At 45.1% G+C, this 57,671-nt stretch carries 39 protein-coding genes and 2 pseudogenes (1 of these 41 running past the window's edge); 26 read left to right on the top strand and 15 right to left on the bottom strand.

Annotation, left to right across the window (positions count from 1 at the left end; translation table 11 throughout):
- The first annotated feature begins 308 nt into the window (after positions 1-308).
- From F7D73_RS11885 to F7D73_RS11905, 5 genes are all read left to right on the top strand, one after another.
- The gene (locus tag F7D73_RS11885; protein ID WP_117661218.1) at positions 309-581 is read left to right on the top strand and encodes a hypothetical protein; all 273 of its coding nucleotides are present in this window, start codon (positions 309-311) and stop codon (positions 579-581) included.
- 116 nt (positions 582-697) lie between these two features.
- Positions 698-1,003, top strand: a complete 306-nt coding sequence (locus tag F7D73_RS11890; RefSeq protein ID WP_228117736.1) for a type II toxin-antitoxin system VapC family toxin — start codon at positions 698-700, stop codon at positions 1,001-1,003.
- Between the two features lie 28 nt (positions 1,004-1,031).
- Positions 1,032-1,226, top strand: a complete 195-nt coding sequence (locus tag F7D73_RS11895; protein WP_117695150.1) for a hypothetical protein — start codon at positions 1,032-1,034, stop codon at positions 1,224-1,226.
- Positions 1,227-1,441: 215 nt separating this feature from the next.
- On the top strand, positions 1,442-3,076 hold the full coding sequence (locus F7D73_RS11900; RefSeq protein WP_194256910.1) for a tannase/feruloyl esterase family alpha/beta hydrolase: 1,635 nt from the start codon (positions 1,442-1,444) through the stop codon (positions 3,074-3,076).
- A 4-nt stretch (positions 3,077-3,080) separates the two neighbouring features.
- Positions 3,081-4,589 (top strand): serine hydrolase domain-containing protein, encoded by a 1,509-nt coding sequence (locus tag F7D73_RS11905; protein WP_153124982.1) that lies wholly within the window; start codon positions 3,081-3,083, stop codon positions 4,587-4,589.
- A gap of 245 nt (positions 4,590-4,834) precedes the next feature.
- On the opposite strand, the gene F7D73_RS11915 is transcribed toward F7D73_RS11905, so the two are convergent.
- Positions 4,835-5,161 (bottom strand): type II toxin-antitoxin system RelB/DinJ family antitoxin, encoded by a 327-nt coding sequence (locus tag F7D73_RS11915; protein ID WP_153124984.1) that lies wholly within the window; start codon positions 5,159-5,161, stop codon positions 4,835-4,837.
- 636 nt (positions 5,162-5,797) lie between these two features.
- Between F7D73_RS11915 and F7D73_RS16435 the strand changes: the two are divergent.
- The 8 genes and pseudogenes from F7D73_RS16435 to guaA all read left to right on the top strand — a co-directional run.
- A pseudogene (locus tag F7D73_RS16435) lies at positions 5,798-6,484 on the top strand (DEAD/DEAH box helicase); the annotation flags it as partial.
- 786 nt (positions 6,485-7,270) lie between these two features.
- Positions 7,271-8,653 (top strand): annotated as a pseudogene (locus F7D73_RS16440) (WG repeat-containing protein); the annotation flags it as partial.
- A gap of 217 nt (positions 8,654-8,870) precedes the next feature.
- A complete protein-coding gene (locus F7D73_RS11925) occupies positions 8,871-9,143 on the top strand; it encodes a co-chaperone GroES (RefSeq protein WP_117662833.1) in 273 nt (90 codons plus the stop codon).
- A gap of 80 nt (positions 9,144-9,223) precedes the next feature.
- Positions 9,224-10,852 carry a chaperonin GroEL gene (gene groL / locus F7D73_RS11930; RefSeq protein ID WP_153124988.1) on the top strand — a complete coding sequence of 543 codons (1,629 nt, stop codon included), beginning with the start codon at positions 9,224-9,226 and terminating at the stop codon, positions 10,850-10,852.
- Between the two features lie 400 nt (positions 10,853-11,252).
- Positions 11,253-11,468 (top strand): transporter, encoded by a 216-nt coding sequence (locus F7D73_RS11935; RefSeq protein WP_153124990.1) that lies wholly within the window; start codon positions 11,253-11,255, stop codon positions 11,466-11,468.
- Positions 11,452-12,993 carry a RapZ C-terminal domain-containing protein gene (locus F7D73_RS11940; protein WP_153124992.1) on the top strand — a complete coding sequence of 514 codons (1,542 nt, stop codon included), beginning with the start codon at positions 11,452-11,454 and terminating at the stop codon, positions 12,991-12,993. Before F7D73_RS11935 ends, F7D73_RS11940 begins: the two co-directional genes overlap by 17 nt.
- Before the next feature lie 79 nt (positions 12,994-13,072).
- The gene (locus F7D73_RS11945) at positions 13,073-13,813 is read left to right on the top strand and encodes a nucleotidyltransferase family protein (RefSeq protein ID WP_153124994.1); all 741 of its coding nucleotides are present in this window, start codon (positions 13,073-13,075) and stop codon (positions 13,811-13,813) included.
- Positions 13,814-13,916: 103 nt separating this feature from the next.
- On the top strand, positions 13,917-15,527 hold the full coding sequence (gene guaA / locus F7D73_RS11950) for a glutamine-hydrolyzing GMP synthase (protein WP_153124996.1): 1,611 nt from the start codon (positions 13,917-13,919) through the stop codon (positions 15,525-15,527).
- 73 nt (positions 15,528-15,600) lie between these two features.
- Here guaA and mscL read toward each other — a convergent pair whose 3' ends face one another.
- Entirely contained in the window at positions 15,601-16,032 is a 432-nt protein-coding gene (gene mscL, locus F7D73_RS11955; RefSeq protein ID WP_153124998.1) for a large-conductance mechanosensitive channel protein MscL, read from the bottom strand.
- A gap of 379 nt (positions 16,033-16,411) precedes the next feature.
- Between mscL and gap the strand changes: the two genes are divergently transcribed.
- The 3 genes from gap to F7D73_RS11970 all read left to right on the top strand — a co-directional run bounded on the left by gap (position 16,412) and on the right by F7D73_RS11970 (position 19,640).
- On the top strand, positions 16,412-17,443 hold the full coding sequence (gene gap / locus F7D73_RS11960) for a type I glyceraldehyde-3-phosphate dehydrogenase (protein WP_153125000.1): 1,032 nt from the start codon (positions 16,412-16,414) through the stop codon (positions 17,441-17,443).
- A 113-nt stretch (positions 17,444-17,556) separates the two neighbouring features.
- Positions 17,557-18,525 (top strand): tRNA (adenosine(37)-N6)-dimethylallyltransferase MiaA, encoded by a 969-nt coding sequence (miaA, locus tag F7D73_RS11965; protein ID WP_153125002.1) that lies wholly within the window; start codon positions 17,557-17,559, stop codon positions 18,523-18,525.
- Positions 18,526-18,716: 191 nt separating this feature from the next.
- Entirely contained in the window at positions 18,717-19,640 is a 924-nt protein-coding gene (locus tag F7D73_RS11970; RefSeq protein ID WP_153125004.1) for a diacylglycerol/lipid kinase family protein, read from the top strand.
- Positions 19,641-19,732: 92 nt separating this feature from the next.
- Here F7D73_RS11970 and F7D73_RS11975 read toward each other — a convergent pair whose 3' ends face one another.
- Positions 19,733-20,437, bottom strand: a complete 705-nt coding sequence (locus F7D73_RS11975; RefSeq protein ID WP_153125006.1) for a Crp/Fnr family transcriptional regulator — start codon at positions 20,435-20,437, stop codon at positions 19,733-19,735.
- Between the two features lie 225 nt (positions 20,438-20,662).
- On the opposite strand from F7D73_RS11975, the gene F7D73_RS11980 reads away from it, so the two are divergent.
- Genes F7D73_RS11980 through F7D73_RS11990 form a run of 3 tightly spaced genes read left to right on the top strand, consistent with a single transcriptional unit; the run spans position 20,663 to position 25,380 of the window.
- Positions 20,663-22,606, top strand: a complete 1,944-nt coding sequence (locus tag F7D73_RS11980) for a glycogen debranching enzyme N-terminal domain-containing protein (protein ID WP_153125008.1) — start codon at positions 20,663-20,665, stop codon at positions 22,604-22,606.
- Between the two features lie 16 nt (positions 22,607-22,622).
- Complete coding sequence (locus F7D73_RS11985) at positions 22,623-23,891, top strand: glycosyltransferase family 4 protein (RefSeq protein WP_153125010.1); 1,269 nt, start codon at positions 22,623-22,625, stop codon at positions 23,889-23,891.
- Between the two features lie 58 nt (positions 23,892-23,949).
- Positions 23,950-25,380, top strand: a complete 1,431-nt coding sequence (locus F7D73_RS11990) for a glycoside hydrolase family 57 protein (RefSeq protein WP_153125012.1) — start codon at positions 23,950-23,952, stop codon at positions 25,378-25,380.
- 244 nt (positions 25,381-25,624) lie between these two features.
- On the opposite strand, the gene F7D73_RS11995 is transcribed toward F7D73_RS11990, so the two are convergent.
- The 8 genes from F7D73_RS11995 to F7D73_RS12030 all read right to left on the bottom strand — a co-directional run bounded on the left by F7D73_RS11995 (position 25,625) and on the right by F7D73_RS12030 (position 46,060).
- Positions 25,625-27,334 (bottom strand): RagB/SusD family nutrient uptake outer membrane protein, encoded by a 1,710-nt coding sequence (locus F7D73_RS11995; RefSeq protein ID WP_153125014.1) that lies wholly within the window; start codon positions 27,332-27,334, stop codon positions 25,625-25,627.
- A gap of 50 nt (positions 27,335-27,384) precedes the next feature.
- Positions 27,385-30,663, bottom strand: a complete 3,279-nt coding sequence (locus tag F7D73_RS12000) for a SusC/RagA family TonB-linked outer membrane protein (RefSeq protein WP_153125016.1) — start codon at positions 30,661-30,663, stop codon at positions 27,385-27,387.
- A 301-nt stretch (positions 30,664-30,964) separates the two neighbouring features.
- Positions 30,965-32,755 carry a glycoside hydrolase family 43 protein gene (locus F7D73_RS12005; RefSeq protein ID WP_153125019.1) on the bottom strand — a complete coding sequence of 597 codons (1,791 nt, stop codon included), beginning with the start codon at positions 32,753-32,755 and terminating at the stop codon, positions 30,965-30,967.
- A 21-nt stretch (positions 32,756-32,776) separates the two neighbouring features.
- Positions 32,777-34,807, bottom strand: a complete 2,031-nt coding sequence (locus F7D73_RS12010) for a glycoside hydrolase family 28 protein (protein ID WP_153125021.1) — start codon at positions 34,805-34,807, stop codon at positions 32,777-32,779.
- A gap of 204 nt (positions 34,808-35,011) precedes the next feature.
- Entirely contained in the window at positions 35,012-36,700 is a 1,689-nt protein-coding gene (locus F7D73_RS12015) for a DUF5123 domain-containing protein (protein WP_194256911.1), read from the bottom strand.
- A 28-nt stretch (positions 36,701-36,728) separates the two neighbouring features.
- Entirely contained in the window at positions 36,729-38,672 is a 1,944-nt protein-coding gene (locus F7D73_RS12020; protein ID WP_153125024.1) for a RagB/SusD family nutrient uptake outer membrane protein, read from the bottom strand.
- A gap of 19 nt (positions 38,673-38,691) precedes the next feature.
- Positions 38,692-41,940, bottom strand: a complete 3,249-nt coding sequence (locus F7D73_RS12025; RefSeq protein ID WP_153125026.1) for a SusC/RagA family TonB-linked outer membrane protein — start codon at positions 41,938-41,940, stop codon at positions 38,692-38,694.
- A 931-nt stretch (positions 41,941-42,871) separates the two neighbouring features.
- Positions 42,872-46,060, bottom strand: coding sequence for a pectinesterase family protein (locus F7D73_RS12030; RefSeq protein WP_153125028.1), 3,189 nt, complete (start codon positions 46,058-46,060; stop codon positions 42,872-42,874).
- 276 nt (positions 46,061-46,336) lie between these two features.
- Between F7D73_RS12030 and F7D73_RS12035 the strand changes: the two genes are divergently transcribed.
- Positions 46,337-47,035, top strand: coding sequence for a hypothetical protein (locus F7D73_RS12035; protein WP_153125030.1), 699 nt, complete (start codon positions 46,337-46,339; stop codon positions 47,033-47,035).
- 121 nt (positions 47,036-47,156) lie between these two features.
- Here the strand turns inward: F7D73_RS12035 and F7D73_RS12040 are convergent, their stop codons facing one another.
- Both F7D73_RS12040 and F7D73_RS12045 read right to left on the bottom strand, forming a co-directional pair.
- Positions 47,157-48,971, bottom strand: coding sequence for a pectate lyase (locus F7D73_RS12040; RefSeq protein WP_153125032.1), 1,815 nt, complete (start codon positions 48,969-48,971; stop codon positions 47,157-47,159).
- Between the two features lie 19 nt (positions 48,972-48,990).
- The gene (locus F7D73_RS12045; protein WP_153125034.1) at positions 48,991-51,564 is read right to left on the bottom strand and encodes a glycoside hydrolase family 88 protein; all 2,574 of its coding nucleotides are present in this window, start codon (positions 51,562-51,564) and stop codon (positions 48,991-48,993) included.
- Positions 51,565-51,811: 247 nt separating this feature from the next.
- Between F7D73_RS12045 and F7D73_RS12050 the strand changes: the two genes are divergently transcribed.
- Positions 51,812-52,408, top strand: a complete 597-nt coding sequence (locus F7D73_RS12050; protein WP_153125036.1) for a sigma-70 family RNA polymerase sigma factor — start codon at positions 51,812-51,814, stop codon at positions 52,406-52,408.
- On the opposite strand, the gene rpe is transcribed toward F7D73_RS12050, so the two are convergent.
- The gene (rpe, locus tag F7D73_RS12055; protein WP_153125038.1) at positions 52,405-53,070 is read right to left on the bottom strand and encodes a ribulose-phosphate 3-epimerase; all 666 of its coding nucleotides are present in this window, start codon (positions 53,068-53,070) and stop codon (positions 52,405-52,407) included. The genes F7D73_RS12050 and rpe overlap by 4 nt on opposite strands.
- Before the next feature lie 44 nt (positions 53,071-53,114).
- Positions 53,115-53,243, bottom strand: a complete 129-nt coding sequence (locus F7D73_RS16355) for a hypothetical protein (protein WP_262884889.1) — start codon at positions 53,241-53,243, stop codon at positions 53,115-53,117.
- A gap of 528 nt (positions 53,244-53,771) precedes the next feature.
- Here F7D73_RS16355 and trpD point away from each other — a divergent pair.
- From trpD to trpB, 5 genes are all read left to right on the top strand, one after another.
- Positions 53,772-54,779: an anthranilate phosphoribosyltransferase gene (gene trpD, locus F7D73_RS12060; RefSeq protein WP_194256912.1), complete on the top strand. Its 1,008-nt coding sequence runs from the start codon at positions 53,772-53,774 to the stop codon at positions 54,777-54,779.
- Positions 54,780-54,932: 153 nt separating this feature from the next.
- Positions 54,933-55,739: an indole-3-glycerol phosphate synthase TrpC gene (gene trpC, locus F7D73_RS12065; protein ID WP_153125039.1), complete on the top strand. Its 807-nt coding sequence runs from the start codon at positions 54,933-54,935 to the stop codon at positions 55,737-55,739.
- A gap of 133 nt (positions 55,740-55,872) precedes the next feature.
- Positions 55,873-56,502 (top strand): phosphoribosylanthranilate isomerase, encoded by a 630-nt coding sequence (locus F7D73_RS12070; RefSeq protein WP_153125041.1) that lies wholly within the window; start codon positions 55,873-55,875, stop codon positions 56,500-56,502.
- 19 nt (positions 56,503-56,521) lie between these two features.
- Complete coding sequence (gene trpA, locus F7D73_RS12075; protein ID WP_153125043.1) at positions 56,522-57,298, top strand: tryptophan synthase subunit alpha; 777 nt, start codon at positions 56,522-56,524, stop codon at positions 57,296-57,298.
- A gap of 132 nt (positions 57,299-57,430) precedes the next feature.
- A protein-coding gene (gene trpB, locus F7D73_RS12080) for a tryptophan synthase subunit beta (RefSeq protein WP_153125044.1) crosses the window boundary here: on the top strand, positions 57,431-57,671 show its start. 959 nt of this gene lie beyond the right edge of the window; 241 of the gene's 1,200 nt are visible here — the first part of the coding sequence; it begins with the start codon at positions 57,431-57,433; the stop codon falls past the right edge of the window.

Raw genomic sequence — 57,671 nt, forward strand, 5'->3', positions numbered from 1 at the left:
TACTGGTACGGCTAACCCGCTGATAAATAGTGGGGACGCTGTATTGGTGGTTTACTATTTTGCGGGATGGGACCGCCTGGAGAGGGCTTGATGAGGCAATGATCAAAGCCCTCGCCATGTTGTGCGGGATGGGACCGCCTGGGGAAAGGTGAAGACAGTATGAGGTGGGTTTGCTATAATGGGGGTATAGATTACTGATTTTAAGGCTAATTCGTTGATAACTTGCAGATTTCTTGTGGTTTTCTTGGCGGTTTCGAGAAAAAAGCGTATTTTTGCGGCAAAGTTGAACGTTTAAAAAGGAGAAAATTATGAATATTGTTGCTTTAAGTAATAGGCTCGCAAGTAAAGTTCCTCATTGGCATGAACTCGAAAAATTAAGTAAGGAAGATAAGATAGAGGTTATTGCTTTACTTTCCATGTCGATGGCAAATGCAGAGGAAATAAAAACGCCAGCAGATAGAACTAAAGAAATGGTAGAACGTTGCTGTGGTTCTTGGGTTGGCGAACAGTCGGCAGAAGATATTATAGCAAATATCAACGAAAGTAAAATGTCAAAGTCAGAACCTGTCAAGTTTGGATGATATGAATTACTTGTTGGATACCAATATTTGTGTATATTTTATGAGGGGGTAAACGAAATGTAGCTGCTAAAATTTCAGAAATTGGTCAAGAGCATTTCTTTATCTCTGAGATGACTTTGGGTGAATTACTTTATGGGGCTCAGTGTAGCGATAGACCTTCTGAGAACATTAGAGCTGTTCATGTGTTTTGCCAGTATGTAACAATATTGCCAATGGTAAATATTTGGAATGAATTTGCTGTTCAAAAGGCTTTTCTTCGTAAAAAAGGTCAACTTATTGAAGATGCTGACATAATTATTGGTACTACAGCTATCATAAATAATATGGTTATGGTTACAGAAAACGTTAAGCACATAGGAAGGCTTAATGGTATTGTTGTTGAAAACTGGATAGAAAAATATATTATTGACGCTGTTTGCTGATTACATTTTGATAGTTGGAGGATAGATTATGGCATTAGAGATAAGAAGCATTCCTGTTTTGACAGGTGAGACCGCTGAACGATTTGTTCGTGAGGCAGAGGAGAATGAACGTAATCCACAGAGGAGAAAATTAGTCTTTTCTTTTGAGGATATTGATCGCATTATGGAACGTTCACGTAAATATATGAAAGAACATGGAGGAAAAGGACCTTTTGCAAAATAGTTGTGGAGGCTTTCCATATTAGAGTCAAGAATGATGTATCTTGATTTGTTGGGATATATAAGATAATAAATGCTCTCTGGCGCTCGGAATCGCATGGGATAGGACGCAAGGAACACAGGATATAATCAGAACATGGCATTTGCTGTGCCACGTTTTTACATTAAAAACAAACATATTAAAACAATATGAAAAAAAACTTTTCGAACACAAAGACTATGAGATTAGTTCTCTCGGTATGTTTTGCTTTGGGGGGATTTTGTGCACAAGATTCCAACCTTTATGCCCAGCCTGCAAGCGGCTGTAAATTAGCTTCACAAACCGTCATTTTGCCCTGTACGGAAGTAGCCAACTTAAACGGCTTGGTTATTCCCTCCAATTTCTTCAAGGAAGCCTGCAATGGAGGAGCTGTTCTTTCGGTTACAACAAAGACTTCCGATACAGGTGCTTCTTACGCAGATGTGAAAGGCATTATTCGTTCTGTTGACCCCGATGCCCCAAACATAGAATGGGAGATTCTGTTGCCAATGAAATGGAATGGAAGAAGTTTGCAATTGGGAGGAGGTGCCAACAACGGTTCCATCCCTAACGTTCATGGCACATCAGCATTCGGAAGCGTGAAACCTATCGATGCCGGTTATGTGGTCTATGGAGATGATTCCGGACATCAGTCGAGCAGCAGTATGGATGCATCGTTTGCTTCTAACGAGGAGTCTCTGAACAATTATATTCGACAACATCTGATTAAAGCGCATGACGTGATGCGTTATGTGGTGAACCATTTTTATGGACAGGAGCCTGTGTTTAATTATTTTGCTGGTTGCTCTACGGGAGGACGCGAAGCCTTGGAATGCGCCACCACCTACGGCAAGTACTACGATGGCGTTTTTTGCTCACAACCGGCTTCCAACTATGTGCTGGCACGACTGTGGGGAGCCGTTCTCTCACAAGCTGTTTACAAAAATTTTGATGCTGATACTTATCCACATTCGGACGGGTATATTGACGAAGAAACCCTCAAGGGCATACAGCAAGATGCTATTTCGCTTTACGACAAATGGGATGGAATAGAAGACGGAATAGTCTGCAACATCTTTGCAGCGCGAAACAACCGAGATAATTTTTTGAACATCATCCGGAAAAAATATCACTTGACAGATGCCCAAATGAATACGATAGATGTATATGCCAATGGCTTCTGTTTGGAGTATGCCATGAAAAACGGAATGAAAACCTACAAAGGGTGTTCTGCCTTAGAAGGTGGCGCGATGGATTTAGGTTCAAGTGAAGTGCCACGTGAACCACTCGACACCCGATACAATGTGCATCATGGAGACCGCGCCGATGGTATATTCAAGTATTTCTTCACCAAAGATCCGACATGGAAACTGATAGAACATGACTATTTCCATCCTGACGAGAATTTATATCGCATATTGATGGATGCCTCGGCACGCTATGATGCCAACAGCCCGGATTTTGATGATTTTATCTCTCATGGCGGAAAGCTGATATTGTTTTCCGGCTGGATGGACATGTCGATGAGTCCTTGGCAATTGATTGATCAATACAAAGGGTATGTTGATAAATATGGACAAAAAACGACCGACTCCTTCTGCAAGTTCTACATAATGCCTGATGCAACTCATGGGTGGGGCGTAACCATGGACTATATGAGTTGGCTTGACCAATGGTGTACTACGGGAAACTATCCGCAAGAAACCCTTTATGCCACCATGCGTAGGACCCATGGGCAGATGCCTATGGCCGAATATCCAGGATGGGTGAAATACATAGGTGGTGACCCGATGTCCGGAACAAGCTATCAGATTATCAAACAAACAAACGAATAAACATATGAAACGTTTCTTTTTATTCTTTTTTGCCAGCCTGTGTGCGGTAATACCGGTATGTAGTCAAGTTAATGTCTTGGAACGTTGTACCCCCGAATCACAAGGAGTCCCTTCGGAAAAGATTACAGCTCTGTTCGATTCGCTGATGACGTTTCCGAATACAGATATTCATAGTGTAATGGTTTTGCGACATGGGAAAGTCATTGCAGAAATGTATCCGGCTCCTTTCAAGCCGGAATATGGCCATCAGTTATTCTCTTGTTCGAAGACATTTACTGCTGCTGCGGTGGGCATAGCCATTATGGAGAATCGTTTAAGACTTGACGACCGGCTTGCTACCTTTTTCCCCGAACTTTTACCCGATTCCATCTCTGAATGGTTGGCCGAAATAACTGTCCGTGACCTGCTGACAATGACTTCCGGTTTTGAGGTGGATACGAAGATGAGGACATTTTCTTCACATTGGATAGAGGGATATTTGAAACATCCTATGGTGGCAAGACCAGGGGAACGGTTTGCATACGACTCTATCGACACTTATTTGCTTTCGGCCATTGTTCAACGAGTCACAGGAATGAAAATGATGGATTACCTTAAGCAACGTCTTTTTCTCCCATTAGGCATTACAGAGGCTTATTGGGAAGAAAGTCCCGAAGGCATCAATAGCGGAGGCTGGGGGTTGTATTTGCAGCCTGAGTCTTTGGCCAAATTCGGGCAATTGTTGTTGAACAAAGGGGAGTGGAATGGAATGCGGTTGTTACCTGCGAAATGGGTAGATGAAATGACCTCACGGAAAGTAAATCGACCTAACGGCGACGATTATGGCTACCAGATGTGGATGTGTGCATACCCCAATGCATCGCGTGCAGACGGGGCGTATGGACAATATATTATTGTCATTCCCGACAAAGAAATGGTCATCACTATCACCCAGTGTATGACTGGCAATGGGGGGAAGGAGCAGAGCCATATATGGAATGTCCTTTTGCCTCACGTCTCTGAAACTCCTTTGGCAGTAAAAAAAACAAAAAAGTTTGCAAAACGTTGGCAACAATATAGCCATCCGATACCGCAGGGAAAGGTGTCTTCTTCAACTATGAAGAAAATACAGAGTAATAATTACCAATTGGAAGACAATGTGTTAGAATGGCGTTCTTTCCGTTTTGAACCTTCCGAGAATGGCTTGTCTCTCTACGTGATGGATAAAGCTGGGAAAGAAAGTAAAATCGCTTTGGGTTATAAAGAATGGAAAACCTCCCCCATCTCTTTCTATCCACCCAATTCCCGTCGATCCACATTGGGCAGTTTCAGCAATATTCCCACTCCTTTTTTAGTAGGTGGAGCTTATGCGTGGGGCAGCCATAATCAGTTGGAAGTTAAGCTCCACTTCGTTAACTGGATGAGTGCGGTTAAGCTGTTTTTTAATTTCCAAGACGACAAGATGCACGTTGATATTTACAGAAACTTCGACAACTCCCACACATTCACACGAAAGAAATTTTCCGGATTATAGGGGGGCGTGGCTGATCCAATATTTCCATCATTTCTGCAGCTGTAATCACTTGCGGTTCTTTTGGGAAGTGTTTGAGATTACCTGTTACTAAGAAGGAATCTTCCTTGCTCAGGCAGACTTCATAGAAGACTCGGTCATCCTCATCTGGCATTTCGCCATCATAGGGAAAACGGGATGAATCAATTCCGTTTTCCTTGACATGTTCTATAATAGTGCTGATAAGGGCTGATACAAATATGTTTGTATCAATGACAGCATATACCATTGCGTTCTTTTCTTAATCGTCTGACTTCTCTGATTTCTTCATTGATTTCATCAAGCGTGAGCTCTGGGGTTTCACCTCTTTCTGCTTTAGCTCTAAGTTGCTTGAACGCAGCCTTTGCTTTCGCAGTCACTTCATCTTCTTCTTCATTCTTTGCCTGAATGGAGAATGGAATGCTCTTACTGCGAATTACTGCCTTTACAAAGATGTTGATGGCGGTATTCGCACTCATACCGAACTGTTCGCAGAGTTTATCAAACTGTGCTTTCTGCTGGTTGTCCATACGGACTGTCATTGCTGTCTGTGCCATAAGCCGATAATTATAAAGTTATACATTCTGACTGCAATATACATCATAATGGTGTAGAATGGCTTATAATTTAACAAAGATTAAACTTTAGAATGTAACCGCCCTACAGTGCTGACTTTTCTACCTCTCCGTCTCTCCTGCAAGGAGAGCTCCACATCCTAACCAAGCCTTCCCTTCTCGAAAAGGGAAGGATGTAACCGCCCTCCGGTGCTCGGAACCGCTTCGCTCTATGGTTGGCGGGGCATCAAAGCCCTGCGCCATGGTTGTGCGGGATGGGACCGCCGGGAGACAACTTGCTGATGGGACCGCATGGGGGAGGAAGTTTATGATTTATAGTTTACTGTTGATTTTGTAGTAATTTCCTGATAACTTGCAGATTTTTTGTGATTTTCTTGGTGGTTATGAAAAAAGTCGTACTTTTGGAAAGTTATATAAATAATATCAGAGAAACACAAAGGGATTAGATTTTAAATTTTAATTATATACTTTAAGATTGGCAGGGCTTTTGATGAAGCTCTGCCTATCTTTTTGACTTTTCTTTTTTTTTAAAAAAGATACCATATTACTTTTTAACATACTGATAGGTGTCACTGCTTGGAATATAGCAGGGACGCTATATTCATTATATGCTTTTATATGAAGAATATTAAACTCTTTGATTACCAAGAGGATATGAAGGAACGGATTGAGAAGGCGTTGCGCCTTCATCGGTCCGTGATGGCACAAATGCCTACTGGTACGGGAAAAACGGTTCTACTTGCTTCGGTCGTAGAATCGTTTTTGAGGGAACATTCCAATTGTAATGTTTGGATTGTTGCCCATAGAAGGGAGTTGGTTTCTCAGATTCGAGAAACGATTCAAAGAGTTTTTTCGAAAACCCACCCGTCCTCCCTTACCCTTAAGGGAGGCTCCACCGCTTTCCCCAAGCCCCTTTCCCCTCAGGGGACAGGGGATGTAACCGCTCCTCCTCGTCGCTCGGAACCGCTACGCTCTAAGGTTGGCGGACCATCAAAGGTCTCGCCAGATTGTTTGTCGGCTGGCGCATTAAAGAGGGCATCAAAGGTCTCGCCAGATTGTGCGGGATGGGACCGCCTGGGTGAGAGGGGTGGTGATGGGCTTGGTGCCACTTCTGCCTCTTCTGTCAATCCTGCTTCTGACATGATGCCGATAAAGGCGGTGTCGATACAATGGTTGGCTAAACACTATGACGAGATAGAGGAAGAACCGGGGATGATAGTGATTGACGAGGCGCACCATGCGCTCGCCAAGACCTATAAGGAAATGTGGGAGAGATTCCCGAATGCTAAGTTCCTGGGACTGACGGCTACTCCTTGCCGATTAAACGGTAAGGGTTTTACTGATCTGTTTGACGTATTGGTGCAGTCGTGGAGTGTTCCTGAATTTATCAGCAAGGGAAGATTGGCGACATACGATTTCGTGAGCATCAAGTCGGATGGTGTAACGCAACGGCTCATCGACTCCTTGCAGAAGCGAGGGGCAGATGGTGACTACCAGAACAAGGAAATGGATATGCTGCTGAATAAAAAGCCGAGTATCGAAAGGCTCTATCGGAGTTTCGAAGAATTTGGTAAAAACAGAAAGGGCATCGTGTATGCTATCAATATTTCTCATGCCAATGCTATTGCCGAGTTCTATAGAGAACACGGCATAGCGGCTGTTGCCATTGATAGCAAGACTCCTGCGAGTGAACGTAGAATGCTGATTGAAAGATTCAAATCTTCTTCCTTATCTTTTTCGAAAACCCACCCGTCCTCCCTTACCCTTAAGGGAGGCTCCACCGCTTTTCCCAAGCCCCTTTCCCCTCAGGGGACAGGGGATGTAACCGCTCCTCCTCGTCGCTCGGAACCGCTACGCTCTAAGGTTGGCGGACCATCAAAGGTCTCGCCAGATTGTGCGGGATGGGACCGCCTGGGGATGAGTGGAGCATCAAAGGTCTCGCCAGATTGTTTGTGCGGTGTAAACCGCCTTGGTGATGGTCTTGGGGACCGCCTGGGTGCTACTTGCTTGCGGCCTGCTGATAAAGTTGGCGATAGACTTGCTGCTACTTGTTTGCGGGCAGCTGATGGAGTTGCTGATGAACTTGCTCCTATACAGGTGCTGGTGAATGTGGATATATTCTCGGAGGGATTTGACTGCCCGGATGTGGAGTTTGTACAGTTGGCTCGACCTACATTGTCGCTTGCCAAGTATCTGCAGATGGTGGGACGTGGACTGCGAGTGGCTAAGGGGAAGAAGAATTGCTTGATTATTGATAACGTGGGACTGTATCGGGTGTTTGGATTGCCTTCGCAAGTATGGAACTGGAATGCTATGTTCGAGGGAAAGCTGAAAGTTGGCAAGAAAAAGGAGACTCCGAAGGAAAGAGATTTCTTCTTGATGTACGGAAAGCAAGAAACTATGCCTGTTGGTCAAGACTCGGAAATGATGATGGTGATGAGCCATGAGGAACTGATGCAGTCATTGCTGTATCGGGAGTTTGTGGATTGCAATGATGATTTTGCCATCGTCAAGTTGAATGATGGAAAAATGACGGTGGTAAACCGACAGGGCGAACAGGTGATAAAACCAGGCAACTATTATGAAATGAAGTTCTTGCAAGGGAATATCTTGTCCTATCGACCTCGCAGAAAGACTGTATGTTACTACGACCTCTTGGCGAGAGTTGTCATTGACGAGGACATTCATGAGAAGGATGCTCCTAAGGTAATCACCATCAATAAATGGGAGTTCGTCAAATATGATGATCACTTCAGGTCTCGTACCTACGAGCACTTTGCTTTGCCTTTTCGCCCTTCCCAATATGACCTTTGGAATTATGGATATTATATGATCTACAACTTTCAACGCTCTACAGCCAGTGGTTGTCAGGAATGGATATATAAAGAGGAGGATGGCGGCTCTATGCGTATGTATAAAGAAAACAGTGAAAAGGTTTGTTTTTTACGTGGCGACCATACTCATGTATATTGGCTGTGCGCCGACCTGTACGACAGTGGCATAGTGGTCATGGACAGTCATGAGGATTACTACTTCGTTGACTCCAGCTTGAAAAAGACCTATATAGGTTGCAATCAACCCAAAACAGAAAGCGAGAATTTGACGGTTGCGATGCCACGGCTTGGCAAACTGGTCTATGAGCGAGAAATGCAGCGCAGGAAAAAGCAAGAGGAACAGGAACTGTTACTGTTGCACGAGAAGTCGGAGGCAGGCAGCGTGGAATTGTATCAAGCTGGAAAGAAGTGGGGATTGAAGATGGATGGTAAGGTTGTAGTACCTCCTCTCTACCACAGCATTTCTCAACCTGTTGGTGCCTATTGTGCCTTTGAGCAGATGCCAAGGCATTGGGGGATCATGAACTTGAAAGGCAAGGTGATTGTTGATGCTAAATATGAAAAGGTGGAGGTTCTTGCCAATGGTAAAGCTGTTGTTACTACTATTACGGGGAAAACACAGACTGTCAATCTTAGATAAAGGTAGGTGTTTCCCTTGACGTCACATGCCGGTTGTTGCAACCTATCTGACCGTTTTTTCTGTTATTCTGTCAGTCTGTGGGCGTGCCAAAGTGTCAGTATTGATACTTTGGCACGTTTTTCGTATGGCCATGTATCGATTGGTGGTGAGCCCCAATAGGCTTGCTGAAGATCTGAAATAAAAACAAGAAGTAATAACAATTTAAAAATATAGAATCATGAACATTAAACCATTAGCAGACAGAGTGCTGGTACTTCCTGCACCAGCTGAAGAAAAAGTAGGTGGAATCATTATTCCTGATACAGCAAAGGAAAAGCCACAGCGTGGTAAGGTCGTTGCTACAGGCAAGGGTACTAAGGATGAAGAGATGATTCTCAAGGAAGGTGATACCGTTCTCTACGGTAAGTATGCTGGTACTGAATTGGAATTTGATGGTACTAAGTATATGATGATGCGTCAAAGCGACGTACTCGCAGTAGTAGAGGAGTAGTTTTAAAGGTAAAAAGGTAAAAAAGTAAAAAGGTAAAAATACTTTTTGCGATATTTAAACATTATTAGAAAGAATATATTATGGCTAAGGATATTAAATATAATATGGATGCCCGCGACCTCTTGAAGAAGGGTGTCGATCAGTTGGCAAATGCAGTAAAGGTAACTCTCGGTCCTAAGGGACGTAACGTGGTAATCGAAAAGAAGTTTGGTGCTCCTCAGATTACTAAGGATGGTGTTACCGTTGCTAAGGAAGTAGAGTTGGAGAATAAGTTCGAGAATACTGGTGCTCAGCTCGTAAAGAGCGTTGCCAGCAAGACTGGTGATGATGCCGGTGACGGTACAACAACTGCTACTATCCTGACTCAGGCTATCGTAACAGAGGGCTTGAAGAACGTTACTGCCGGTGCTAACCCTATGGATTTGAAGCGTGGTATCGACAAGGCTGTAGCTGCTGTCGTTGCCTTCATCAAGGATCATGCTGAGCAGGTTGATGACAACTACGACAAGATTGAGCAGGTGGCTACTGTTTCTGCCAACAACGATGCTGAGATTGGTAAACTCCTGGCTGACGCTATGCGCAAGGTTTCCAAGGATGGTGTCATCACTATCGAGGAGAGCAAGAGCCGTGATACCAACATCGGTGTAGTTGAGGGTATGCAGTTCGACCGTGGTTACTTGAGCGGTTACTTCATGACAGACGCTGACAAGATGGAGTGTGTAATGGATAACCCATACATCCTTCTTTACGATAAGAAGATTTCTAACTTGAAGGAGTTCTTGCCAATCCTCCAGCCTGCTGCTGAGAGCGGTCGTCCTTTGTTGGTTATCGCTGAGGATGTTGATTCTGAGGCTTTGACTACATTGGTAGTTAACCGTTTGCGTGGCGGTTTGAAGATTTGTGCTGTAAAGGCTCCTGGCTTCGGCGACCGTCGCAAGGCTATGTTGGAGGATATCGCTGTATTGACTGGCGGTGTTGTTATCTCTGAGGAGAAGGGCTTGAAGTTGGAGCAGGCTACTTTGGATATGCTGGGCTCTGCTGACAAGGTTACTGTCAACAAGGACAATACAACTATCGTCAACGGTCATGGCGAGAAGGCTAACATCCAGGATCGTGTAGCTCAGATCAAGAACGAGATTGAGAACACCAAGTCTTCATACGATAAGGAGAAGCTTCAGGAGCGTTTGGCTAAGCTCGCTGGTGGTGTGGCTGTTCTCTACGTTGGTGCCAACTCTGAGGTAGAGATGAAGGAGAAGAAGGATCGTGTTGACGATGCTCTCTGCGCTACCCGTGCTGCTATCGAGGAAGGTATCGTAGCTGGTGGTGGTACTACTTATATCCGTGCTCTCGAGGCATTGAAGGATATGAAGGGTGACAACGCTGACGAGACAACAGGTATCCGCATCGTAGAGCGTGCTATCGAAGAGCCTTTGCGCCAGATTGTAGCCAATGCAGGTGGCGAGGGTTCTGTAGTAGTAAATAAGGTTCGCGAGGGCGAGGGTGACTTCGGTTACAATGCCCGCAAGGACGTTTACGAGGATATGCGCAAGGCTGGTATCGTAGATCCTGCCAAGGTTGAGCGTGTAGCTTTGGAGAATGCTGCTTCTATCGCTGGTCTGTTCCTGACTACAGAGTGCGTATTGGTAGACAAACCAGAACCAGCTCCAGCAGCTCCGGCAGCAGCTCCAGGTATGGGCGGCATGATGTAAAAACTGAATAGTTCGCGCAAACAACGCATACTGTAAGGGTGCGGTTTTGCAAAGTAAAAATAACAAATAGGGGTGATTCTCAATGAATTACCCCTATTTTTGTATTTATTAAGTTTTAAAGATGCAAAAAATCGCAAAATTATTTGGAGTGAATTGACTTTTTTTGTAATTTTGCAAGCGAATAAAGATAGTTCTTCTCACTGCGAGGAGATTATCTTTCAAAGTTTGATTGTAATTGTATGAGGACCGTGAGGTCTGTGTACAATGAAAATATTTTTTTGATTTGTTTTAGTAGATTAGTTTTTAAGTAGTTTGTTTTTGAAAATCGGTTGTCGTGAGACATCCGATTTTTTTTTGTTATTTATTTTGTGTTCTCGAATTTATTGTGTAATTTTGCAGCATGAAGAATATTGATTGGAAAAAAGCATTGGTCTTCCTGATTGTTATCGGTGGACTGATTTATATAACAAAGGCTGAGTTGGGAATGACAACTACTAATTCATTCCTCACTACGCTTGGTATTTTATTGCTTCTCTTTATCGGTGATAACTTCGCTCAGAAGATAGACGATAATAGAAAGCGTCGTAAACTGAATGATGATGGAAAAGCTAATTAATCTTTATAAGCAATGGGCTGGCGAAGAACCTGCGGATGTCATCAAGTTGGCAGGGCAGGGAAGTAACCGTCAGTATTTCCGTATCATCAAGCAAGATGGAGATACGGTGATTGGTGTCGTGGGCACCAGTCGTGATGAAGATCATGCCTTCATTTATCTTGCCAATCATTTCAACCTCCGACAGTTGCCTGTACCTAAGATCTTGGCTGTGAGCGAGGATCAGCTTTGCTATATACAGACTGACCTGGGGGGAACTTCGCTTTTCGATGCAATCAAGGGTGGTCGTGAGGCTGGAGGAAGATATAATCAGAAGGAGAAGGAACTTCTGAAGAAGACTATCCGTGAGTTGCCTAACATCCAGTTGCGTGGTGCTCGCGGGCTGGACTGGTCCAATTGCTATCCTCAGCCGGAATTTGATGTGGATAGCGTTCTTTTTGACCTCAACTATTTCAAGTATTGTTTCTTGAAGCCTACCGATCTGGATTTTCATGAGCTGAAACTTGAAGCCAATTTCCGATTGTTTGCAAAGGATCTGACTTCCGAAAAGATGGATTGTTTCCTCTATCGTGATTTCCAGGCACGCAATATTATGTTGGACGAAAATGGCAATCCGTATTTTATCGATTTCCAAGGTGGCAGAAAAGGACCGTTCTATTATGATCTGGCTTCCTTCCTCTGGCAGGCTTCTGCCAAATATTCCTTCAAGCTCCGCCGGGAGTTGGTTTGGGAGTATTATCAGTCGCTCAAGGATTATACGGAGGTTCCTTCGGTTCGCCATTTCGTGAATCGTCTGAGTCTCTTTGTGCTCTTCCGCACCTTACAGGTGTTGGGAGCTTACGGTTTCCGTGGCTATTTCGAGCGCAAGAAGCATTTCCTCGACAGTATTCCACCTGCCATCCAGAATCTTCGCGATCTCCTGAAGATGGGCGAGAAGGTGTTCCCTTATCCCTATATGATGGATATGCTTCGCAGACTTACCGAACTGCCGCAGTTCAAGCGCATCGAGAGTGCTGCCGTAACACGTGCAGATGGATATAAGACTACAGATAATAATATTTATCGGGCTCATCCACAGGATGGACCGGCAACATTCTCCAAGTATGACGGAAAGGGACCTTTGGTTGTGAGAGTCTACAGTTTCTCCTTTAAAAAGGGTATTCCTGAAGATCCGTCGGGCAATGGTGGCGGTTATGTCTTTGACTGTAGAAGCACTCATAACCCAGGCCGTTATGAACCTTACAAGAAGTTGACGGGGCTGGACGAACCGGTCATCCGATTCCTGGAGGATGATGGTGAGATTCTCCAGTTCCTGGAGCATGTCTATGCACTTGCCGATCATCACGTGAACCGTTATATCCAGCGTGGTTTCACCTCTCTGATGTTCTGTTTCGGTTGTACGGGCGGTCAGCATCGCAGTGTGTATTCCGCTCAGCATCTGGCAGAGCATATCCACGAAAAGTTTGGCGTAGAAGTGCAAATCTGCCATCGTGAGCAACAGATAGAGCAGGTTTTGCCTGCAAAATAAGAATAAGTGGCGTGCAAATTTGGCTATCTCGCAAAAAGTTAGTAAATTTGCACGCACATTAAAATATAGCTATACAGCAATGATGCAAGCAATGATATTCGCAGCAGGTTTGGGCACTCGCCTTAAGCCACTTACCGACCGTATTCCGAAGGCTTTGGTAAGTGTCGGTGGAGAACCTTTGCTCAAACGTGTCATCTTTCAGTTGAAGGATGCCGGTTTCACTCGCATTGTAGTGAACGTGCATCATTTCTCCAATCAAATCATCGACTATCTCAGAGAGAATGATAACTTCGGTATGGACATCCGTATCAGTGATGAGAGCGAAAAGCTGCTCGAAACGGGTGGAGGTATCCGGAAGGCATGGCCGCTCTTCAACCAGACAGAGCCTATTCTCATCCACAACGTGGATATTCTGAGTAATGTGGATCTGAAGAAGTTCTATCAGATGGAGAGTCAGGACATGATAGCAGCCCGACTGATGGTGAGCGAACGCAAGACCAAGCGCTATCTTCTCTTCGATGACAGCATGCGATTGGTAGGTTGGACGAATATTGAGACGGGCGAGGTAAAGAGTCCTTATCCTGATCTCAATCCTAAAGAGTATAAGATGTATGCTTTCTCTGGCATCCACATGGTAGCCCCATCACTCTTCCCATTGATGGAGGAGGAACCGGATAAGTTCCCAATCATGGATTTCTATCTGAAGCATTGCGACAAGGTTCGCATTGAGGGATACGTGAAGAACGACCTCAAGCTGATGGATGTGGGAAAGCAGGAGACGCTGAAAGAAGCGGAAGCATTCCTAAAGGAGTTAAAGTAAAAGTGAAGAGTGAAAAGTGAAGAGTGAAGAACGAAGAGTGAAGAATTCAATAGTCTAAGCTAATCATAAAGTTCAAAGTTCAAATTTCAAAGTTTAATATATTATGCAACAGAAGATTATTATTTTGGATTTCGGTTCACAGACCACACAGCTGATTGGCCGTCGTGTCCGTGAGCTTGATACCTTCTGCGAGATTATGCCTTACAACAAGTTTCCAAAGGATGACCCATCTGTGATTGGTGTCATCTTGAGCGGTAGCCCTTATTCCGTTCATGATCCGGAAGCTTTCAAGGTAGATCTGAGCCAGTTTATTGGCCGCATTCCTGTGCTCGGCATCTGCTACGGTGCTCAGTTCCTCTCTTACGCCCAGGGCGGTAAGGTGGAGGCTGCAGACAGCCGTGAGTATGGTCGTGCCAACTTGGAGCAGTTCGACAAGGAGAATCCTTTGTTCAAGGGATTCATCGAGAACTCTCAGGTCTGGATGAGCCATGGTGATACCATCACTGCTATCCCTGAGGATTATAAGTGCATTGCTTCTACTGCTAATGTGAAGTATGCTGCTTATGCTTCTACCAAGCAGCCTGTATGGGCAGTACAGTTCCATCCAGAGGTGTTCCACTCTTTGCAGGGTACACAGCTCTTAAAGAACTTCGTGGTAGATATCTGTGGTAGCAAGCAGGACTGGAGTGCTGACTCTTTCGTTGAGACAACAGTTGCTGAGTTGAAGGAACAGTTGGGCGACGATAAGGTTATCCTCGGTCTTTCTGGCGGTGTTGACTCAAGTGTTGCTGCTGTTCTCCTGAACAAGGCTATCGGTAAGAACCTTACCTGTATCTTCGTAGATCACGGTATGCTCAGAAAGAATGAGTTCCGTGATGTAATGGAGGATTACAAGTGCTTGGGTCTGAACGTGATTGGTGTTGATGCATCAGAGAAGTTCTTTGCTGACTTGGCTGGTGTTACAGATCCAGAGAAGAAGCGTAAGATTATCGGACGTGACTTCGTGGAGGTTTTCAATGCTGAGGCTAAGAAGCAGACTGGTGCCAAGTGGTTGGCTCAGGGTACTATCTATCCTGACCGTATCGAGAGCTTGAATATCACCGGTAAGGTAATCAAGAGCCATCACAACGTAGGTGGTCTTCCTAAGGAGATGAACCTTCAGTTGTGCGAGCCATTGAAGTGGTTGTTCAAGGATGAGGTTCGTCGTGTAGGTCGCTCTATGGGTATGCCTGAGCACCTGATTACCCGTCACCCATTCCCAGGTCCTGGTTTGGCTGTCCGTATCTTGGGTGACATCACTCCAGAGAAGGTACGTATCCTTCAGGATGCTGACGATATCTATATCCGTGGCTTGCGTGAGTATAAGGTGAAGTTGAGTGGTGAGGAAGCTCGCCGCGTCCTGGCTGCCGGTGTTCCTGCTGACATGCAGAATGGCGAGATCGAGGTTTCTCTCTACGATCAGATCTGGCAGGCTGGTACCGTATTGCTTTCTACTGTCCGTTCAGTAGGTGTGATGGGTGATGAGCGTACATACGAGCACCCTGTTGCATTGCGTGCCGTAACCAGTACTGATGCGATGACAGCCGACTGGGCACATCTTCCATACGACTTCATGGCAAAGGTAAGTAACGAGATTATCAACAAGGTAAAGGGTGTCAACCGCGTTTGCTATGACATCTCTTCAAAACCACCTTCGACAATCGAGTGGGAATAATCATATAAAAAAGACCACCATTTGAGCTGGATATTCAACTCAGATGGTGGTCTTTTGTTTGTAAAATACGTTTTTATGCTTTTTTCTCTTTCAGCAAATCACGGATTTCCATGAGAAGCTTTTCTTCGTTGCTTGGCTCTGGAGCCTTCGGAGTTTCTGCCGGTTTCTCTTCTTCTTTCTTGGCTGTAATCTTGTTGACAACCTTGATGAACATGAAGATACAGAAAGCAACGATGAGGAAGTCGAAGGTGGTCTGCAGGAAATTGCCATAGTTGATGGTAGCAGCCTTGAATTCCTCGCCAGCCACATTCACGGAAGGAAGGGTTACCTTGAGGTCGGCAAAGTTGACACCACCGATGAGCCATCCGATAGGTGGCATGATGATATCGTCAACAACAGAACTCACGATTTTGCTAAAGGCACCACCTATGATAACACCGACTGCCATGTCGAGAACGTTTCCACGCATGGCAAACTGTTTGAATTCATTTAAAAATTTACTCATAACTCTAAAATTTTAAAAGTTTATATTATAAAAAATCTTCTTCTATATATAATAAGGTGAGAAAAGCATGCGCCTTCGACTTCTTTTATCTGTTACGCTCCCCATCTTTCCGTCTGTAAAGAAACGAATTTTGCAATATGGAGTTGTCAGTATGGCATGTCTAATATTTAAAAACCGTTATTATTGGCGCTCTCTCATTCATTTTTAACTTATTTAATACTCATTCTGGTTGCAAAGTTAGAAAATTTTTTGTAACTTTGCGCTCGTAAAGAAGAAAAAGTGCTTGATAGGGATGAAAAAAGGTGTTATCAGCTCCTTCGGATTCACTTGATAGCTTAAAAGAAATAATTTTTAAACTATTAATTTAAATATTAGAACAATGATTAAGATTGGTATTAACGGATTTGGCCGTATCGGTCGTTTCGTATTCCGTTCTACAGTTGAGGCTGAGAACGCAAAGGAAGTACAGGTAGTAGCTATCAATGATTTGTGCCCAGTTGATTACATGGCTTACATGTTGAAGTATGATACAATGCACGGTCATTTCGACGGTACTATCGAGGCTGACGTTGAGAAGAGCGAGTTGATCGTAAACGGTAACCACATCCGTGTTACTGCTGAGCGTGACCCAGAGAACTTGAAGTGGGATGAGGTTGGTGCTGAGTACGTAGTTGAGTCTACAGGTCTCTTCCTCGCTTACGACAAGGCTGAGAAGCACTTGAAGGCTGGTGCTAAGTATGTAGTACTTTCTGCTCCTTCTAAGGCTGACGCTAACGGTAACCAGGCTGATATGTTCGTTTGCGGTGTTAACACAGACAAGTACAACGGTCAGAAGATCGTTTCTAACGCTTCTTGTACAACAAACTGCTTGGCTCCTATCGCTAAGGTATTGAACGATAACTTCGGTATCGAGACAGGTTTGATGACAACTGTTCACTCTACAACTGCTACACAGAAGACTGTTGACGGTCCATCTATGAAGGACTGGCGTGGTGGCCGTGCAGCTGCTGGTAACATCATCCCTTCTTCTACAGGTGCTGCTAAGGCTGTAGGTAAGGTTATCCCTGAGTTGAACGGTAAGTTGACAGGTATCTCTATGCGTGTTCCTACTTTGGACGTATCTGTTGTTGACTTGACTGTTAACTTGAAGAAGGCTGCTTCTAAGGAGGCTATCTGCGCTGCTATGAAGGCTGCTTCTGAGGGTGAGTTGAAGGGTGTACTCGGTTACACAGAGGATGCTGTTGTTTCTTCTGACTTCTTGGGTTGCGCTTTGACATCTATCTTCGACGCTAACGCAGGTGTTTACTTGACAGACCACTTCGTTAAGGTTGTTTCTTGGTATGACAACGAGATTGGTTACTCACACAAGGTTGTTGAGTTGATCAAGATCATGAAGAAGCACAACGGTTAATTCGTTGCCTCTTAACGATTAAGAAAATATTGCCGCCTAGCATTTTTAATGCTGGGCGGCATTTTTTTTGCTTTTTATTTTGTGATTTCAAGTATTTGTCTTAACTTTGTAGCATGAAACATAAGATGATAACCATATTAGGTCCTACGGCGAGCGGAAAGACAAGTCTTGCTGCCGCCCTTGCAGCCAAGATTGACAGCTTGGATGCTGCTTCCTGGGGTGGTAATACGAAGGGTGCTGAGATTATCAGCGCTGATAGCAGGCAGGTGTACCGGGGCATGGATATTGGTACGGGAAAAGATCTGGCTGACTATACGGTTGATGGTAAGTTGATACCTTATCATCTGATTGATATCTGTGAGCCGGGAACGAAATATAACCTCTTTGAATACCAGCAAGACTTCTATGATGCTTATCTGGATATTCTGGAGAGGGGGGTGTTGCCGATATTGTGTGGTGGTACAGGACTTTATATTGAGTCGGTATTGAAAGGTTATCATCTGTCCCCGGTTCCTCAGAATCAGGAACTTAGAGATAGGTTAGCTGATAAAAGCCTGGACGAACTGACAGTGATGTTGAAGGATTTGAAGGCTAAGACAGGGTCGAACATGCACAATCGCACAGATGTGGATACTGCACAGCGTGCTATCCGTGCCATCGAGATAGAGACTTATAATCTGGAACATCCGATGCCCGAACGTGAACTTCCGGCTGTTGATTCGCTCATCATTGGTGTCAGTATAGACCGTGATGCTAGAAGGGAGAAGATTACCCGAAGACTGAAACAGCGACTGAAGGAGGGGATGGTTGATGAAATCAAAGGCTTGCTGGATACGGGAATTCCTGCAGAGAATCTGATTTATTATGGATTGGAATATAAGTTTATCACGGAGTATGTGATAGGAAAAACCAGTTATGATGAGATGTTCCGAGGTCTGGAAATTGCCATTCATCAGTTTGCTAAGCGTCAGATGACCTGGTTCAGAGGTATGGAGCGAAGAGGATTTACCATTCACTGGATTGATGCCTTGCAGCCAATGGAGAAAAAGGTGGAGGCTGTTTTGGAGCTGATGAGGAGCTAAGGTGTAGCCTGAAAACTGGCTCGGGGGCTGGCATCCGATGGAATCGGATGCAACGGTGGCTAGGTTTTTGAAGACGGTGGCTAGGTTTTTGAAGACGGTGGCTAGGTTTTTGAAGACGGTGTCTAGGCTTTTGAGGACGGTGTCTAGGAGGGGGTAATATTATTCAACTTTCAAATTACAAAGAAGAGACAATGATAAACGAGAATAAATGGGGATTGCTTTACTGCCCTCGAGGCGGCTGGAGAAGCAATAAGCGCTGGGAAAAAATAGAAAAGGTACTCAAGGCACAAAATGTAGATTATGACTTTGTGCAGAGTGAAAATCAGAAAAGCGTAGAGCGACTGATTAAGATGTTTGTCAACAATGGCTATAAGACAATAGTTGTTGTGGGCGGAGATTCTGCGCTCAATGATGCCGTCAATTGCTTGATGCAGATGAATACTGAGGAGCGTGAACAGGTGGCACTGGGTGTGATTCCTAATGGATTGATGAATGATTTCGCCCATTTCTGGGGATTCAGCGACAGCGATATTGAAAATACGGTGGCATCTCTTAAAGCAAGAAGAATCAGGAAGATAGACCTTGGATGTATCCGTTATACGAATAAGAAAGGGGAGAAATGCAGACGTTATTTCCTCAACTGCATCAATATAGGATTGATTGCTGCCATCATGAACCTGAGAAGGAAAACTCATCACATGTTTGGCTCCCGTACGCTGTCGTTCCTGTGTTCTTTCATCCTGATGATCTTCCAGCGTCTGGATTATAAGATGCATATTAAAATCAATTCAGATGTCATCAAGCGCAGGGTAATGACTATGTGCGTCGGTAATGCAACGGGTTACGGACAAACTCCTAATGCTGTGCCATACAATGGTTTGCTGGATGTTTCTGTGGTTTATCATCCGCAGATGACGCAACTCTTTGAGGGTATTTACCTCTTTGTGAAAGGTAAGTTCCTGAATCATAAGAGTGTGCATCCTTACCGTACCAGAGAAATGGAGGTTTCATCCAATGCCCTGATTGGTATTGATGGCAGATTGATGAATACGCCGGTAGGACCTTACCAGATTACCGTTATTCAGGAAGTTGTCAATTTCCTGATTCCTGCGTAGTAGGAGGTCGTGAATAAAATTTAACTGTATACGCTTTGAAAGGACAATGGCTTTCATTGATGCTTTTGCCCTTTCAAGGCGTATTGTGTTTTTTATCCCCTTTCTGCAATATTCTTCAGTTCTTCCTCATTCAGAATCTTTATTTTTCTTACGTTCGTACTGATAAGGCCTTCCGTCACGAAGGAGGATAGGGTGCGAATACAGTTACTTGTCGTCATATTGGCAATGTTGGCTAAATCTTCACGGCTCAGACTGCAATCCAAGGTGCAACCGTCTTTAGCCAGTCCATAAGAATCCAATAGGAAAAGAAGAGCTTCGGCAAGGCGGGCACGGATGTGCTTTTGGGTGAGATTGACAGTGCGGTCGTCTGATTTACCGATTTCAATACTCAGGTATTTGATAAAATAAAAGCCGATGTTGTAACTGCTCTGCAGCATCTTCATGAGAACCGTCATAGGAAAATGAGCCACTACACAGTTGTCTAAAGCCATTGCTGCAGTTCTGTAGGCTTCATTGGCAAAATAGGCACGGAATCCCAGAAATTCACTAGGTTTGATAACACGGATTATCTGGCTTTTTCCGTTGATTCCATCCTTGTAAATCTTCACCTTTCCTGCAAGCAGACACATGGCTTCTTTAGGAATCGTTCCATTGTCATAGATGATTTCACCCTTCTTGTATTTGGTAATTTGTATATGTGTTTTCAGCATCGCGAGCAGTTCGTCCTCGATGCCGCCCCACAAGTTTGCCACTTCCTTGGCTGCACTATCTGTATTCCAAATCTTATGTTTTGCCATTATCCTTCTAGTTCGTTTTGCTTATATTGGTTTAAAACCGTGTGCAAAAGTACATAAAAAAATCCATATAAATGAAAAAAATGAGCAAAAAATATGTTCTATAACATATAAAATAAAAATTTTAAGAAAATGTCGCGCTTTTTCCTTTGCAATACCATTCTTTTTTCTTACCTTTGAATGCAAAATAGATTAAAGTCAATAAATTATAAACCTTAATATAGATCTATGAGTTATCTAAAATTCGAAAAGGCCCTAATGACTAACTTACAAGAGTCATTGCCAAAGGAGTTGTTAAGAACAAACCGCTCGGGTGCTTATTCGTGCTCAACGATTGTAGACTGTAATACGCGAAAGTATCACGGATTGCTTGTCGTTCCGGTTCCAGAACTGGACGATGAGAATCATGTGCTCTTAAGTTCGCTCGACGTTACGGTGATTCAGCATGGTGCTGAATTCAATCTCGGCTTGCACAAGTACCAAGGCAATAATTTTAGTCCGCTAGGCCATAAGTACATTCGTGAATTTGATTGCGATAAAGTGCCTACTACACTTTATCGCGTAGGTGGTGTTATCCTCAAGAAAGAGGTCGTTTTCCAGCATTATGAGAATCGTCTTCTGATTCGTTATACTTTGGTAGACGGACATTCTGCCACCACACTTCGTTTCCGTCCATTCTTGGCTTTTCGTAGCGTTCGCCAGTTTACTCATGAGAATTCAACAGCTTCTCGTGACTATTCTGCTGTAGACAACGGAATCAAGACTTGCATGTATGCTGGTTATCCTGACCTTTATATGCAGTTCTCTAAGAAGAACGAGTTTAAATTCTGCCCAGACTGGTATCGTGGAGTAGAATATCCAAAGGAGCAGGAGAGAGGTTATGCTTCTAATGAAGACCTCTATGTTCCAGGATATTTCGAAATGGGTATCAAGAAGGGCGAGACTATCGTCTTTTCTGCAGCTACTTCTGAAATCAAGACCAGTAGCTTGAAGAAACTTTTTGACACAGAGGTTGACGAGCGTTCGCCTCGCGACAACTTCTTCCATTGTCTGGTCAATGCTGCTCATCAGTTCCATCGTCGTGAGAAGAATGATGACCGCTATATCCTTGCCGGTTATCCATGGTTCAAGTGCCGTGCCCGTGATACATTCATTTCTCTTCCTGGTCTTACGCTCTCTATTGAGGAGAACGATTACTTTGAGTTGGTCATGAAGACTGCCATGCGCGGATACTATGAGTTTATGGAGGGTAAGCCTCTTACCGCTCATATTACTGAGATAGAGCAGCCTGACGTGCCACTTTGGGCAGTCTGGGCTTTGCAGCAGTATGCCAAGGAAACCTCTAAGGAAGAGTGCCATAAGAAGTATGGCCAGTTTATCAAGGACGTGATTCGTTTCATCCAGAACAACAAGCATCCTAACCTGGAATTGAAGGAGAACGGCTTGCTTTATACCAATGGAAGAGACAAGGCTGTTACCTGGATGAATTCTACCGCCAATGGCCGTCCTGTGGTTCCTCGTACCGGATATATTGTTGAGTTTAATGCTCTGTGGTACAATGCATTGTGCTTCTGTGCTTCTTTGGCAGGGGCAGTAGGTGAGGAGGCTGACCAGCAGGAATTGCTGGCTCAGGCAGAGATTACCAAGAAGTCTTTTGTTGATACATTCCTCAATGAATATGGCTATCTTTACGATTATGTAGATGGTAACATGATGGATTGGAGTGTTCGTCCAAACATGATATTCCCAGTAGCCTTCGACTATTCACCATTGTCTCAGGACCAGAAGAAGAAGGTACTTGATATCTGTACCCGTGAACTCCTGACTCCTAAGGGATTGCGTTCTCTTTCTCCAAAGAGCGGTGGCTATAATCCTATCTATGTAGGACCTCAGACCCAGCGCGACTATGCTTACCATCAGGGTACAGCATGGCCATGGCTTTGCGGCTTCTATATGGAGGCGAGTCTGAAACTCTATAAGCGTACACGCTTGAGTTTCGTAGAGCGTCAGATGGTAGGTTTCGAAGACGAGATGTCTTATCATTGTCTCGGTACTATCAGTGAGCTCTTCGATGGCAATCCACCATTCGCAGGTCGTGGTGCTATCTCTTTTGCCATGAATGTGGCAGAGATTCTCCGCGCGCTTGAATTACTAGAAAAATATCAATATTAATAAAGGAGGACGCTATATGAAAGTATTAATGTTTGGATGGGAGTATCCTCCTCACGTATTTGGTGGCTTGGCTACTGCCAACTTTGGTATCTCTCAGGGCTTGCATGCCCAGGGTGATGTCGATATTACATTGTGTCTGCCTCATCCTTTTGGTGATGAGGACCGCAGTGCATGTAAGATTGTGGCTATGAACAGTGTGCCTATTGCTTGGCGTGATGTAAACCACGACTATGTACAGCAGCGCGTAGGCAACATTATGGATCCTGATGACTATTTCCGCTACCGTGACCACATCTATGCTGACTTTAATTATATGAACGTGAACGACCTCGGCTGTATGGACTTTGCCGGTGGTTATCCATCTAATCTCCACGACGAGATCAACAACTACAGTATCATTGCCGGAGTAGTTGCCCGTAGCGAAGAATTTGATATTATCCACGCCCACGACTGGTTGACGTTCCCTGCTGGTATTCATGCCAAGCGAGTGAGTGGAAAGCCATTGTGCATTCACGTACATGCTACCGATTTCGACCGCAGCCGTGGTAAGGTGAACCCTACCGTATATTCTATCGAGAAAGACGGTATGGACAATGCCGACTGCATCATGTGTGTATCTGAGTTGACTCGTCAGACAGTTATTCATCAGTATCACCAGGATCCACGCAAGTGCTTCGCCATGCACAATGCTGTTTATCCATTGAAGCAGGAGTGGCAAGACATTCCACGTCCTAACCATAAGGGTAAGGAGAAGGTGGTAACCTTCCTGGGCCGTCTCACTATGCAGAAGGGTCCTGAGTATTTCGTAGAGGCAGCCAATATGGTATTGCACCGTACCCGCAACGTGCGTTTCTGCATGGCAGGTTCGGGTGATATGATGGACCAGATGATTTATCTGGCAGCAGAACGCGGCATTGCCGACCGTTTCCACTTCCCAGGCTTTATGCGTGGCAAGCAGGTATACGAATGTCTCAAGGATAGTGATGTCTATGTCATGCCATCAGTGAGTGAGCCTTTCGGTATCTCTCCTCTGGAGGCGATGCAGTGTGGCACACCTACTATCATCTCTAAGCAGAGTGGTTGTGGAGAAATCCTTACCAACTGTATCAAGGTTGACTACTGGGATATTCATGCCCTTGCCGATGCCATCTACAGCATCTGCCACAACGAGAGTCTGTTCGACTATCTCTCTGAGGAAGGTAAGAAGGAAGTTGACCAGATTACCTGGGAGAAAGTGGGAGCCCGCATCAAAGACCTCTATCTCAAGACTTTGGGGTGGAAGTAATTTTTAATGTTAAAGGGCTAATCATAAAGTTCAAAGTTCAAAATTTAAAGTTCAAAGTATGAAAACAATTTGTTTATATTTCGAGATACATCAGATTACCCATCTGAAACGCTACCGCTTCTTTGATATCGGTACCGATCATTACTACTATGATGATTATGAGAATGATCGTAGCATCAACGATATCGCTGAGCGTTCATATATGCCAGCCTTGAATGCCATTCAGGAGATGATTGAGAAGAATGGTAAATCTTTCAAGGTGGCTTTCTCACTCTCTGGTGTGGGTATGGAGCAGTTGGAACTCCATGCTCCTCAGGTGATGGAGAAACTGCAGGAGTTGAACAACACTGGCTGCGTGGAATTCCTCGCAGAGCCTTATTCTCACGGTCTTGCTTCATTGGTTAATGAGGCTAGCTTCAAGGATGAGGTGAAGCGCCAGTGCACTAAGATCAAGGAATGTTTCGGCAAGGAGCCTACCGTACTCCGCAACTCTTCTCTCATCTATAGTGACGAGATTGGTGCTCAGGTAGCTGATATGGGCTTCATGGGTATGTTGACCGAGGGTGCTAAGCACGTATTGGGTTGGAAGTCTCCACACTATGTTTATCATTGTGCCATGAACCCTAAGTTGAAGCTTTTGCTTCGCGATGTTCGTTTGAGCGATGACATTTCTTTGCGTTTCAGTAACAGCGATTGGGAAGGTTATCCTCTCTTTGCAGACAACTACATGAATCAGATTGCTGCTTTCCCGGAAGAGGAGCAGGTTATCAATATCTTCATGGAGCTTTCTGCTTTGGGTATTGCCCAGCCTTTGTCTAGCAATATTCTCGAGTTTCTGAAGGCGCTTCCACAGTGTGCTAAGGACCGTGGCATTACCTTCTCTACTCCTACCGAGATTTTCCAGAAGATGAAGTCTGTAGGCGAAATCAACGTTCCTGATACATTGAGTTGGGTAGACGAGGAGCGTGATGTCAGCTCATGGCTCGGTAACCCAATGCAGCGTGAGGCTTTCAACAAGCTCTATAGCGTAGCCGACCGTGTTCGCATTGCCAACGATCCTCGTATCAATCAGGACTGGGATTATCTCCAGGCTAGCAACAACTTCCGTTTCATGACTACCAAGCCAAGTAATGTAGGTCTGGACCGCGGTATTTACTCTAGTCCTTTCGATGCTTTCACCAACTATATGAATATTCTTGGCGACTTCATCACTCGCGTCAACAACCTTTATCCTGCTGAGGTAGATAATGAGCAGCTCGAGAGTCTTCTCACTACCATCACCAACCAGGATGAGGAGATTGAGATGAGAGACAAGGAAATTACACGTCTTCAGGCTAAGATTGAGAAGATTGAGAAGGAAGTGGTAAAACTTCGTGGCGACAAGCCTGCTGCAGCCAAGAAGCCAGCAGCCAAGAAGGCTCCTGCTGCCAAAAAGCCAGCTGCTGCTAAGAAAACAGCTGCCAAGAAGGACGAAGCTAAGCCAGAATAACATAGTTCTATTTTAAATAAAAAGCCCAGAGGGATTATCCTCTGGGCTTTTTTTATCTCTATTTCATATCTACACGTGGAAATCGTGATAAAACTCTATTCTTTATGTTTAGCGAACGAAAAGGAGACAGGAAATGAAAAAAGACCGTAATCTCAAGATTCTTAATCCTAGATTACAGTCTTTAATTAAATAGTTTCTTTGTGTATGTCGTGGTGTTTATAAAAAACCTTCATCAAACCTTGTATTAATAACCAGGATTCTGGTCTGCTGATGTCAACATATCGTTGGCATCGATGGCAGCCTGTGGGATAGGGCGCAGAAGCTTCTCGCCTATATACTGGGCTGCCTTATCTCCCATTTCGTAGTTATACTTGGTGCAACGCTCAACCAATGTCTTGGTTCTGCGGAGATCCATCCAACGTGCCCCGTTACCGAAGTTCTCGCAAGCGCTCTCGTCAAGAATGTTGTCGATGGTGATTGTGCCTGTAAGTGCAGCAAGACCTGCACGCTGGTGAACTTCATTGAGGCGAGCCAATGCCTTGGTGTTATCGCCAGCCTTGAGGTAAGCCTCTGCTGCTACGAGAAACATCTCTGGCAATGTGATGATATGGATATCGCGATAGCAGGTATTCTTCTGGTTAGAAGCTGTATGGCTGTCATCAAACTTCTTGCAAGGATTTGAACCGTAAACCAACTGCTGGTTGTCGTAATAATCCATATCCTTGCCATCCATATTCTGTGCCTCCTTGGTCTTTGAATCCATCGGGATGCGGTAGGTATTCGCTCTGTTGGCTGGATCTTCTGCCTTCCATGCAGCAAAGTCTGCATCAGTTTCATACCATGCAGAATAGTAACGGGTTACAGGATATCCCTTCAGAGTCTCACCATTCTTATACCAGGTCCAGTAGCCTGTGCCTGCGGCATTGCCCTTGTTTACATCCGGCAATTCCTTCATGAAGGTAGCATCGTAACGCAGGTCACCCTTCTGGAAGCAATGCAAGGCATAGAGAGTTGGTACATAACTGGAAGTTGTTGCCTTGATAGGATCCTCGGCTCCACCCAGATAGTTGCAGTAGTAGCCGCTCCATTCTGTACCACCAGATGTGGTATTATTGGCTGTTGCCAGATCATATTCTACATCCCAGAGGAACTCTGCGTTATCATCGCCAGAACCATCTGCCTTCCAAAGGCTGGCAAATGGTGTGGTCAACTTTCTGCCTGCAATTACCTCATCGGCAAGAGAAGCTGCCTTGGCAAAGTATTCCTGCTTGCCGAGGTCCCATGCTGCTGAGAGATAGGTCTTGGCAAGGATAGCCTTGGCTGTTTCCTGACTGATGCGGCCGCCACCCTTGGTTGCTGTTGATGCCTCGAGTACGTTCTGGCTGATGACATCCTCCAATTCGCTGATGATGTAGTTATATACTTCTTCTGCAGAAGACTTAGGATATCCGGTTTCTGCAGAAGTTAGGAAATCCTTCATGATAGGTACACCTCCAAAGTTGTTTACCAGGAGATAGTATTCATATGCTGCAAGCACGCGTGCCTCGCCCACGAGCTTGTTCTTCAAGGCATCATCTATCTTAGCGCTCTGTGCATAGTAGGATACTGAATTAGCTGCACGGATACCTGCATAGAGATAAGTATAGAGATTCTTAATATCACCATTTTCAGGAGTCAAGGTCTCATAAGTGTTCAATGCCTCATTCATCTTGTTTCGAGCATCGGCATACATATCTGTTCCTGCAGAAAAGCAGCTGGTGAACAGAGGTGCTGCATAGATGTTCTGCAGACGCTGATAGGCATCATTTACCAAAGTGTTGAAGCCATCTTTGGTTGCGAAAGTTTGTTTGTCGCTCACATTCGACTTGTTTTCTGCGTCCAGGAAGTCGCTACAGCTGGTCATGGTGCCCATGCAGCAAGCAGCGAGAGCTACGCTATATAATATCTTTTTCATAATTGTTTCCTTTTTTTTATATGAAGTTTAGAACTTAATTGGGATGAAGCTTAGAACTTCAAGTTGACACCAAACTGATAGGTTACAGATGATGGACCACCGTTCTGCAAGCTCTGTGAAGCCCACTCAGGGTCGAAGCCCTTGTAGTTGGTGAAGCAGAATGGGTTCAGGATATTCATGTAAACACGAAGGGTTCTGATTCCAGCCTTGCTCACTACGTTCTTTGGCAAGGTGTACCCTAGGGTGATGTTCTTTACCTTGGTGAATGAAGTCTTCTGATACTGGAAGCCTTCTCCCTTGGCTGAACCCTTGTCACCGAAATAACCACCCATAGATGTATCGCTGTTGTTTGGATAAGGATACTTTCCGTAGTGGGTCTCTGTGGCGGTTGTAATCTCACCTGTCTCATGATTGATGATTGGTGCTCCTGCAGGGATGTAGTAATCCAACTTCATGTGGGCATTACCACGGTCGCTATACTTCATATACTTCTCATGGAAATAGCTACGAGACCAGAATCCGCTCTTGGTATAGAACATGATGGAGAAGTCGAAGCCCTTGAAATAGATATTTGTAGAGAGGCTTCCTGTCCAGCGTGGATCGGTGCAACCATAAATCTGCTTATCACTGTCATCAATCTTACCGTCATCGTTCCAGTCATTAACGGCTACCTGGCCTTCATACCACTTGTATTTCTTGCCATACTTGTCGTAGAATTCCTTTAGGGTATAGTGCTTGTCACCATTCATAGTGTGCATGGTTACACCCTTGTCAGTGATAACTTCTGTATGGGTATAATCGCGGAGTACGTTCAATGGCTCGCCGATGAACCAGTTGTTGGCAACTTCATCAATCTTACCATTACTCAACTCCTTGATTTTGTTCCAGTTGCGGGCAAAGTTCACGTTGGCACTCCAGGAGAAATCCTTTTTGTTGATGATATTGAACTGCAAGCCCAACTCGATACCTCTGTTCTGAACAGAACCTACATTGAAGGTAGATGTCTTCTCACCAGTTTCCAAAGGCACTGAACGCGACATAATCTGACCATCAGAAAGACGGTTGTAGAAGTCGGCAGTTACATTGATGCGATTCTTTAGGAAACTCAAGTCGAGACCGAGGTCGAATTCCTTTACCTTCTCCCAGATGAGGGCTGTGTTCACCAATCCGTTAGGGTGATAGCCCTGTACTTCGGTACCACCGAGTGTCACGTATGTAGGACCTGTAGCAGAGGCGATAGTTACATAGTCTCCCACATTGTTGTTACCTGTTACACCATAAGATACACGGAGTTTGGTATTATCGAGCCAAGAACTGAATTGCTTCATCCATGCCTCATCAGAAATACGCCATGCTGCAGCTACAGATGGAAACCATCCCCAGCGATTGCCATCGGCAAAACGGGAACTACCGTCGGCACGGAGTGTAGCTGTTGCCATATATCTTCCCTTGTAAGAATAGTTGGCACGGAAGGCGAATGATTCCAAAGATGACTCGTTGTATGAGCTGGAGAGATTCTTGTCACCGCTGGCAGAACTCTGGTTGTGGAAGGTGGTATGGTCGTTGGCGATACCCTTAGCTTCCTCATACTGATACTCAGTATTGCTTTTATAGAGTGAGAAGAGGGCCATGGCACCAATGTTGTGGTCACCAAAAGTCTCGTTATAGTCTATTTGGTTATCCCAGGTCCAATCCATCCGGCTGGTGTTTGCAACAGATGCAAAGTTGGTCTTGTTCTTCTGATAATAGGTAGAACCTACATCGTTACCCTCGTTGATACCTGTAGCATAGAAGATGCCCTGGCGCTTGTGAGAATAGTTTGGAGAGAATGTTGTGGTAAACTTCAATCCCTTCATGATATTGGCACGTAGATACAGGTTACCCATCATGGTATATTTCTTGGTCTCGTTGGTATAGTTACCATCATAGAGGTCAATCAATGGGTTGTAGGTGGATGTGAACTGTGCATCAGACCCGAAGGCTGCCTTGGCACCCGGGTTAGGAATCAGATTGCCATCTGCATCTGTAGGAGATACGAATGGGTTGAAATAGAATGCATTCACGTATGGTGAATAAGTTCCATCAGTACATACGTCTTCTGTACTGCTCATAGATAAGTTGACAGAGAATCCTGCATCAAATATCTTGGAAAGCTTGGCATCCATGGCACCCTTCAGATTGAAACGCTCATAGTCATTGCCTTTGAATACGTTTTCCTCGCCCTGATAACCCATACCTACACGGTAGTTTACCTTATCTGTAGCACCTGCAGCACTGATGAAGTGGTTCTGCTGAGCAGCTGTGCGGGTTACCATCTTCTTCCAGTCGTAACCGTCGAAGCTTGGATCCATCATCAGTTCGTAAAGCTTTGAATCCTTGTAGCTGGTTCCTCCCTTGCGGGTCAGGAAGGCTGAATTCAAGTCGGTATCCTTGATGATGTAGTGTGGATGTCCATCGGCATCAACACCCTTACGGCTTGAGCCATCGTAGCTCTTACCATCGAGAGTGGTATATCTGGCAAAACGGTAATCCATGAATTCATTGGCACCCATCAATTCCGGCATGCGGGCAAGCTTTTTCACACCATAATATCCATCGTAGGAGATGGTGGCCTTCTGAGCCTTGTCTGCGCCCTTGCTGCCCTTAGTCGTAATCATGATGACACCGGCAGAAGCACGGGAACCGTAGATGGCGGTAGATGAAGCATCTTTCAATACATCGATGCGGTCGATATCGTCTGGATTTAGAAAGTCCATGTTGTCACAAACTACACCATCGATTACATAGAGAGGCTGAGCCTGCTTGTTGATGGAAGCTTGACCACGAACCTGGATATTGAAGCCTGCGCCTGCACGGCTACCTGACTGGGTAATGTTGACACCAGGTACAGAACCCTGCAAAGACTCTGCAAGATTGGTTGTGCCACGAGCTGCAATCTTATCAGAGTTGATAGATGCAATAGAACCGGTGACATCTCTCTTACGCATGGTGCCGTAACCCACAACAACGACCTCGTCAAGAGCTGCGTTGTCATCTTCGAGCGTAATGTTCCATGACTTTTGACCTCCTACTTTGATTTTTTGTGTTTTGCAGCCTATATAGCTGAATGTAAGAACCGTGTTAGGTTCTACGTTTTGGATAGTAAAGTTACCATCCAAGTCTGTGATTCCACCAGCTTTACCGTTTTGGTCGGTAATGGTAACACCAATCATTGGCTCGCCATTAGAATCCTTCACTGTACCCTGTATTGTTTTCTGTTGTGCAAACGCACCAATACAAACAGAGCCTAAAGCAAGTGCCATGCTGGCACGTTTAAGTTGTTGATACATAATGATGTTGTTTTATAGGTTATATTACTTTTAAATATTTGTTTGGTCTTTTGAATTTACTGGCAATTGTTGTCGTGTATTATTCTTCTAGATCAATAGGAATCAGAGATTATTATTTAGTTTTTCTTTGATTTCGTCGTCAAAAGTAATAAAAATATCGTTATCTTGTATAGATTTTGATGGAAATTGTTACGTAAACGTTTTCGTAATTCTGTAGAATTACCAGATTTTTTAGTACAGAAATAAGGGTACAGAAAACCCCGCAGGCAGAAAAATCATCTGCCTGCGGGGTAAATAGGAGTTATTTTTCGAAATGTATCCAGTCGATGTCGAAGAAGGCTGCGTCGTTCTTCTTGGCTGTGCGGGTATTGAAGAAACCGAGTTTCGCTCCAATCCATTTGCCTTCGCGCACAGTAAACGGATTGCCTATCTTGATAAACTTCTTGCCATCCAGACTGTAGCTCCATTCTGCGATAGCCTGTATCTGGTTGGCGATGCCCTCGCTGTGTACTTTTACACGGAGCCATACATCCTGAGTAGCGATGCGGGATGAAGGAATATCATCTACCGCATACTTCACGGTGTAAGGTTTAGGCAGCTTGCTGGTCTTGATGGCTACCTGCTTTACCACCTTCTCTTCCTTTCCTTTGTCAGCTTTTTCACAAGTTACATATTGCAATACAACACCTTCTTCCTTGGTGTCTACAAACTTGAGGGCTGCATAATCCATTCCCTGCATAATCATACCTGCGCTTTCGCCCAATACCTTATCATTCTCCTTGTAAGCCTCTGTGCGGTTAGGAATGAACTTAACCTTGGCTGTGGCTGTGAAATTCTCTGTAGGGAACTTCTGAAGCAGAAGGTTAGGCAGATCATAGAGGTTCTTTACATCTTCTGCCTGTTGCACACCATAGAGACGCAACTTGGAATTCTTGGCATCGCAGAAGTACCAGTACTGACTGTAAGGACCATTCCACTGCCATTGCAGTCCGAGATCTAAGCTGTTGAAATCATCCGATTCCTTAGGCTGGAAGTTTCCGCTTGATGGCAAGTTTGGCTTCTTCCATTGCTGAACTGGATCTCCGCATCCGTCACCGTCCTTGTCGTCTCCGATAACCAGCCAGTCGTTTACCCATCTGGCTGGTTGCAGATGAACCACACGACCATAAGCATGCTTATCCTGGAAGTGGAGGAACCAGTCTTCGCCGTTCTGGGTATCTACCCATGCCCCCTGGTGAGGGCCGTTTACCTTCTTGTTCTTTCCCTGTGCCATACCCACATACTCCTCGTAAGGACCGTATGGATTCTTGGAACGCAGTTCTACCTGCCAGCCATACTTCACTCCGCCCGCAGGGCTCATGATGTAATAGTAGCCGTTACGCTTATAGAACTTGGTACCTTCGATAGTAGGCTGGTCTTCATGCCCATCGTATACGATGCGTGAAGGACCGATAACTTTGGTTCCGTCTGGTGACATCGGAGCTACGAAGAGCACCGATTTGATGCCGGCTCTAGAACCTGCGCAGCCATGCGACAGATAAGCCTTTCCGTCTTCATCCCAAAGAGGGCAGCAGTCGATAAGACCTTTTCCCTTCATCACCCAAGTGATAGGTTCCCATGGACCACGAGGATCTTGTGTCTTGGTCATGAAGAGACCCTGATCAGGGTCGCCGCAATAGATGTAGAACCATCCGTCGTGATAGCGGATAGAGGGTGCCCATACGTAGTTGCCATGCTGAACTTTCTTGCGCCAGTCCAGGTCGGTACCCTGATACTCTGGCAGAACAGGATAGTCGTCGAGTAGGGCAGCGCCGATAATCTCCCAGTTTACCAGGTCGGTACTGTGCAGAATCTGCAGACCAGGGAAACACTGGAAGGAAGAGGAAGTCATATAGTAGTCATTGCCCACACGACATACATCTGGGTCAGAGTAGTCGGCGTCAATCACCGGATTGCGATACATTCCGTTCTTCAGGTTCGGATTCCATGTATGTGATGTTGCCTTCTGGGCGTTTACCCCCATCGCTGTGAGCGGAGAACTCAAAGCGATGGTTGCGAGAAGGCACAGGAGTGAATGATATTTTATTTTCATTGTTACCGATGTTTAAATGAATTATTTAGCTACGTATTTCTTGTTGTTGTAGATATAGATACCTTTTTTGAGACCTTGCAGGTCTTCTGCCTTGGCATTGAGCTTTACCATGCGACCGCTGAGGTCGTAAATGTTGTTATTGTTTACCTTGGCGGTTAAAACAACATTACTGATACCGGAACTAGTTACCTTTACACCTTTCAGAGTGATAACCCAAGCGGCTTGTGCATTTTGTGGTGTGAAGATAAGAGCGCCTGTAGCTGGAGTGTCTAGAGTAATATCAAACATTGTGCTCGTATCCGTTTGGGTTGTACGGCTAGGGAACACGTATTTATCTCTGGCAAAGGTTGTTCCGTTCAGTTCGCCGAGATAACAGGTCTTGTTGTCTTCATTGGCATATCCTGCAAATGTAGCCGATGTAATGGTAATATTCTCGGGCAGGTTGATGGTAAACTGTACGCCCTTGCTGTACTTGATGGTATTGTTTTTAGCTGTAGCGTAACCTTTGCTGCTCTCTATGCTGCAACCGTTATTGAACGTCCATGGTGATGGATCACTTGAAGAAGAGGTGCAGGTTGATGCATCCAGAATATAGCTTACTTCTGTTGTCTCACCTGGGTTTGGAGTGGGATTTGGATTTGTACCAGCCCCTGTTGCATCACATTGGTCGTCTACCGTAGAATCGTACTGGCGAATCCAAAGTTTGCCTGACTGGCATGTAATCTTAGAATTATTCTTGAATACGAGATTATCTACGAAACGGATGTCGATACCTTTCTTGGCAGAAATCTGCACGTTGTCGAGTGTCACGTTCTTGATGTGGCTCTCTGGGCGGCCAATCAGGAAGATAGCATTGCCCTCGCAAACATCTGTAGTCTTCACGTTCTGAAGCAAGATGCCGTTGTAGGTTGGGGTAGTGCTATCTAAAGCTCTTGCATTAGCCTTGTCTACCGCAGGATCGCTGTTGTAGTTCTTGTCGTAGAAGCAGTCCATAGAGAAAGGATTCTTCACGTTGGTCATGGTGAAGTTGCTGAACTTCCAGTCTTCCTCTCCATTGCCGCGTAGTGTACCGTCGCTATTGATACCCGTCTTCATACGGATACCTGCTGTTGTTCCGTTCATGTCGATATAGTCGAACCATACATGCTTGATGTTCTTGGTGTAGCTACCGATAGAAGCACCATGTCCTGTACCGAACTTGCAGTTCCAGACATGGATGTACTGTGCATCGTTGTCGCAAACCACGTTATCATCACCTGTACTGATGTTGCAGTTATAGATATTCATGTGGTGTCCCCAGATAGAGATACCGTCTGTGTTATGAGAAGGCTGTTCTGTCTTGGTTTCTGAAGAAGGGTTATAGATGGTTACATCATGAACAGTACCATTGTTGGCTCCATTGCTGTTACTCAAGGTAATGTTGACACCCGGAGTATTCTGGACCTTGAGATTGCGAATCAGGAATCGGCTGCCTTTCTCGAAACGGATCATCGCTCCTGGATTGAAGGTCTCCTTGTTATCGCGAGCCTTCCACCAGCGGGTTCCCTGACCGTCAATAATAGAAGTTTCACCTTCACCCTCTATAACAATGTCGCTTTGGTTCTTGTTCTTGCAACCAATGAATACAGTCTTATTGTTTGGAGCCTTGCCGTATTCTACGAGCTTCAAGGTTGCTCCAGCGCAAAGGTGGAGTACTGTCTTAGACTTGATGCTGAGCACCTCTGTCTTGCTGGTCATCTGGTCTGTGCTACCAAACATCCAGGTACCCGCAGGTATTACGACCATACCGCCAGTTGAAGGAACTGCATCAAGCGCTTTCTGGATAGCCTTGGTATTATCTGCAGCAGATGTTGAGGCACCATAATCCTTGATGTTAAACGTATTTGCCGAAGTGATAGCAGGCAACTGAGGCAAGTTGACAGCAGTCCAACCCGCAGGGGTATTTTGTGCATTCTGCTCAGCAGTGATGCCGGCAAAAGTTTGTGCCTTAGCAAAGAAAGGCACAGCCATGAGTGCAGCGAGCACGATGGTTTTGATCATTTTTCTATTCATATTTTTTAGGCTTAATTTCTTTTTGCAAAGTTACTACTTTTCTTTTGATTACTGATGCAATCAATGTATAAAAAACACGAAAACGATTACGCAATTCATCTGCTATCATCGTTGTTTATAACAATAGTAGAAAATAAAAAGTGCAATGCTCCATATAAGCATTGCACTTTTCTTAAATTTATATGAGATGTTAATCCTTGTGGATTAATCCTCTACTACATACCAGCGTGGGTCACCAGCCTTTTCCTTCAAAGTTCCAGCCTTGATGGTAAAGTCGCCATTGGTTGGGTCCTTGAACAACTGGGTAGAGCTGAACTCTGTATCATTCACGCCCTTAATCACCTTGAAGAAGTCTGTTGTTCTGAAGCTGTTTACTACAGTTGCTGGAGTCTTGCTTCTGATGTTCTTGTTGGTAACTTCATCAGCACTCTTACCGAAGATACAGTTCTCAATAGTGAAGGTGCTTGGTCCGAATGTGTCAACGTTGAAGTCAACGAAGAACTGGCCGTTACCATTACAGTTGTAGAATGTGCTGTTCTTGATGGTGATGTCCTGCATATCTGTCTTCTTGCTGAAGATAAATACCTTACCGGTTACACAGATACTGTTGAATGTACAGCCGTCAATCTCTACGTTGTCGAGATGACCTTTACCGCTGCCTGCATCAATGTGGATGAAACCATAACCTGCACAGAGTTTGGTGAAGATACTGTTCTTCAAGGTAAGTTTGCCGATAGACTTAGCATCACTTCCCTGGATACGGAAGAATGATGTTTTGATATTGCTAACCTCGCAATCCTCCAAAGTGAACTCGCTTATGGTACAAGCCTTGCTCTGGTTGATGAAGTAGCCAGCACCATTCTCTTCCAATTTCACGTTCTGGAACTTGATGAATGCATGAGAACCTGCAACATCGAAGTTCTTGTCAAGATTGATGGTAGGCGCATCACCACCTGCCAAACCGAAGAATGTAACAGACATTCCGTCTGGGATGGTTACGTTGGTCTTGCCACCATCTGAATCATTTGTGCCGTAGAGAGAAACTGTGGCACCAGCAGGAATACCGATAGTTGCACTATAGTTAGTCTCGTTTCCTGCTGCAGCTTTGGCCTGCTCTGCAATCTCTTCAATGAGAGTCTGGGAGATAACATTCACATCGCTTGGGAGCGTATACTTATAGTTTGCAGATGGCATTGCTGCAGGTGTAGTGAATTGCAACTGACCACGTTTTACATCGTTATTATATAAGGTGGCGATGTAAGTGGTTGTTGGCTTCACGTTAGAGTAAGTAACTTTACCAGCAGCAATTTGGTCTGCGGTAAGTTCATGCTTGCTCTTATCCTCTGGATCTGCTGCGTTGACAATTGTGATATGGGTAACTGTAGCACCTGGAGTCCAAGAGAAATTAACGTGGTCTTCAAAGAGGTCGGCTGTAGTAAGCTCGTTGAATAACTGTTCAGCCTTTGTCTTGAAAGATGAACCATCCTTGTAGTAAACCCATTTAGACTCGTTAGCAGTTGAAGACATAGCCTTTACACGCATGTAGTACTTGCTGTCGCCATCGAGACCTGAGAGAACTACTGGAGAAGAAGTCAAGGTCTTATCTTCTCCGAACTTGATGATGTTAGCATTCTCAACACCCTCGTAAAGAGAGTCCTTGCTTACCTCGAATACATAGTACTCTGGTGAAGGAACTGCTTTTGATGTGAAGGCAGAGAATGTAACAGTAGCTGATGTTTCGGCAGTTTCAACGGTGATTTTGTCACCGTTGAGACCGAACAATCTTGACAGGCTGCCATCTACGTCCCAGTCATTGCCATCGGTACAAGAAGTAGCCGACAGAGTCAATGCCATCATAGATGCTGTGCCCAATATGTTTTTAATGCTCTTCATTTTCTTGTCTTTTTTGATTAAAGATGAATTAGTCTGCATAACCATAAGAGTTGTGAATCTTACCGTTGGTTGCAGAGATGGTTGTAGAAGCGATTGGCATGAGATAGCGGTTCTTCACTGCTACGTTATCGCCAACCAAACCGCTGCTGATAGATGGCAGGTTTACGTCAACCTGTGTATCTGAACCAGAATCCAACTTAGCTGCACCGAATGAGTCGATACTGCCTTCGTAGTCAGCAGACGTCTTTCCGTCAGGAATACCATACCATGTTACGCTAGAGAAGTCAATCTTGGTTTTCTTCTCATCCAGGTAGTTGAAGTAGATGGTCTTCTGGTAAGTACCGTCTGCAAGTTCTTCCAGGTAAGTCTGCTTGAACTCATTAATCTTTTCTGCGAGGAGGTTCCAACGAATCAGGTCGTACTTGCGGATACCTTCACCTGCAAACTCCCACATGTTCTCCTGAACGAGAGCATTGAAAAATGCGTCCTTGTCAGAAGCAATGTTGTTGACGTATGCCTTAGCTTCATTCTTGTCAGCCTGGTTGAAGGCACGGGTGTGTACTGCTTCCAAAGCCTGGCGGGCTGTCATGCCGTTTGCTGAACCTTCGTAGTTGGCATCAGGGTTACCTGCCAACTCGTTCATGCACTCAGCATAGTAGAGCAATACCTGAGCGTAGCGCATCTTCACAGGATTGATACCTGTAGTGTGCTTAGCTGTTGCCTTCAGGTTGTTCTGCAACCAGGTGTTGTTCATCTTGCGGGCATCCCACTTACCTACATACATACCGAAAGGAGCATTCTTCAGCATGTTCTCAACAGTGTTGCTGCCATCCTGCTTGATTTCGAAGTTGGCGCAGGTGATGTCACGGCGTGTATCCTTCTTGTCGTAAGAATAGAGCAGAGGTGCAGTAACCTTCATCTTACCAGATGAGTTGCCATAGCCGTATTCTGTTGTAACACCATTCATGCGGACACCTACTGTGTAACCCAACTCTCCTGTTACGTTCTCACCGAAAGGAATCTCGAAGAGGTTCTCGTGGTAAGTCTTGTCGAGAGAGAGCTGGTTAATCAAGTACCACTCGTTCTCGAAAGATGGGTTGAGGTTGTGAGTATTGTCGTTGATGATAGCAGACCAGTGCTTCAGGGCACGCTCGTAGAGAGCCTTGCGGTCTGCTGCACCAGGGCGCTGTGTTGGATAAGTAGCATCGCTGTAAGATGCTGTCTCATATCCGTCCTTTTCCTTCTCGCGAATCACGTAGCCAGCACGTGTCATGGCAATCTGTGCCAGAAGAGCGTGAGCATAACCCTTGGTTGTGCGCTCTGTGGTATAGCCTGTTGCCTGGTCTGCCCATGGCAAGTACTCTATAGCCTCATCCAGGTCGTTCATCAGGGAATCCATGATTACGTCGCGGTCGGTCTTCTCCAGATAAGCGTTGCTCAAGTCTGACTTTGATGCCTCTCTCTTGAACGGAATATCACCAAAGATACGAACCAAGTCGAAGTAAACCATGGCACGGATGGTGAGCGCTTCGCCGAGGCTGCGTTCCATAGACTTCTGGTTAGCACCGCCAGCTGTTAATGTAGCGCTGCTGCGGATACCCTCAATAATCTGGTTGGCATCCTCGATGATACCATACTCAGCATCCCATACGCCGCTGATCTTGCTCCATCCCGGGTCCATGTTATAGTTCATGTTACCACGTTCACTTGAGGTGTTGGTAGCATTGCTTCCAAGACCGTCAATCAATTCGCAGTCGCTGTTCAGGTTCCATACGATAGACAAGTCCTGTGCGTAGGTACGGTCCTGTCCCATGCCACCATAGAGCTTATTGACGCGAAGATTGGTATAATAAGGTGAGGCGTAGGTATTCTCAGCAGTCATCTCTGATGGAGATGTCTGATCCAGGAAGTCGGAGCATGAAGACAATCCTAATACGCCTGCCAATGCAAATGCATATAATATCTTGTTCATTGTTATTATCTTATAAATTTTAGAATGTAACATTAATACCACCTACGAAGGTGCGGCTCTTTGGATAAGCTGCATAGTCGATACCTGGGGTCATTGGGTTCTTCTTTGAACTTGTATCAACCTCTGGATCGTAGCCTGAGTAGTTGGTGAAGCAAAGCAGGTTGTAACCTGTGAAGTAGATGCGTACGTTCTGCATGTAGCACTTGTTTACCCACTTCTTTGGCAAGGTGTAACCCACTGTTACGTTCTGAAGGCGCAGGAATGATGCATCTTCTACAGCATAGCTGATGAGCTGCATGGTTGATACGCCTGCTGGATTGTAGATATTGGCGTTGGCATTGATCTCGTTCAAGCGGTTCATCACGTTCTCTACACCACCATATTCTGCGATGAGGCTAGCTGATGGGCGACCGATGTTGTTACCGTTGGCTGGGTCAATCCAGGTATAGCGGTTGCCTACGTTGAAATCATCTACAAGGTTATAGTTCTTGGCTGAACCAGCGTAGAATGAGTTGGCAAGCTTGGTACCGTTCACAAGCTTATTGCCCAATGAGTAGTTGAAGAACAGGTTGAAGTCGAGGTTACCAACGTGACCGTCAAAGCCGAAACCACCTGTTGTGGTAGGTACGGTGTTGCCCAGACGCTGCTTCACTGCATCACCATTCTCGTCAACTTCTACCTTGGCAACGCCTGGATAGAGGTTACCGCCGAAGAGCTTGTAGCTGTTGTCCTTTACGCCTTCTGCCAGTGCCCAAGTGCCGTTGGCTTTCAATACCAAGTCACCCTTGCCTGTTGCGGCATCATACACGGTGTAGAAACCGTTGCTCTTGTAGCCCCAAAGCTCACCGAGGCGACCGCCTTGCTCTACGCGGAAGTCTTCGTACTTGGCAATGGTAGAACCGCTCCAATTAGAACTCTGCCATGGGTTCTCCATGTTCAACTCGTCAATCTTGTTCTTGTTGTAAGATACGTTGAAGTTGAAGTTCAAACCAAAGTTCTTCTTGTCTACGATTACAGCATTGAGCGCCAACTCAACACCCTTGTTAGAGGTCTTACCGAAATTCTGGAACTGGTAAGAGTAACCTGTGTTGGCAGGAACGATACTTTGCATCAAGAGGTCCTTGGTGGTATTCCAGTAGAAGTCCAATGTACCGCTGATGCGACCGTTGAAGAAACCGTAGTCGATACCGAAGTTACGGGTCACTGTGGTTTCCCACTTCAAGTCTGGATTATAGAGATATTTACCATGCTCAAGCATAGAAGCTCTGTTCTCATCGAAGAATGGAGCCTTTGATGTGTTGTCTGCCATTGAGTAGGTGGTAGTCAGCAAACCAGAGTTGATACGGTTGTTACCTGCTGTACCGAAGCTCAGACGAGCCTTCAGGTTAGAAAGCCAGCTGGAAGCACCCTTCAGGAATTCCTCGTCAGACATACGCCAAGCCAAGGCTGCTGATGGGAAGAGACCCCAACGGTTGTCCTTGCCAAACTTGCTGGAACCATCGGCACGAAGTGTAAATGTTGCTAAATACTTGTCGTTGAGCGTATAGTTGATACGGCCGAAGTAAGAGAGAATGTTCTCCTCAGCCTTGATGTTACCCTCGTTAGGAAGCGCTGTACCTGCTGCTGTGTTAGCCAATACCTCGTTCAATGTGAATGAAGTTGGGAAGGCTACAGAAGTATTGGTACGGGTTACGTCCTGGCTGCTGCTCCATTCCTGACCAACCAATACATTGATGTGGTCACGACCATGGAAAAGCTTCTTGTTGTCGTAAGTCAATGTATTTGCATTACGCCAGTTCTTGTTCTCCAAACGAACGAACTGTACCTGTGGCTGACCGTTGTAACCATACTTAGAGTTGGTGGTTGCATTAGAACCCCAAACCTGGTCGGTATTGTTGTACTTCCAACCATAGCCGAACTCAGAGCGGAATGTGATGTTCTTGAATGGCTTCCAGTTCAAGCCTACGTTGTAGTTCTGCTGGAAACGCTCCTGATACTTATAGGTATCGGTGATACGCTCTGTTGGGTTACGGCGTGTTGATGTGCTGTTCTCCTCATCATCGTCTGATGTGCCGGAGAGAGGCTCTACCGGGTTCCATCTTACGGTGTTGGCAACAACTGAGTTTGCTGCACTCGACTCGTTGGTATCTGCACCACCATTCAAACCGTCCAGTTTTGTGAAAGCCATACGGCCATTGAAGTCGAGAGACAACCACTTGTTCAAGTTGGCATTGATCTTGGCGTTTACATTGTTCTTGGCATAGCCAGAACCCTGCATGATGCTCTTCTCGTCGTTGTGAGAAAAACCGATGTTGTATTTCAGGTCCTTGGTACCACCGCTTACGTTCACGTTATACTGCTTCTGGTTACCTGTACGGCCGAATACCTCATCCTGATAGTCACGTCCTTCGATAGACTTCCAGATGTCGAGGTCGTTGTAGTTACCATAGTCAGTGCTACCCAACTCATACTGATAGTATGCATAGTCGTATGGAGACATAGTCTTTACCAACTTAGATACTTTCTTGTAGCCGAGAGAAGCATTGAAGTTCACCTGGGTCTTGCCCTCAGAACCGCTCTTGGTTGTAACGATGATAACACCATTGGCACCACGGGCACCATAGATGGCTGTAGAGGAAGCATCCTTCAACACGTCGATGCTCTGGATTTCGCTAGGAGCGATGTCGCTGATAGAGCTTACAGGGAAACCGTCAACGATGTAGAGTGGAGAGTTGTCCTGAGAAAGGGAACCGCCACCACGCACGCGAATCTTCACGTCAGCATCTGGTGAACCTTCGGTGGTGGTGATGTTCACACCCGCCATCTTACCGGTCATCGCCTCGCTTACGTTAGATACAGGAATATTGGCAATCTGCTTGTCGCTGATAGAAGATACAGAACCAGTGAGGTCCTTCTTTCTAACTGTACCATAGCCGATTACAACCACGTCGTTGAGGGTGGTGTTGTCATCCTCGAGCTTGACGTCGATAGTTTCTTTACCTGCAACGCTTACTTCCTTTGCTTTCATACCGATGTATGAAATCTTCAGTTTCTTGCTCTTGCCTTTTAAGTTTACTGTGAAGTTACCGTCAATGTCGGTCACGCCACCATTGCCAGCTACACCTACCTCCATGACAGATGCGCCGATGATTGGCTCGCCCGTATTGTCAGTAACAACTCCTTTTACCGTTTGCGCAGAGACGCTTGTTACCATGAACATGAGCGCACCTGCAAGCGCAATCTTCTTTCTGTTATAATTACCAGACATACACTTATAGGTTAGATTATACTATTATAAAATTTGTTTTCTTACTCTCGATTTGTACGTTTAAGTAGACAAAAACCGCTGTGCAAAAAATACGCATTTATAGCGCAATTTTATGCACAGTCTGTTTTTTTCGTTTGCAAATATAGGTAAAAAAAATGAATTACGTTAAAGATTCACGTGAAAATAATACGTAAACGTTTGCTTAAAGATTGTTTTTAACATAAAAACCCCTATAGTTAACTGCTCAGTACCCCTATGAGCATAACTTCTTTAACTTCTGAAAGAGGCTCATTCCACTTATTGCCTAACTATGGCACAATATTGCCCTCAACTGGGGCAACTTTTTGCCATTGCCGGGCACAAAATGATGCGTCGGGAGAAAAATTTCGGGATGTCTACCTTCGCCATTCGAAATATGCTTTCCGGCTGCAGGAAGCGTGGTTTTGTTCGTGAAAAACCTTACTCTCAATTTTACCCTTCACCCTTCACCTTTTCGTCTGAAACCCCGATAAACACTGGGGGCATGAGAGGTGAAGGGTGTTTTTGAATGTAGCTTTCTATCCACCGCCGCCTGAATTTTCTATCCAGTCTTCTCAACTCTGGGTGCTAGAAAACTTTTATGTCTCACAATACGGGGTTAGCCGACGGCTTACACTGAGTTGTTACGAAACGGAAAAGAGAGTGTGTCATAAGTTCATGACGCACTCTCTTCTTGTTGGTATATTACTGAAATGTTGTTGGAACAGATAGTATAAGTTTCTAGGATAGTTAGTATCTTCGGCCGCACAACAGCTGTTGTGCGCTTGCATATCAGCTGATATGCGCTTGCACAACAGGTGATGTGCATGTGGTAGTCAACTGTTGTGCGCTAACTGTTTTCTAGACTTATGACCGCCTCTCCTTGAACAAAAACAGAGGCGGTCCCTTTCCTTTATTTCATGATAACTTTTTCTGTCTTCTTGCTACCATCAGCAAGAGTCTTCACAACGATGTTGATTCCTTTCTGAAGACTGTTTTGCTGAGTACCGCTTATTGAGAAGATGGCTGTGCTTACGGTGGCTGCTTCATCTGCAGCAGCAATGTTCTTGATGCCGGTAACAACAGAAGTCATCTTACCGAAACCACCCATCTCGTTGGCAGCACGAACGCTCCATGTACCTGTAGCACCGGCAATGCCGAGTGACTTCTCTGCTGTCATGGCGAAGAACTTGCCGTCTTTCAATACGATGTACATCTGTGCATCACCTTCCCAAGCGAGCTTGCCATTGCTTTCTGTTGCTGCAGTTGCAGACTTCTGAGCTGCGAGGTCGGCTGGCTTCCAGTTGTTGAATACCTTGTCGAGGCTGAACTCGGCTGCCTTCTCGGCTGTGATGATGGTGTTGTACTCGCTAACTTCCTTATCCTTTGTAAACTTCACGATGTTCTCGGCAGGAGAAATCACCTTGCCGTTCTCATCAACAGTGTTGTACTCGAAGAAGTTCTTGGCAACCACGTTCATACCACCTGTTGTCCAGCGGGTTGAAGCAATGTTGGCTGCTGCGTTCTTGTCGAGGATGGTGTTGAGGAAAGCACACTTGGCAGTTCCACCCCAAGAGCGACCGAAGGTGAAGCTGTCAGTAGCTGAACCTACAATCTTACATCCGTCAAATACATAACCATAATCACTTCCGTCTGTGTAAGGAGCTGTGATGTATGAACCCTTACCTGGTTCCAATGTCAAGGTACACTTGTTGAAGAATACATCGCCACCACCGCAGATGAAGTCTACGATTCCGTGGATGTCTGAATTCTCGAAGTAGTACTGACCCTTATTATTGTTGCTATAGTAAGTATCCTGGTATGATAGCATCTTCACGTTCTTGCAGATGGTCTGGGTACCCTTATCCTGGAGGCAGACGGCACGGCCGGTGCTCTTGTCGAATGGATAAGCATTCTTCAGGGTGAGATCCTGCATGTAGAGACCTGTGCTGGTATTGAACAATGTTGCAGTAACACCGATTCCCTCTACCTCAGGCTTGTTCACGATGATGGTGTTGTCCATGCTCTCGCCGATGATAGAGATGTTGTTGCCACTGATAGTAGTGAGACACTTGTCTCCGAGATCGTATGTGCCGTTAGGCAAGAAGATGAATGTACGTGTTGCGTTGGCTGCTGCATTGTTGCCGTTAGCAATTTCGAGAGCTGTCATAAAGCCCTGTGCGTCGCCCGCCTTTACTTCCATCCAGTTACCGTTCTGAGCGAAGGCTGGATTGGTCATGTTGACGATGCTGAGGCTGTGGATATATGTATCTCCTCCTTCGAAGGTGAGGGTATATTCACCACTCTCGGTTGATTCGTTCTGGAGAATACCGAAGTTGCCGTCCTTTGTTGCCTTTGCATCAATAGAACTTACTTCATTTCCCTTAGGATCGAGGAGGGTAATCTTACCAGTCTTAGAATATTGGCAGAGGTTCATCTTGATGTAACCCTTACCGCCCATCAATACCTTAATCTTGCCGTTTGATTCGAATACCCAACCGTGTGTAGTATCGTGCCACTTGCCGTTTTCTACAGAAATAGCTTCATGGTCGTTGATGTCGAAACCTTCCTTGGTGAAGTTGTAGTCGTAACGGGCTGTTGCATTGGCAGTCTCTATATCAGTTACGAGTGCATAGAGTGCTGCATCTGAACTAATGACAGAAGAAGTGGTGAACTTCTTCTCATCCTGCTTCAAGGAAGAAGACCATCCGCGGAACTTCTTGCCGTCAGCTACAGTTACCTTGTTTTCTACTCCTTCTACGAAAGCTTCAATTTCTGCATCCTGTTCTACTGCCTGTGTGCCGATAACAGTCTTGCCGTCTATATTATAATAGGTGAGGGTGAAATCTGGCTTGAAGCCTACGGTCAACTCATAGGTTACTTCGTCACCGTTAGCCTCTACTACGATAGTTGCTACAGTCTTCAGGTTGGCACCTTCGCCTGTAGTGGTGTAAGTAGTGCTCTTGATGGTTCCGTTGGCTGTAACGAGATCGGTAAGAGGGTTAGACTCTGTGATGAGCTTAGCCTTCTTGGAAACAAGAATAGTTGCGATTTGCTTGCCTTCTGCATTCTCCTCGAAGAGGTCGGCTGCCTGGTAAGCCTTGCCGTTTACTGCGAAACTGCCCAGCATTGGAGTCTTGCTCATATCTACATTACCATAGATTGCGAGGTCAGTAACGTAAGCGTTCTGACCGAGAGCAAAGTTCTCGAACTTAATCTGACAGTTGGTACGGTTTACGTCGAGTGTCAGATCCTCACCACTTGCTTTTACGATAGATACGTTGTGGATTACTACCCAGTCATCATCGCCGTCGCCCTTTACGGATACTTTGATACCACGATTGCCGCCGGTAGCAGCCTGGTGCAGTGTTATCTTGGTGATGCTTGCCAATGGAGAGGTTACTGCGCTTGGTTCAGCTGTTGTGTATTGGTTTGGATACTTAGCTGTAATCATATATCCAGTACGGTCAGGGAACTTAGCCTGATTTCCCGTAGGGTCAACACCCACTCCGTTGAATGTAAAGGTAAATGCCTCCTTGCTGTAAAGGGTTTTGAGATTTACCTTTACATCTGTAGCTTTTGTGTTGTCTATTTTCTCCCAGTTGGTGAAGTCGGTAGTGTAGAGTGCCTTCTCCTGAATGGCACTAACCTGAACCACCTTTACATTATAAAGGTAGCAACCACCAGTTGCCACAACCTCAACATAGCCCTTAGCCACTTCTGCTGTAGTAGCTTTGTGGTCAGTTGCGTCTTCTGTTGCAGCTATACCACCGATGGTATAGTTGTGGTAGCCATGGCAACTGGTTACAGTGACGATGTCCTTTGCTGACTTGACAGGTACCTGAAGGATGGTTCCGGTGTTAAACTGTGCGTCGGTGGTTCTTCCTTTCAGTTTGCCATTGGTTGCATCTACATGTAGTAGAATGCCGTCAACTGTAGAGGTGATGTCTCCTACTTTACCTTGAAAATTTGTTGCTGTGTTGATTCCTTCTGGCACGTTGTGCTGGAAGTCCCAAATAGCAGTTACGTCTTGCGCCTTTGCAATAAAAGCAAAGACAAGCAACAGGCTTAGAAGCCCGAATCTGAGTAGATTTTTTTTCATTTTGTTTGCCTTTAGGTAATTATATAATATTTATACTTTCGTTTTTTAAGTTTATAGATGCAAAAATACACTTATTATTTTTATTTTCAGTTCTTTTTCTTCTTAATTTCTTGTAAAAGCTACGTAATCGTTTTCGTTGTTTTTGTTAATTTTGGTTCACGTTTTTCTTGTGTTCTCAAAATGATTTGTTAATTTTGCCATCGGAATAAGCAAAAAATGAATTAAACTTAAATAAGTTATTCACGACTATTTTTTAAACTTAAAAACAGATAGATTATGAAGAAATTTTTTACTCTTATCGCAGCTGTCGCTATGGCTGCAAGTATGAACGCTCAGGGCACTTATGCAGTGCAGGTGGGTGACAATGTGAAGGCTGGTGATAAGATTACATCAGTAGAAAACATCACTTTGACTTATATGGAAAATGCTGGTACAGCTTACGCTACAGCTAAGGCTACTAGTAACTGGGGTGACGCAGACTTCGTGGCTTATGTATCTGGTAAGAACAATGGTAAGTTGGTATCTGATGCTGAGCCAACAGGTTGTGTTTACAAGTTCGAGACCGCAAAGGCTGGTTCTCTAACAGTAGGTGTTCAGTTGAATGCTAATAAGGGTTTCCATATCCTGGATGCAGCTTTTGCTGAGGTTACTCCTGTTTCTTATAATTTGCCAAGTGCTAAGGACGGTGATTCTCAGACTTTCGCACAGAACGAAAAGGGCGAGAACATTGTTTCTGCAAAGTCTAATGGCGTTGTAAAAATCAATGTTGCTGAGGGTGGTACATACTATATTCTCGCTGCTGGTACAAAGTTGGGCTTTTATGGCTTCAAGTACGAGGTTGGCACATCAACAGGCATCTCTTCTATCGAGGCTACTTCTGCTCAGAATGGTAAGACATACAATCTCGCTGGTCAGCAGGTTTCTGACTCTTACAAGGGCTTGGTAATCAAGAACGGCAAGAAGTACGTAAAGTAATCAAAAGAATATAAGATTTTAATTGACGAAATATCGTTAATCAATTTTTTTCATTGATTTAATAAAAATCGCCCGTGTCCAGTATTCGTTTACTGTAACACGGGCGTTATTTTTTGTTATTTTATTTGATAACCTTATCTGTTAATACCTTGCCATTTCTGAAAACCATCTTGCGGATGTTGATTCCAGTTTGTGGAGCAGAAAGGAGTGTTCCGTCGAGACTGTAGTAAGTCACTTTGACCAATTCGCCAGGATTGATAACCGGATAATCGCTGATGCCTGTTGGATTCTTCCAGGCAGGATAATATTCATCCACAGCGTTAGTTGCGTCTGCATTACTAGTCTTCATGATGTCTTCGACCAGCGAATTGGCATAGACTTCCAGATTGGTATAGTAACCTTTCTCATCAAGAGAGTAGGTGAGAGCATCGCTCGCATCGTTCGGATTCAAGCCGTTTGCTGTCTCCCAATCGTCAGGGATTCCGTCATTGTCAGTGTCAAATCCCTTAGGACGACTACCGGTTGCGAAGGTCTTCTCTGTATAACCGTTTACGTCCGATACCTTATCTATAATGCCAGGCGACTGAGTGATGCTTCCCTTATACTGTGCCGTTCCCGTCTTGGCCTCTTCCATGTAGCGGGCATCAATCTCATCGCGGAAGAGTGAAGCTCCGGCGTTAGCCAATACTTTGCTGAAAGCTTCATCGGCTGTATGAGTAGTAATCATGCCTGTAGGAGCCGGTTCGTCCATCTTAATCTTGACGCAGGAAACTCCGTTGATGGTCTTATGTTCTACCGCATCACCATAAAGATTCTTCTTGTCGGCTGAATAAATCTCATTATTGTAAGTATAAGTACCCTTGTCATAGCTTACGCCCTTCCAGTCTTTGTTCTTTGTAACAGATCCTTTGGTGGTTTCTGTGGTGTTGCCATTGATAAAGTATCTGCTGGTCATTTCGTAGAACTCAGGATGGTTCTTGGCAGAATTACTGCTGGTTGATACGGTTACCAGGGTAATTCGCTCTTGGTTTCCTCTTTCCTTGCCTGTGCTTACATCTACCTTGATGCCGTTCTGGGTTGTACCTTTCAAACTCTGGCTAGGACCTGCCTTATAGTAATTGTTGACGATATTGATCTGTCCACCTCCAGGACCACCATAGCAGGTTCCTTGTGCATTATAGATGACGCTGTTGCGGAAATCTACATTCTCTGCCTGGACGGTGTTCTTCCATTTGTAGGTGGCGTAGTCCTGATTGCTATTGTAACCGGTCCATCCGTAACGGGCACCGTTGAAGCGGGGACCACGGTTCATCAGATGGCCCAGGAAGTTGTGGTGGAAGCTGGCTAGCTTTCCGCCCCAGATACCACCGTAGCCATGGGCACCCTTGGAATGCCCCGGATTGGTAAGACTCTCAGCAATGGTACACCACTGCATGGTGAAATTGTTGTTGTCGTAGAAGGAAGCCACCTCATCGATGCTCCAGCTGAAGGAACAGTGGTCGAAGATGATGCCTGTCTTGTTGCGCTGCCATGTAGCATCTGCTCCGTCATTGATGTTCTTCTCCTCTCCGCGTCGTATGCGAAGGAAACGGATGATATTGTTGTTTCCCGGTTGCACTGTAAAATAGCGCAGGGTGATGCCCGGCGAAGGAGCAGTCTGTCCGAGGATGGTGATGTTATCTGCTATCTTGAGATCAGATTTCAAAGCAATGACGCCAGCCACATCGAAGACGATGATTCTTTTACCAGACTTGACAGCCTCTCTGAAAGAACCGGTTCCGCTGTCGTTGAGGTTGGTTACATGTACTACTTTTCCGCCTCTTCCGCCCGTTACGTATCTTCCGTGACCTTCTGCGCCCGGAAAGGCTGGGGCTTGTGCTAAAGCAGCAGCACTTACCAGTGCTGCTGCCATGGTTGAGAATATTATCTTTTGCATTATTATCTTGAAAAATGAATTATTTGTTCAATCCCTGCTGTTCCATTTCAAGGCTAGCCCAGATGAAAGGACCAACGCCCTTGGCATCGTTGTCGCGGATAGGCTCGCTCATGTAGTAGTTGAAGCTGCCATCCCGCTTGTAGTTTGGCTTCTTGACGTATGGACCAGGGCCAGGACCGAGACCACTTACAGAGCAGCACTTGGTAAGACTGATGGTCTTGTCTGGGTTCACCTTGATGAACTGGTTCAGAATCCCGTTATAAGCCTTTACGCCAGCATCACGGTATTTCTCTGAGAGGTATCCCTTTCGGTAACCCTTGAGCAATACATAAGCAAACATGCTTGAAGCTGTACTCTCCAGATAGTTGCGAGGGTCCTTGACGTCCATTACGTCATACCATACGCCTGTAGCCTTATCCTGGTATTTCACTACGCTAGCCATCGCCTTGTTCAAGAGCTTGATGACCTCACCGCGGCGAGCGTAATTCTCTGGCATTGCATCGAGACATTCAGTCATTGCCATTACATACCATCCCAAGGCTCTAGCCCAGGTATGCTGGCTCTTACCGTTCTCCTTGTCTGCCCAGAACTGCTCGTGAGTCTCATCCCAGGCATGCTTCCAGAGCTGGGTCTTCTCGTCGTAGGTGCGGAGGTCGGTCTTGATCATCTGGTCTACCGCATCGTTCAGATACTTCTCTGCCTTCTTTGGCTTCATGGTCTGTACGGCATAGTTGCAGTAGAAAGGTAAGCCCATGAAGATACCGTCGAGCCAAACCTGGTTGGCGTAGATAGCCTTGTGCCAGTAAACGCCTTCCTTGGTGCGAGGCTGGTTGACAAGCTGCTTGAAGAGAGTCTTCAAAGCTTTCTCAGTGCCCTTGGTTGGAGCGATGTTATGCATGCGGAGGATAAACTTGGCTGTTCGAACATTGTCGAGGTTGAAATCCTCATATTTGTAGCCGGTGATGTTACCCTTCTCGTCAATCATGGTCTGAGGATATTCCTTCAGATATTCGAGGATAGCCTCGTTGCCTTCCTTGTATGCTTCGTAAGTATCGAGCATACCTTCCATCTCGATGCCCATTACGTAACTCCACTTTGGCTTCTTACTGAAATCAAGGAGATAAGAATGAGGAACACGCTTCATCTCGCTGTGGGTAAGCCACTCGGAATAGTTCTTGTATGGCTGCTCGCCTGCGTTGAGAACAAGAGAACCGTTGATGTAGAGGTTGTCGAACTTCACGTTGCGGGTCTTGCCTGTAATCTTGACTGGCTGCTTCTGCACACCGTCGAACTTACAGTTCTTGATGTTGATGTCGTAAACATTCTCTACAGCGTCACGGCCAATGATGAGAACACCATAGTTGCTCTTCTGGCAGGTAACGTCTTCGACATTCACATTGCGAACGGTTGGTTCGAAACCACGGTAGCAAACTTCCTTAGACTCGTAATCGAGGTTGATTTTTACTACAGCTTCGCCACACTGACCTACCTTGATACGGCGCATGTTGATGTTCTGAATCAGTCCGCCACGGCAATTATTGGTCTTGATGCGGAGGATACGGTCCAGATGCGGAGAGTCCATCTCGCAGTCTTCAGCGTAGACATTCTCGCATCCGCCGGAAATCTCAGAGCCGATAACCACACCTCCGTGACCATCTTCCATCTTGCAGTTGCGGATGATGATGTTCTTGGAAGGCTGGTTCCAGAGACGACCGTCATTGTTGCGACCGCTCTTGATGGCGATGCAGTCATCGCCAGTATGGAAGATACAGTTCTGGATGAGAACATTCTCGCATGCCTCAGGGTCGCAGCCGTCACCGTTAGGACCTTCGTTCCAGATGTAAACCCCATCTACGGTAATGTTCTTGCAGAGGAGAGGGTGGATAACCCAGAAAGGAGAGTTGATCATCTTGACATCCTTGATGAGGATGCGTTCGCTGCGAACGAAGTTGATGAGCTGAGGACGGAGCCCCTGACCCATACCGAACTTTCTTTCATCAAAGGCCACGCCGTCTTCTGCCTGCTTCAGCAGTTTGGAGCGTGAACCCAACTTCTGGCTTTCGGTGGTTACTCCAGCCTTGAATCCGAAGCGTGGATTTCCGTTCCACTGCCACCAGGTGTCGTTGTTGCCGCCACCATCGATGGTACCTTTACCTGTAATGGCGATGTCTTTAGCCTGGTAAGCATAGATGCATGGAGAGTAGTTCCAGCAAGCCAAGCCTTCCCAAGAAGTGCGAACCAATGGATAGAGCTTTGGCTCGAAGGCAAAGCGGAGTGTAGCACCCTCTTCGATAACGAGATTGACTCCCGATTTCAATTCGATGGCTCCAGTGTTCCATGTTCCAGCAGGAATCACCACCTTGCCACCTTTCTTGGATGCAAGTGAGATGGTACGGTTGATTGCCTTCTGGTTCTGTGCAGCAGAAGCCGTTGTCTTAGCGCCATACGATGTAATGGCGTAAACTTTTTCACTCAATTTTGGCTGTTGGATGCTCTGCTCAATACGTTTGTATTCTGTATCATCCCATCCAGCTGCATACGAACAGACAGGAAGGAGTAAAGCCACCAACAAAGATTTCAGTAATTTGATCATTGTTTGCTTTTAGATTAAATTAATACTGTGTAAAGTAGTTTATATCACCTTGCAAAGATACATAATTTATTTATATAAACGAGTTTTCTGTATGTTAAAAAAGTGTTTTTTATGAAAAATAACCGGTTTTTCTTTGTTAAATAAAAATTAATTGCTACCTTTGTAGCGATAATTAACATTTATAATACAATAAACAAGGAGATAGCCTATAGATTGGACATTTACTTAATACAAAATAATTAAGAAAATGAGAATACTCGAAGAAATGACAGATGAGGAGTTGGCTTTGGCTTATGTCGAAGGCAACAACAAGGCTTTTGACCTTTTGCTTTCACGCAATGAGGTGAAGCTTTTCTCATATATTATGTTTGTGGTACATGATGAGCAATTGGCAAACGATATCTTTCAGGAAACATTTGTCAAGGCCATCGTCAAGTTGCAGAACCGTTTGTATTCCACAAGCGGTAAGTTCAGCTCTTGGCTCATGCGTATCGCTCATAATGTAATCATTGACGGCTATCGTGAACAGGGCCATTTCCGTATGATAGATCAGGGTGAGAACAACGACTTGTCCTGCCTTCGCGGTGATTCTATCCTTGATAGTTTTGCTGAGCGCGAAATGATTAGAAACCAGGTGTTGGATGATGTTCAGAAACTCATGATGTATCTGCCTGCCAATCAGCGTGAAGTGGTCTATATGCGATATTATCAGCAAATGTCTTTCAAGGAAATTGCCGAAACAACCAATGTCAGTATCAATACCAGTCTGGGCAGAATGCGCTATGCGCTCCTTAACCTGCGTCGTATGGCTAAGGAGCACCATATCTGCTTGCAGCTGGATTAGTCGTCCAGCTGTTTCAGTTCTTTCATTGCATGGATGACGGAGCATGGGTCTGTACTCTTGAATACATAACTTCCGCTCACCAGAACGTTGACTCCGGCTTTTACGAGTCGTGGAGCCGTTTCTGCTTGTACGCCACCGTCTACCTCTATGAGGGCATGGCTTCCGCTTTCCTTGATCAGCTTGCGGAGGCGCAGAACCTTCTTGATGGTGTTTTCGATAAACTTCTGTCCTCCGAAGCCCGGGTTCACACTCATCAGAAGTACCATGTCTACATCACAGATGATATCTTCCAATACGCTTACGGGTGTGGAAGGATTCAGTGTAACACCCGCTTTCATTCCTGCAGCATGAATCTGCTGGATGGTACGGTGCAGGTGGGTGCAAGCCTCATAGTGAACGTTCATCATCATTGCGCCTGTCTTGGCAGTCTGTTCGATGTACTGTTCCGGGTGAACAATCATGAAGTGAACATCCAGTGGTTTGGTGCAGACTTTGGCTACAGCTTCAAGGACTGGGAATCCGAAGGAAATATTTGGTACGAAGACACCGTCCATAATGTCCATATGGAGCCAGTCTGCTTCACTCTTGTTGATCATTTCTACATCGCTCTTTAAGTCAATGAAATTGGCAGAGAGGAGTGAAGGTGATATTATTGTTTTCATCTTTATTGAGATTGATGTTTTAAGACCCTTGGGTCGTTTGAATTCTAGTTGACATAATACGCCTGCTGGGATTCTTCTTTATCGAATGCCCGATAGGTGTATGCCAGCTTCTTGATGAAATAGATAGTCTTGGCAGACGGTCTCTTTTTTTCCGAAGTAAATAAATGCTTCATAGGCGTATTATTAAATGATTATTCTATTCTTACTATATTAATAACGATGTGCGTTTGGCTTTATTATATTTCCATGCATTTTTTTCTCTATTTTTTTCTTTTGCCTGCCTATTCGGTGCATTTTCTTCTATATATAATAAGGTATATGGAAACTTTTTATGTTGAAAAGTGTATGAAAACTAACTTTTTTCTGTTAAATACCTAAATTTTCTGATAAAAAATTTGTTATTTAACAGAAAAAGTGTACTTTTGCAAACGAATAGTTATAGTGACTATGATAATAAAGTAAAAAAAATAAAATACAATACAATTATGATGAATTCATTCGTATCTACAGCATGGTGGTGGCGTAACTCAAGATTTAAAAAGTCGTGAGTCGCGAACCCGTGTATGGATATGAATCCTAAGATACTAAGGGCCTGCCGTAACTTACGACAGGTCCTTTTTCTATATTCTAAAGTACTGTATCGTATTTTTCAGATAGTGAGTATTAATATAAAATAGATAAACAGATAGGAGATAATGATTATGGAAATGAAGAATATCTTGAACAGAATGTTGAATCATGAAGAGTTGACTCGTGAGGAAACCAAGGATATTATCATCGGTATTACAAAGAGCGAGTTTCCTGAGGAACAGATTACCGCTTTGCTTACTGGTTTGCAGATGCGTGGCGTTACGGTGGATGAGTTGCTCGGCTTCCGTGATGGTATTTTGGCTACTGGTGTACCTGCCGTCCTGGATTGCGACCGCTATATTGATGTTGTAGGTACAGGTGGCGACCGCAAGAATACTTTCAATATCTCAACCACTTCCTGCTTTGTGATTGCCGGTGCCGGTTATAAGGTGGCTAAGCATGGCAACTATGCAGCAACTTCCGTAAGTGGAGCTTCTAACGTGATCAAGAATCACGGTGTGCAGTTTACTGACGATATGGACAAGTTGAACCGCAGCATCAATGAGGCGGGTATTGTTTATCTCCATGCTCAGCTTTTTGCCAAGGCAATGAAGTTTGTGGGTCCTATCCGCAAGGCTTTGCAGTTCCCTACGGTGTTCAATCTCCTGGGTCCTTTGGTTAATCCTAGTCAGCCTAAATGTCAGCTCTTGGGTGTTGCCAATCTGGATCAGATGCGCCTTTACAATCAGGTTTATCAGAAGATAGGTATTGATTACGGAATCGTGAACAGCATTGACGGTTATGATGAGATTTCATTGACCAGCGATTTCAAGGTAACCACCAATAACTATGAAAAGATTTTCAAGCCACAGGATCTCGGTTTTGATTTGGCTAAACCGGAAGAGGTAAGAGGTGGAGCTACAGAGGAAGAGGCTAAGGATATCTTCGATGCAGTACTGGAAAACCGTGCGCTTCCTGCTCAGAAGAACATCGTTCTGGCTAATGCTGCCTTTGGAATTCAGGTGATGGAGAAGGGACTGAAGAGCATCGAGGAATGCGTGGAGATAGCTAGAGAAAGCATCGACTCCGGTAAGGCGCTAGCTACATTCAAGAAGTTCGTGGAGCTGAATAGAGACTAAAAACTGGGGGAATCCGATGGACTGGGGGGAAATCCTATGGAATCGGATTCAACGGTGGTCCAGAGGGGGGACTTGATTCCTGTTTCTGTTTTTCAGGGAGGATAGGTAATCATAAAGTTCAAAGTTCAAGGTTAAAAGTTCAAAGTTGAAAAAATGGCTGATATATTAGAAGAGATAGTGGCACATAAGAGGATTGAGATAGAGCAGCGCAAGCGCTTTATCCAGCCTCGCCAGATGATAACCCTCACCGAGCAGAAGATGCAGGAGAATGGGGGAAAGGTGATGGGAGGAAGTATGAAGGAGGCGCTGGTGAATTCTGAGACAGGAATCATCGCCGAGTTCAAGCGCAAATCGCCAAGTAAGGGGTGGATCAAGGAGGAAGGCAAGCCTAGCATCATTCCTTTGAGCTACCAGAAGAATGGAGCTTCTGCCCTGAGTATCCTTACCGATATCGATTACTTCGGTGGTTATGATGAGTATATCCAGGAGGCGCGCCATGTGGGTGTTTCTATACCTATATTATATAAGAACTTCGTCATCGAGGAATATCAGCTCTTGCAGGCTAGATATTGCGGTGCTTCTGCTGTATTACTCATTGCGGCTTGCCTCAGTAAGGAAGAATGTAAGCGGCTGATGAACATGGCTCACCAGCTGGGGATGGAGGTGCTGCTGGAGATGCATAACGAGCGAGACTTCGAGTATGCGGAGCTGGAGCCGGATATGTATGGAATCAACAACCGCAACCTGGGTACCTTCGTTACGGATGTTGAGAATAGCTTCCGCTTGGCAGAGAAACTTCCGAAGAATGTATGCAGGGTGAGTGAGAGTGGAATCTCCAATCCGCTGACCGTTCGCCGATTAAGAGAAGAGGGCGGTTTCCGTGGTTTCCTGATGGGTGAACAGTTCATGAAGCAGGCTGACCCGGGAATTGCGCTTCAAGAGTTTATCTCTAAATTATAGGACTTTCGCAAGTTTTTCTCCTTACGCCCTAAAGGGCAGAAGCTCCTAGCCCAGGGCAACGCCCTGGGTATAGATAGCCGTCAGCAATGCGCCCTGTAAGGGCAAAAGCTTTAGAATCATAAATAATAATATAATGTTAGTAAAGGTTTGTGGAATGCGTGAACCTGAGAATATAGAGCAGGTTGCGCAACTCGGCGTAGACATGATTGGATTCATTTTCTATCCTAAGTCTCCACGATATGTTAGCCAGGCGGTGTCTCGCTCGGATGCTGACCGGAAGGTTTGCAGAGTGGGAGTCTTCGTGAATGATTCCATTCCGGATATGGTGGATAGGATTCATTCCTTCTCCCTGAATGCGGTGCAACTGCATGGCGGCGAGAGCAGAGAAGTTTGCGAACAGCTGCGTGAAGCCAACGGGGAGATTAAGATAATCAAAGCCATCAGTGTTTCCGATGCTGGGGATATTCAGAAATATAAGGAGTATGTAGGCGCTGTTGACTACTTTCTTTTCGACACCAAATGTAAGACGGTGGGTGGAAGTGGTCAGCAGTTTGATTGGCAAGTTCTCGATGAATATGATGGCGATGTTCCATTCCTGTTGAGTGGTGGCATTGGTCCGGAGGATGTTTCCCGCGTTCGTTCTTTCCATCATCCCGAATGCATCGGTATCGACCTCAACTCCAGGTTTGAGATAGAACCAGGGGTGAAGGATGTGGAGAAACTCAGGAAATTCCTTTTAAAAGGTAAAAAAGTAAAAAGGTAAAAAAGTAAAAAAACAAAAAATGAACAAGATAAATGCATTGTTTGCTAACAATAAAGACCGCAAGCTTTTGAGCTTGTATTTCTGTGCTGGCTGCCCAACCTTGGAAGGTACCGGCGATGTGATTAAGGCGATGGAACGTAAGGGCATCGACATGATTGAGGTAGGAATCCCTTTCAGCGATCCATTGGCTGATGGACCTGTTATTCAGAGCGCAGGTACCAAGGCCTTGAAGAACGGAATGACCGTGAAGAAGCTCTTCGGCCAGTTGAAGGCTATCAAGGATGAAGTCCAGCTTCCATTGGTACTGATGGGTTATCTCAACCCTATCATGCACTATGGCATCGAGGAGTTCTTCAAGAGTTGCGTAGAGAGTGGAGTCAGTGGAACCATCATTCCTGATCTTCCTTTTGATGATTATCTGAAGGTGGTGAAGCCGATTGCTGACAAGTACGATATCCGTGTCATCATGATGATTACTCCGGAAACCAGCGAGGAGCGCATCCGCTTTATCGATGAGCATACCGATGGCTTCATCTATATGGTCAGCTCTGCCAGTATCACGGGTGCCCAGAGCAACTTCGGTGATGCCAAGCTCGCTTACTTCAATCATATCAACAGCATGAACCTCCGCAACCCTCGCATGATTGGTTTCGGCATCAGCAACAAGCAGACGCTTACCAGTGCGCAGGATAATGCCGCCGGTGCCATCATCGGCAGCAAGTTCGTGACATTGCTCAATGAGACCCTGGATCCAGACAAGGCACTGGATGAACTCTTCGAGGCACTCAAACATTAACATTGAACATTGAACTTGGAACTTTGAACTTTATGATATGCTGTCTTGGTAATCATAAAGTTCAAAATCCAAGGTTCCAAGTTCAAAGTAAGAGAGTAATCATAAAGTTCAAAATTCAAAGTTCAAAGTAATATGTATCAAGTTGACGATAAAGGATTTTTTGGAAAATTCGGAGGAGCTTACGTTCCTGAAATATTATATAAGTGTGTAACAGAACTCCAGCAGGCTTACAAGCCTATCATCGAGAGCGAGGAGTTCAAGAAAGAATATCATGCCCTGTTGAAAGATTACGTGGGCCGTCCTTCACCTCTTTATTATGCCAAGCGCATGAGCGAGAAGTATGGCTGCCAGCTCTATCTGAAGCGTGAGGATC

The organism is Segatella copri, assembly GCF_009494395.1.
Classification (GTDB): domain Bacteria; phylum Bacteroidota; class Bacteroidia; order Bacteroidales; family Bacteroidaceae; genus Prevotella.

Bases quoted from the DNA above. Each gene is read 5' to 3' on its own strand.
- F7D73_RS12040 (WP_153125032.1), bottom strand. From the start codon at position 48,971: ATGCAAAAGATAATATTCTCAACCATGGCAGCAGCACTGGTAAGTGCT.
- F7D73_RS11975 (WP_153125006.1), bottom strand. From the start codon at position 20,437: ATGGCAAAACATAAGATTTGGAATACAGATAGTGCAGCCAAGGAAGTG.
- F7D73_RS12005 (WP_153125019.1), bottom strand. From the start codon at position 32,755: ATGAAAATAAAATATCATTCACTCCTGTGCCTTCTCGCAACCATCGCT.
- F7D73_RS11995 (WP_153125014.1), bottom strand. From the start codon at position 27,334: ATGAAAAAGATATTATATAGCGTAGCTCTCGCTGCTTGCTGCATGGGC.
- F7D73_RS16355 (WP_262884889.1), bottom strand. From the start codon at position 53,243: ATGAAGCATTTATTTACTTCGGAAAAAAAGAGACCGTCTGCCAAGACT.
- F7D73_RS12035 (WP_153125030.1), top strand. From the start codon at position 46,337: ATGAAGAAATTTTTTACTCTTATCGCAGCTGTCGCTATGGCTGCAAGT.
- F7D73_RS12025 (WP_153125026.1), bottom strand. From the start codon at position 41,940: ATGTCTGGTAATTATAACAGAAAGAAGATTGCGCTTGCAGGTGCGCTC.
- guaA (WP_153124996.1), top strand. From the start codon at position 13,917: ATGCAACAGAAGATTATTATTTTGGATTTCGGTTCACAGACCACACAG.
- F7D73_RS11895 (WP_117695150.1), top strand. From the start codon at position 1,032: ATGGCATTAGAGATAAGAAGCATTCCTGTTTTGACAGGTGAGACCGCT.
- rpe (WP_153125038.1), bottom strand. From the start codon at position 53,070: ATGAAAACAATAATATCACCTTCACTCCTCTCTGCCAATTTCATTGAC.
- F7D73_RS12070 (WP_153125041.1), top strand. From the start codon at position 55,873: ATGTTAGTAAAGGTTTGTGGAATGCGTGAACCTGAGAATATAGAGCAG.
- F7D73_RS11905 (WP_153124982.1), top strand. From the start codon at position 3,081: ATGAAACGTTTCTTTTTATTCTTTTTTGCCAGCCTGTGTGCGGTAATA.
- F7D73_RS12045 (WP_153125034.1), bottom strand. From the start codon at position 51,564: ATGATCAAATTACTGAAATCTTTGTTGGTGGCTTTACTCCTTCCTGTC.
- F7D73_RS11925 (WP_117662833.1), top strand. From the start codon at position 8,871: ATGAACATTAAACCATTAGCAGACAGAGTGCTGGTACTTCCTGCACCA.
- F7D73_RS11885 (WP_117661218.1), top strand. From the start codon at position 309: ATGAATATTGTTGCTTTAAGTAATAGGCTCGCAAGTAAAGTTCCTCAT.
- F7D73_RS11990 (WP_153125012.1), top strand. From the start codon at position 23,950: ATGAAAACAATTTGTTTATATTTCGAGATACATCAGATTACCCATCTG.
- F7D73_RS12010 (WP_153125021.1), bottom strand. From the start codon at position 34,807: ATGAATAGAAAAATGATCAAAACCATCGTGCTCGCTGCACTCATGGCT.
- F7D73_RS12020 (WP_153125024.1), bottom strand. From the start codon at position 38,672: ATGAACAAGATATTATATGCATTTGCATTGGCAGGCGTATTAGGATTG.
- trpD (WP_194256912.1), top strand. From the start codon at position 53,772: ATGGAAATGAAGAATATCTTGAACAGAATGTTGAATCATGAAGAGTTG.
- F7D73_RS11970 (WP_153125004.1), top strand. From the start codon at position 18,717: ATGATAAACGAGAATAAATGGGGATTGCTTTACTGCCCTCGAGGCGGC.
- F7D73_RS11935 (WP_153124990.1), top strand. From the start codon at position 11,253: ATGAAGAATATTGATTGGAAAAAAGCATTGGTCTTCCTGATTGTTATC.
- mscL (WP_153124998.1), bottom strand. From the start codon at position 16,032: ATGAGTAAATTTTTAAATGAATTCAAACAGTTTGCCATGCGTGGAAAC.
- F7D73_RS11945 (WP_153124994.1), top strand. From the start codon at position 13,073: ATGATGCAAGCAATGATATTCGCAGCAGGTTTGGGCACTCGCCTTAAG.
- F7D73_RS11980 (WP_153125008.1), top strand. From the start codon at position 20,663: ATGAGTTATCTAAAATTCGAAAAGGCCCTAATGACTAACTTACAAGAG.
- F7D73_RS11985 (WP_153125010.1), top strand. From the start codon at position 22,623: ATGAAAGTATTAATGTTTGGATGGGAGTATCCTCCTCACGTATTTGGT.
- groL (WP_153124988.1), top strand. From the start codon at position 9,224: ATGGCTAAGGATATTAAATATAATATGGATGCCCGCGACCTCTTGAAG.
- F7D73_RS11900 (WP_194256910.1), top strand. From the start codon at position 1,442: ATGAGATTAGTTCTCTCGGTATGTTTTGCTTTGGGGGGATTTTGTGCA.
- miaA (WP_153125002.1), top strand. From the start codon at position 17,557: ATGAAACATAAGATGATAACCATATTAGGTCCTACGGCGAGCGGAAAG.
- trpA (WP_153125043.1), top strand. From the start codon at position 56,522: ATGAACAAGATAAATGCATTGTTTGCTAACAATAAAGACCGCAAGCTT.
- F7D73_RS11940 (WP_153124992.1), top strand. From the start codon at position 11,452: ATGGAAAAGCTAATTAATCTTTATAAGCAATGGGCTGGCGAAGAACCT.
- F7D73_RS11915 (WP_153124984.1), bottom strand. From the start codon at position 5,161: ATGGCACAGACAGCAATGACAGTCCGTATGGACAACCAGCAGAAAGCA.
- F7D73_RS12050 (WP_153125036.1), top strand. From the start codon at position 51,812: ATGAGAATACTCGAAGAAATGACAGATGAGGAGTTGGCTTTGGCTTAT.
- gap (WP_153125000.1), top strand. From the start codon at position 16,412: ATGATTAAGATTGGTATTAACGGATTTGGCCGTATCGGTCGTTTCGTA.
- F7D73_RS12015 (WP_194256911.1), bottom strand. From the start codon at position 36,700: ATGAAGAGCATTAAAAACATATTGGGCACAGCATCTATGATGGCATTG.
- F7D73_RS12030 (WP_153125028.1), bottom strand. From the start codon at position 46,060: ATGAAAAAAAATCTACTCAGATTCGGGCTTCTAAGCCTGTTGCTTGTC.
- F7D73_RS12000 (WP_153125016.1), bottom strand. From the start codon at position 30,663: ATGTATCAACAACTTAAACGTGCCAGCATGGCACTTGCTTTAGGCTCT.
- trpC (WP_153125039.1), top strand. From the start codon at position 54,933: ATGGCTGATATATTAGAAGAGATAGTGGCACATAAGAGGATTGAGATA.